This is a genomic window from Acinetobacter sp. YH16031, assembly GCF_013417335.1.
Lineage (GTDB): Bacteria > Pseudomonadota > Gammaproteobacteria > Pseudomonadales > Moraxellaceae > Acinetobacter.
Map to the genome: position 1 here is coordinate 1 of NZ_VPED01000026.1, position 47,566 is coordinate 47,566.

General features: G+C 42.0%; 42 protein-coding genes. 19 read left to right on the forward strand and 23 right to left on the reverse strand.

All coding sequences use genetic code 11. The features are described from left to right. Positions 1–154 precede the first annotated feature (154 nt). Positions 155–808 carry an oxygen-insensitive NAD(P)H nitroreductase gene (nfsB, locus tag FTV31_RS11420; protein WP_180014957.1) on the reverse strand — a complete coding sequence of 218 codons (654 nt, stop codon included), beginning with the start codon at positions 806–808 and terminating at the stop codon, positions 155–157. 245 nt (positions 809–1,053) lie between these two features. On the opposite strand from nfsB, the gene hpaI reads away from it, so the two are divergent. Next, positions 1,054–1,848: a 4-hydroxy-2-oxoheptanedioate aldolase gene (hpaI, locus tag FTV31_RS11425; protein WP_180014959.1), complete on the forward strand. Its 795-nt coding sequence runs from the start codon at positions 1,054–1,056 to the stop codon at positions 1,846–1,848. A 652-nt stretch (positions 1,849–2,500) separates the two neighbouring features. Then, positions 2,501–2,719 (forward strand): hypothetical protein, encoded by a 219-nt coding sequence (locus tag FTV31_RS11430; protein ID WP_004786100.1) that lies wholly within the window; start codon positions 2,501–2,503, stop codon positions 2,717–2,719. 37 nt (positions 2,720–2,756) lie between these two features. Here FTV31_RS11430 and FTV31_RS11435 read toward each other — a convergent pair whose 3' ends face one another. Next, entirely contained in the window at positions 2,757–3,482 is a 726-nt protein-coding gene (locus FTV31_RS11435) for a UDP-2,3-diacylglucosamine diphosphatase (RefSeq protein WP_180014961.1), read from the reverse strand. A gap of 119 nt (positions 3,483–3,601) precedes the next feature. Further along, positions 3,602–4,111, reverse strand: coding sequence for a peptidylprolyl isomerase (locus tag FTV31_RS11440; RefSeq protein ID WP_004786097.1), 510 nt, complete (start codon positions 4,109–4,111; stop codon positions 3,602–3,604). A gap of 430 nt (positions 4,112–4,541) precedes the next feature. On the opposite strand from FTV31_RS11440, the gene FTV31_RS11445 reads away from it, so the two are divergent. Both FTV31_RS11445 and FTV31_RS11450 read left to right on the forward strand, forming a co-directional pair. After that, positions 4,542–6,269: a glutamine--tRNA ligase/YqeY domain fusion protein gene (locus FTV31_RS11445; RefSeq protein ID WP_180014963.1), complete on the forward strand. Its 1,728-nt coding sequence runs from the start codon at positions 4,542–4,544 to the stop codon at positions 6,267–6,269. A 66-nt stretch (positions 6,270–6,335) separates the two neighbouring features. Further along, the gene (locus tag FTV31_RS11450; RefSeq protein ID WP_180014965.1) at positions 6,336–7,247 is read left to right on the forward strand and encodes a bestrophin family protein; all 912 of its coding nucleotides are present in this window, start codon (positions 6,336–6,338) and stop codon (positions 7,245–7,247) included. Between the two features lie 105 nt (positions 7,248–7,352). Here FTV31_RS11450 and FTV31_RS11455 read toward each other — a convergent pair whose 3' ends face one another. From FTV31_RS11455 to putA, 4 genes are all read right to left on the reverse strand, one after another. Continuing rightward, a complete protein-coding gene (locus tag FTV31_RS11455; protein ID WP_180014967.1) occupies positions 7,353–7,916 on the reverse strand; it encodes a lecithin retinol acyltransferase family protein in 564 nt (187 codons plus the stop codon). A gap of 385 nt (positions 7,917–8,301) precedes the next feature. Further along, the gene (locus FTV31_RS11460) at positions 8,302–8,526 is read right to left on the reverse strand and encodes a hypothetical protein (protein ID WP_180014969.1); all 225 of its coding nucleotides are present in this window, start codon (positions 8,524–8,526) and stop codon (positions 8,302–8,304) included. Between the two features lie 241 nt (positions 8,527–8,767). Further along, entirely contained in the window at positions 8,768–9,850 is a 1,083-nt protein-coding gene (gene trmA / locus FTV31_RS11465) for a tRNA (uridine(54)-C5)-methyltransferase TrmA (RefSeq protein ID WP_125278317.1), read from the reverse strand. A gap of 179 nt (positions 9,851–10,029) precedes the next feature. Then, a complete protein-coding gene (gene putA, locus FTV31_RS11470; protein WP_180014971.1) occupies positions 10,030–13,782 on the reverse strand; it encodes a trifunctional transcriptional regulator/proline dehydrogenase/L-glutamate gamma-semialdehyde dehydrogenase in 3,753 nt (1,250 codons plus the stop codon). Positions 13,783–13,900: 118 nt separating this feature from the next. Between putA and FTV31_RS11475 the strand changes: the two genes are divergently transcribed. Next, entirely contained in the window at positions 13,901–14,398 is a 498-nt protein-coding gene (locus FTV31_RS11475) for an Lrp/AsnC ligand binding domain-containing protein (RefSeq protein WP_004786082.1), read from the forward strand. Between the two features lie 54 nt (positions 14,399–14,452). Here FTV31_RS11475 and putP read toward each other — a convergent pair whose 3' ends face one another. Further along, positions 14,453–15,967 carry a sodium/proline symporter PutP gene (gene putP, locus FTV31_RS11480; protein WP_180014973.1) on the reverse strand — a complete coding sequence of 505 codons (1,515 nt, stop codon included), beginning with the start codon at positions 15,965–15,967 and terminating at the stop codon, positions 14,453–14,455. 413 nt (positions 15,968–16,380) lie between these two features. Here putP and aspA point away from each other — a divergent pair, with 413 nt between their 5' ends. The 5 genes from aspA (at position 16,381) to FTV31_RS11505 (ending at position 24,108) form a co-directional block, all read left to right on the forward strand. After that, positions 16,381–17,829: an aspartate ammonia-lyase gene (aspA, locus tag FTV31_RS11485; protein WP_180014975.1), complete on the forward strand. Its 1,449-nt coding sequence runs from the start codon at positions 16,381–16,383 to the stop codon at positions 17,827–17,829. A 124-nt stretch (positions 17,830–17,953) separates the two neighbouring features. Continuing rightward, complete coding sequence (locus tag FTV31_RS11490) at positions 17,954–18,313, forward strand: hypothetical protein (RefSeq protein WP_180014977.1); 360 nt, start codon at positions 17,954–17,956, stop codon at positions 18,311–18,313. A gap of 124 nt (positions 18,314–18,437) precedes the next feature. Next, entirely contained in the window at positions 18,438–21,899 is a 3,462-nt protein-coding gene (gene mfd, locus FTV31_RS11495; protein WP_180014978.1) for a transcription-repair coupling factor, read from the forward strand. A gap of 226 nt (positions 21,900–22,125) precedes the next feature. Beyond that, the gene (locus FTV31_RS11500) at positions 22,126–22,560 is read left to right on the forward strand and encodes an HIT domain-containing protein (RefSeq protein WP_004786072.1); all 435 of its coding nucleotides are present in this window, start codon (positions 22,126–22,128) and stop codon (positions 22,558–22,560) included. A gap of 57 nt (positions 22,561–22,617) precedes the next feature. After that, positions 22,618–24,108, forward strand: a complete 1,491-nt coding sequence (locus FTV31_RS11505) for an adenylate/guanylate cyclase domain-containing protein (RefSeq protein ID WP_159122747.1) — start codon at positions 22,618–22,620, stop codon at positions 24,106–24,108. A 72-nt stretch (positions 24,109–24,180) separates the two neighbouring features. Here FTV31_RS11505 and fdx read toward each other — a convergent pair whose 3' ends face one another. The 8 genes from fdx to FTV31_RS11545 form a co-directional block, all read right to left on the reverse strand. Continuing rightward, positions 24,181–24,519: an ISC system 2Fe-2S type ferredoxin gene (gene fdx, locus FTV31_RS11510; RefSeq protein WP_034702567.1), complete on the reverse strand. Its 339-nt coding sequence runs from the start codon at positions 24,517–24,519 to the stop codon at positions 24,181–24,183. 15 nt (positions 24,520–24,534) lie between these two features. Beyond that, the gene (gene hscA, locus FTV31_RS11515) at positions 24,535–26,394 is read right to left on the reverse strand and encodes a Fe-S protein assembly chaperone HscA (protein ID WP_180014979.1); all 1,860 of its coding nucleotides are present in this window, start codon (positions 26,392–26,394) and stop codon (positions 24,535–24,537) included. A 39-nt stretch (positions 26,395–26,433) separates the two neighbouring features. Then, on the reverse strand, positions 26,434–26,949 hold the full coding sequence (gene hscB, locus FTV31_RS11520) for a Fe-S protein assembly co-chaperone HscB (protein ID WP_180014980.1): 516 nt from the start codon (positions 26,947–26,949) through the stop codon (positions 26,434–26,436). A gap of 131 nt (positions 26,950–27,080) precedes the next feature. Further along, positions 27,081–27,401, reverse strand: a complete 321-nt coding sequence (gene iscA / locus FTV31_RS11525) for an iron-sulfur cluster assembly protein IscA (RefSeq protein WP_004786063.1) — start codon at positions 27,399–27,401, stop codon at positions 27,081–27,083. A gap of 36 nt (positions 27,402–27,437) precedes the next feature. Beyond that, on the reverse strand, positions 27,438–27,824 hold the full coding sequence (gene iscU / locus FTV31_RS11530; protein ID WP_004786061.1) for a Fe-S cluster assembly scaffold IscU: 387 nt from the start codon (positions 27,822–27,824) through the stop codon (positions 27,438–27,440). A 104-nt stretch (positions 27,825–27,928) separates the two neighbouring features. Then, positions 27,929–29,146: an IscS subfamily cysteine desulfurase gene (locus tag FTV31_RS11535; RefSeq protein ID WP_004786059.1), complete on the reverse strand. Its 1,218-nt coding sequence runs from the start codon at positions 29,144–29,146 to the stop codon at positions 27,929–27,931. A 1-nt stretch (position 29,147) separates the two neighbouring features. Beyond that, entirely contained in the window at positions 29,148–29,621 is a 474-nt protein-coding gene (locus tag FTV31_RS11540) for an Rrf2 family transcriptional regulator (protein WP_004786058.1), read from the reverse strand. Positions 29,622–29,732: 111 nt separating this feature from the next. Further along, the gene (locus tag FTV31_RS11545; protein ID WP_104426168.1) at positions 29,733–30,383 is read right to left on the reverse strand and encodes a hypothetical protein; all 651 of its coding nucleotides are present in this window, start codon (positions 30,381–30,383) and stop codon (positions 29,733–29,735) included. A 205-nt stretch (positions 30,384–30,588) separates the two neighbouring features. On the opposite strand from FTV31_RS11545, the gene FTV31_RS11550 reads away from it, so the two are divergent. From FTV31_RS11550 to FTV31_RS11560, 3 genes are all read left to right on the forward strand, one after another. Then, positions 30,589–31,068 carry a phasin family protein gene (locus FTV31_RS11550; protein WP_125278308.1) on the forward strand — a complete coding sequence of 160 codons (480 nt, stop codon included), beginning with the start codon at positions 30,589–30,591 and terminating at the stop codon, positions 31,066–31,068. A gap of 157 nt (positions 31,069–31,225) precedes the next feature. After that, positions 31,226–31,498, forward strand: a complete 273-nt coding sequence (locus tag FTV31_RS11555; protein WP_004786051.1) for an HU family DNA-binding protein — start codon at positions 31,226–31,228, stop codon at positions 31,496–31,498. 130 nt (positions 31,499–31,628) lie between these two features. After that, positions 31,629–33,494, forward strand: coding sequence for a SurA N-terminal domain-containing protein (locus tag FTV31_RS11560; RefSeq protein ID WP_180014981.1), 1,866 nt, complete (start codon positions 31,629–31,631; stop codon positions 33,492–33,494). A 110-nt stretch (positions 33,495–33,604) separates the two neighbouring features. On the opposite strand, the gene FTV31_RS11565 is transcribed toward FTV31_RS11560, so the two are convergent. Further along, entirely contained in the window at positions 33,605–34,477 is an 873-nt protein-coding gene (locus tag FTV31_RS11565; protein WP_180014982.1) for a DUF2797 domain-containing protein, read from the reverse strand. Between the two features lie 35 nt (positions 34,478–34,512). Between FTV31_RS11565 and FTV31_RS11570 the strand changes: the two genes are divergently transcribed. Both FTV31_RS11570 and FTV31_RS11575 read left to right on the forward strand, forming a co-directional pair. Continuing rightward, the gene (locus FTV31_RS11570) at positions 34,513–34,983 is read left to right on the forward strand and encodes a DUF6231 family protein (RefSeq protein WP_180014983.1); all 471 of its coding nucleotides are present in this window, start codon (positions 34,513–34,515) and stop codon (positions 34,981–34,983) included. Between the two features lie 113 nt (positions 34,984–35,096). Continuing rightward, on the forward strand, positions 35,097–35,771 hold the full coding sequence (locus FTV31_RS11575; RefSeq protein WP_180014984.1) for a YidB family protein: 675 nt from the start codon (positions 35,097–35,099) through the stop codon (positions 35,769–35,771). A 66-nt stretch (positions 35,772–35,837) separates the two neighbouring features. Here the strand turns inward: FTV31_RS11575 and FTV31_RS11580 are convergent, their stop codons facing one another. The 3 genes from FTV31_RS11580 to FTV31_RS11590 are packed head-to-tail and all read right to left on the reverse strand — an operon-like array spanning position 35,838 to position 37,806. After that, positions 35,838–36,458 (reverse strand): OB-fold-containig protein, encoded by a 621-nt coding sequence (locus FTV31_RS11580; RefSeq protein WP_005235372.1) that lies wholly within the window; start codon positions 36,456–36,458, stop codon positions 35,838–35,840. Positions 36,459–36,478: 20 nt separating this feature from the next. Next, positions 36,479–36,787 (reverse strand): Rieske (2Fe-2S) protein, encoded by a 309-nt coding sequence (locus FTV31_RS11585; RefSeq protein ID WP_373684488.1) that lies wholly within the window; start codon positions 36,785–36,787, stop codon positions 36,479–36,481. 14 nt (positions 36,788–36,801) lie between these two features. Then, complete coding sequence (locus tag FTV31_RS11590; protein ID WP_180014985.1) at positions 36,802–37,806, reverse strand: adenosine kinase; 1,005 nt, start codon at positions 37,804–37,806, stop codon at positions 36,802–36,804. A gap of 261 nt (positions 37,807–38,067) precedes the next feature. Here FTV31_RS11590 and FTV31_RS11595 point away from each other — a divergent pair, with 261 nt between their 5' ends. The 3 genes from FTV31_RS11595 to FTV31_RS11605 all read left to right on the forward strand — a co-directional run bounded on the left by FTV31_RS11595 (position 38,068) and on the right by FTV31_RS11605 (position 42,769). Then, the gene (locus FTV31_RS11595; RefSeq protein ID WP_034170350.1) at positions 38,068–38,517 is read left to right on the forward strand and encodes a GNAT family N-acetyltransferase; all 450 of its coding nucleotides are present in this window, start codon (positions 38,068–38,070) and stop codon (positions 38,515–38,517) included. A 147-nt stretch (positions 38,518–38,664) separates the two neighbouring features. Further along, the gene (locus FTV31_RS11600; RefSeq protein WP_180014986.1) at positions 38,665–41,604 is read left to right on the forward strand and encodes an insulinase family protein; all 2,940 of its coding nucleotides are present in this window, start codon (positions 38,665–38,667) and stop codon (positions 41,602–41,604) included. Positions 41,605–41,626: 22 nt separating this feature from the next. Next, positions 41,627–42,769 carry a phospholipase A gene (locus FTV31_RS11605; RefSeq protein ID WP_034702538.1) on the forward strand — a complete coding sequence of 381 codons (1,143 nt, stop codon included), beginning with the start codon at positions 41,627–41,629 and terminating at the stop codon, positions 42,767–42,769. 64 nt (positions 42,770–42,833) lie between these two features. On the opposite strand, the gene FTV31_RS11610 is transcribed toward FTV31_RS11605, so the two are convergent. The 3 genes from FTV31_RS11610 to ilvA form a co-directional block, all read right to left on the reverse strand. Then, positions 42,834–44,174 (reverse strand): TrkH family potassium uptake protein, encoded by a 1,341-nt coding sequence (locus tag FTV31_RS11610; protein ID WP_159122737.1) that lies wholly within the window; start codon positions 44,172–44,174, stop codon positions 42,834–42,836. Then, entirely contained in the window at positions 44,171–44,827 is a 657-nt protein-coding gene (locus FTV31_RS11615; protein ID WP_104426160.1) for a TrkA family potassium uptake protein, read from the reverse strand. Before FTV31_RS11615 ends, FTV31_RS11610 begins: the two co-directional genes overlap by 4 nt. Before the next feature lie 163 nt (positions 44,828–44,990). After that, positions 44,991–46,529: a threonine ammonia-lyase, biosynthetic gene (ilvA, locus tag FTV31_RS11620; protein WP_180014988.1), complete on the reverse strand. Its 1,539-nt coding sequence runs from the start codon at positions 46,527–46,529 to the stop codon at positions 44,991–44,993. A 104-nt stretch (positions 46,530–46,633) separates the two neighbouring features. Here ilvA and rpiA point away from each other — a divergent pair, with 104 nt between their 5' ends. Continuing rightward, entirely contained in the window at positions 46,634–47,305 is a 672-nt protein-coding gene (gene rpiA / locus FTV31_RS11625; RefSeq protein WP_180014989.1) for a ribose-5-phosphate isomerase RpiA, read from the forward strand. Positions 47,306–47,566: the final 261 nt, after the last annotated feature.

Genomic DNA, 47,566 nt, shown 5'->3' on the forward strand with positions numbered 1-47,566 from the left:
ATGAAATACGGTATTCTGATGTGACAAAACCTGAATCCTGGTCGTTAAAGTGTTTGTTTGCACTCATATTTTAACTGTTAGGACTCAGGTTTTTTTATTTAAAGCAAACTATGGGACAGCAGTGGCACTAGACCCCTTTTATACCATAAAATGCTTACAGTCTGGTGAAAATATCTTCAGCTTGCAGACGAGATTTAGGCAATTTGGCATTGAAATCATTTTCACTGCGATAACCTAAAGTAAGCAGTACTGATGGAATCAGGCCTTGTTCAGCTAACTGTAATTCCTCACTCAGAATGTCTTCATCAAAACCACCGATCGGTGTGGCATCAATACCTTCACTTCCTGCAGCCAGTAAGATCTGTCCTAGTGCAATAAAGGTTTGGTTTTCTGCCCAGCGCTGAATATCACCTTTTTCATTACGATAATAATGTACATAACCGGTACGGGTATTCTTTTGACCTTCTTTGGCGCTCTCATCTTTAAAACGACCACTGAGATCATCACGATTTAACAGATTGTCCAGATGTAACTCGTCAATATCGGCTTTGGTACAAAATAAAATGGTATGTGAAGAATCCAGCACTTTGGGAGCATTGTAGGCATAAGTTCCAACTAGTGCTTTGGCAATACGCTGTTTAGCGGCATCATTGTCGGCAATAAAAAAATGCCAAGGCTGAATGTTAATCGAAGATGGCGTCAGGCGTAAGATTTCTAATAAACGTTCAAATTGTTCTGCTGGAACCTTCTTGTTAGGGTCATAAGCTTTAGTGGTATAACGGGTTTGAGCGATCTTGAGTAAATCCATTGATGGACTCCAATCTTTTGATAAGGCGTTTAGAAATATGCTTTAGGCATCTAGATTTTTCTGATCAAAAGATTATTACAATAAAAACATCATCGGCAAAGTCTGTATTTATATAATCTTGAGTGAAATTTTATGAAAAACTAAGAGTTAAATCAGATAAAAAGCAAGCTTTTGTATATTGGCAGTTTCTGGTAACAGGAGTTTAATAAGAACTTCAGGCAATAGCATGCAAGATAGGTGGGCCGATGCAATATACCAATTACTTCAAACGTAAATTAAAGACGCAGCAGCAAATTGGCTTGTGGGTCGGACTGGCTGATGCGTATGGGACAGAAATTGCGGCAAATGCAGGCTATGACTGGCTCTTGATTGATGGCGAGCATGCCCCAAGCGATTTAAGAATAACGCTCTCTCAATTACAGAGTATCGCTGCTTATCCATCTCAAGCTGTAGTACGCCCCCCAATAGGCAGTGTACAACTGATCAAGCAGTTACTCGATATTGGCGCACAGACCTTATTGATTCCTATGGTAGAAACTGTGGAGCAGGCCGAATTAATGGTCAAAGCAGTCCGTTATCCACCGGAAGGAATTCGTGGTGTGGGTGCTGCGCTGGCACGTGCGACACGCTGGAACAGTATCCCGAATTATTATCAGACTGCTCATGAAAATATCTGTTTGTTAATTCAGATTGAATCGGTGACAGGTCTGGAAAATCTGGATGAAATCCTCAAGATTGAGGGGATTGATGGTGTATTTATTGGGGCGGTAGATCTTTCAGCGACTATGGGTTATCAGGGGAATCCGAACCATCCTGAAGTACAAAAAGCAGTAGTAGACGCTATTCAGCGGATTCGTGCATCAGGTAAGGCTGCTGGGATTTTATCGACGCAGCATGAAGCTACCCAGAAATATCTGGCGCTTGGAACTGAGTTCGTTGCAGTAGGGGTTGATACCAGTGTTCTGATGAATTCGCTTCGTGAACTTTTGGCGAAATATAAACCTGATGCTGAAGTCATCAAGTCAGAAGGCGGTTATTGATTATAAAAATATCAGAGAGTCGTAAATTGTGGTTTCTCAATATTGATTACTTACATAGAAGATATTTTATAAAAGCTCTGATTTGTCAGAGCTTTTTTATTTACTTTAGCTATAGTAGTTTAAAAAATAAGATGGGTGGGATTGTAAAATGAAACCAGAAGAAATTGATATATTTTTTGAGCAGCAAAAACAGATCCATGAGCAAAAAAACAACAACGTTATCATTTAGGGCAACGTATCTTATTCGTCTTTAATGCTGACTTATACATTGCTTAGTGGATATCTGGCAGTTTTAAACTTTCTTGATTCAGGTGATTTGATCTCTGGCTTTAGTATCATGATGTTGATCGGTTTGTTTTATATGTTGAAATACTTCTTTACTGGACATTCAGATAGGCGAAAAAGCATCTGAAAAATACTACTCTTGACATATGTCATTACAATGTAATTTTGCTATTTGGTCAAAAAAGAGTTATAAGATAATTACTTTAAAGCGAATACTGTTTTCGCTGGTTTATTTTTAGCTGATTGTGATACACGAAAGACAGGTTTTCCTGTTAAAAAAACTCTAGCAAACCCAGAAATAAGATTTATTTTTAGTCTATAGCTCTCCTTGTTTAATCACAAAAAGCTCATATTATGAGTGAATATTTTGAAAAATTTAAATACATGGTCTATCGCGACCGCCATTAATGGTTGTGAAATTCAAGTCAAAGTTGTACCAATGCAACGTCAGCAAAATACCATCAATGGTATGATTATGGTCAATGTGGGCAAGATGATTGAACTTGAAAATGGTGAACAATATCCATTTAATCTGGATGGTAAAAGTTTCTATACTGGTTTTAACCAGTTATACCGTTTAAGTTAAATAAAATAAAAAAAGCAACTGCTCGCAGTTGCTTTTTTTATGGGTAATACCAGATTTTTAGCTGAATGTTATGAATATCAATATCCGAGCTGCCCAGCTCTAAAATCTCAGCATAATCAGCTTTCCAATCTCCTAAAACAACTCTTTTTTTACCATTTACATCATGGATTGCAGCGCGGTGAGTATGTCCATGAATCAGCACATCTGCTTCTTTGAGTGCTGCTTCTACCGCAGATGGGTTTACATCCATAACCTCATAGCTTTTCAATTGCTGTGCTTCATGGCTTTTCTTGCGGAAACCGTTGGCGAGTCTGGCTCGAAAGCTAAGAGGCATTTTTCTTAAAAAACCTAACATCCAGGGATGACGGATGATTTTTCTGAAACGTTGATAGGACACATCATCGGTACAGAGTGCATCGCCATGTTCAATCCGGTATCGGATCGAACCGATATTTAAACTGGTCACTTCAGGTAAAAGCTGTCCGGAAAATTGATCCAGAAAGTCTTGGCCTAAGGCAAAGTCGCGGTTACCGATGAGAAAATAGATCTGATTGCCGGCTTGATTAAACTGTTTTAAAGCATTGACGATTTCATCCAGCCAGGGAGCAGTGTAGTCATCTCCAATCCAAGCATTGAACCAGTCGCCCAAAATATACAGTTGGGTATTTTTATGCTGATAAGCTGCTAATAAATCTAAAAACCCCCGAACGAGTCGAGGGTGATCAGGTGACAAATGTAAATCTGAGATAAACAGATAGGTCACGAATCTTTTCCTTATTTTTTAATCCCTCCCGACCTCCCTCTGCAAAAGAGATGAGAAAAACCATCTTTAAAAATGATGGTTCCCTCCTTTATTAAAGGAGGGTTAGGGAGGATTTAAAATTACTCAGAAATGATTTTTGCAGATTCGATCACAACGTTCTCTAGAGGAACGTCAGCGTGGTAGCCACGGTTGCCAGTGCGAACGCCTTTGATTGCATCAACAACGTCCATGCCTTCAACCACTTTACCAAAAACTGCATAACCCCAACCTTGTGCAGTTTTGCCAGTGTGGTTAAGGAAAGAGTTGTTTTTCACGTTAATAAAGAACTGAGCAGAAGCAGAGTGAGGTGCTTGAGTACGTGCCATTGCAATGGTGCCTACATCGTTGCTTAAACCGTTGTCAGCTTCGTTTTCAATCGCATCACGTGTTGCTTTTTCTTTGAAGTTTTCATCCATGCCGCCGCCTTGGATCATGAAACCATCAATAACGCGGTGGAAAATTACGCCGTCATAAAAACCGTCACGTACATATTGCAAGAAGTTAGCTACTGTTTTAGGTGCTTTTTCAGCATTTAATTCAAGAACAATACGACCTTTATTGGTGTTTAATTCGACTTGAGGAAAACTCATTGTGTAATCTCCTAATCATGGACTAATGCCATGGTTTTTTCTGAATGAAGGAAGCATAAGCAAACTACAATCGACAAGGCAAGCAAAAACATAATTTTCTTTGTTAAAAACATAAAAATCGTATCTTATTTATGCATTGATTTACAAAGTCATTTCTTCTAGATCATTCGTATTCATAAAGCTTGTCTGACCCTAAGAGCATGCACTGATCTGCTGGCTCAGTCAAAAGCGGATATTTTACGATTTGGTAAGCTATTGTATTTTCCAATTTGAAAATGAACGAATTGAAATCAAATACCTAAGTTAACGGTTGAGAGATCATTCACCTATAGTTAAACTAAAGAACCTTTATTTAGTGAATACAGTTAGACCGCGTGAGCTACTGCATATTCATTAATCCCTTTTTAACTTTAGAAGTGAATGATTAATCATGAAGCCAAATGATGTTGTGACGTCTCTGCCCGACAACCCGACCCAAAATAAGAATGCAGTCGATTCAGCGCAGCAGCAGGAACAACAACCAGGCTTAGACTTTGTACGCCAGGTGATTACTGACGATCTAGCAGCTGGCCGTACCCAGCAAGTGGTCACCCGTTTCCCGCCTGAACCAAATGGTTATTTGCATATTGGTCATGTAAAAGCGATTTGCCTGAATTTCGGTATTGCTGAAGAATTTGATGGCCTGTGCAACCTGCGTTTTGATGATACCAACCCGGATGCAGAAGAGCAGGAATATGTGGATGGTATTGCCAATGATGTGAAATGGCTGGGCTTCCAGTGGAATGGTGAGCCACGCTATGCATCAAGCTATTTTGACCAGTTATATGCATGGGCAATTCAACTGATTGAACAGGGCGATGCCTATGTGGATCTGCAAACTCCGGAAGAGATCAAGCTAAACCGCGGTAACTTTGTAGAGCCAGGTAAAAACTCACCACAACGCGATGCGACTGTGGAAGAAAACCTTGAGCGTTTCGAGAAAATGCGCATTGGTGAATATGCTGAAGGCGAAGCGGTATTGCGTGCCAAGATTGATATGAATTCTCCAAATGTGCATATGCGTGATCCAATCCTGTATCGTATTCTGCATACTGCGCATCACCAGACTGGCGATAAATGGAAAATTTATCCAATGTACGACTATGCGCATCCATTATCAGATGCGATTGAAGGCATTACGCATTCACTTTGTACACTGGAATTCCAGGATCACCGTCCATTCTACGACTGGGTGGTGGAAAAAGTTAAATCGCCATCAGTTCCACGTCAATACGAATCTAGCCGTCTGAATGTTGATTACACCATCACTTCTAAACGTAAGCTGCGCAAGCTGGTTGAAGGCGGTTATGTTAACGGGTGGGATGATCCACGTATGCCGACTGTTGTCGGTATGCGCCGTCGTGGTTTCACGCCTGAAGGTCTGCGTGATTTCTGTAAGCGTGTAGGAGTATCTAAAGTCGATGGCAGTATCGTTGATGTAGCAATGCTTGAATATTGTATCCGTCAATCTTTAGAAAATACTGCAGCTCGCGGTATGGCAGTATTGAATCCACTGAAAGTGACTTTAACCAATTTGCCAGCTGATATGGATCTGACTCATTCACGTCATCCAAACGTGGATATGGGCGAACGTATTATTCCGCTCACTTCAGAAATCTATATCGACCGTAAAGACTTTGAAGAAGAGCCACCTAAAGGCTTCAAACGTCTGATTCCGGGCGGTGAAGTGCGTCTTCGTCATGCTTATGTCATCAAATGTGATGAAGTGATTAAAGATGCGAACGGTGAAGTGGTTGAACTGAAATGCTCAATCGATCCTGAAACTTTAGGTAAAAATCCTGAAGGCCGTAAGGTAAAAGGGGTGGTTCACTGGGTATCTGCAACCAAAGGTATTCCTGCCGAAGTTCGCATTTACGATCGTCTGTTCACTGAATCGGATCCTGAAACCGGGGATGACTTCCTGGCGAATCTGAACCCTGAATCATTAAAAGTGGTTCAAGCAGTTATTGAGCCTGCACTGGCTCAGGCAAAACCGGAAGATCGTTTCCAGTTTGAACGTGAAGGTTATTTCGTAGCGGATCAATATGATCATACAAGCGACAAACCAGTATTCAACCGTATTCTAGATTTGAAAGACAGCTTTAAACCTGGCAAATAATTTAAGCTAAATCCCTAAAAAGCCCAACTCCGGTTGGGCTTTTTCAATCGTGGCAGGAAAGAATGAATGATTGTTCGTGATAAAAGTAATAGCTTTAGTCTATTGTTCGCATGGCATGGCACAATTTTGCCTAAAGTTCTACCTGCCTTGGGGCTGGTAATTTTTCTTTCAGGCTTACTGGTCTATCTGCGTCAGGCGCATTTCTTTAGTTTTCCCGCAGTGCCGGCCATAGGCTTTACCATCTTCGGGGTGATTCTGTCGATCTTTCTCAGCTTTCGTAATACCGCCTGTTATGACCGCTGGTGGGAAGGACGCAAGCTGTGGGGAGCGCTGATTGCTACGACACGTCATTTATGTCGTGATAGTTACGTCCTTGATGATCAGTCACGTGAAATCCTGTTGTATCGAATGATGCTGTTCACTCATTTATTACGTGACCGTTTGAGACAGCAACAGCAAAGTATTCAGCATTACCAGGCCCACACTGGTTTTGAAGCTGCTACATATGAACAATTGCCCACGCATATCAATGCATCACAATGGGTACTGGAACAGATCCAGAAAGATTTGGTTCTGCTCTATAAACAGGGCAAAATCACAGATATTATTTATAACAATTTGAATCAGCATACAGTGGCTTTGGGTGATATACAGGCGGGTTGTGACCGGATCCTGTCGACGCCGTTACCATTTTCCTATTCGGTGCTGTTGCATCGTGCTGTTTATTCTTTCTGTTTTATCCTGCCATTTAGTCTGGAAGCCAGTCTTGGTTTATGGACACCGATTCTAGTTGGCCTGATTGCCTATATGTTGTTAGGGCTAGATGAACTGAGTGCGGAACTGGAAGAGCCTTTCGGATTTCAGGATAATGATCTGCCTTTAGATTCTATTGTGAGATTGATCGAACGTGAAACCCTGAGTTCTTTAGGACAAGAATTACCTGAAGCAATTAAAGCTCAAAAAGCTTATTTAACTTAGGTTTGAACAGGTTTTATTGAAAAGTTAATTATTAAATAAATCAAATGAAAGTCATCTTATTTTAAATAGTTGTCTTAAAAAATTTAATAGCAAGAAACTAAAACCTTAACGATGTTTTAAATGATTGCCAAGATCTGAGCTATTGTTTTTAACCTGCTCATGTAGCTCACGATATTGCTCTAAACGTTGTTTAGCCTTGTCACGTAGCTTTTTCTTGATATAGAGAGCTAGGGCGAAACAGGTGGTCGTCAAGGTCAGGAAAAGGCTATTCATAAAGCTCATCATGGAGCTGATATAACCGATCGTCGTCAGGCGATTCATCATCTGAATGACTTGTGGGCTGCTTTCTACACCAGTGATTGCCCAGGTACAGAGATGCTCACAATTATTAATAATCAGGTGATAGTTATTTTCATGCATTCTGGAACGCATACGGCGAACCACTTTACGGCCTTTATATTTTGCTGAAGCATAATACTGGATCTGAATCGGTTTGCCATTGCTGAATTTCTCAATTGAGGTGATTTCAATTGGATGCTTCTTAAATAAATGTGCAAAACCAGAATAGTGGATGACACGACCACGCCCGGCATAAATCCCGTGATGAGTATAACCGAAATGTTTAACCATAAGATGCGCACCTATGGGAAACCGTTTAGTTCGCTGCATGTAAAGATTAAGCCATTTAATAACAAGTGTATTTTAAACAGCAAGTGTACTGTTTTTTTGTGAATTAATCGATGTTTTAGGGTTCAATTCTATCCAGAATTCGTTGTCTAGACAGTCATCTTTAAATTTTTCGAACTTTATAAATGCTGTATGTGAACTGATTGAGGCAGATCTTAAACTATAATAATGTCTAAATAGCCTAAGCAAATATGAAAAGTCATTTATCTGCATATTTGAAAAGAAATAAAGATATAGACACTTAGGTTTAGATAGAAGGAGTAGGTTCCACCTGATTAAAAGCAAAGAAGGGTAGGCAAAAATCCAAATGATAGATATAAAAAAAGCATTTGCGTATGCAAATGCTTTTTATCAAGACCTAAGCTGCTTATTGCAGCGGCAGGTGCTGAAGTTCATTGAGTTCTTTACGGCTATAACCGCGAGAAGCTAGAACTTTTTTGATTCCGATAATGATATCTTCATCAGTTGCTTTAGACAGTGCTTCAAGGAGCTGTTCATTTGTCTTGCAAGAGTAATCATTTTCAACACAAGCAATCTGGTTCTTGTGTTCATTTTGTTGTTCATCTGAAAACAACTTCTGCCAGAAACTCATAGAGCCTTCATACACAACCTAACATAGGGTGAAATATATCCAATTTAATAAATAAAGCAATAGGACCTATGTGATAAAAGCAGCAGTCAGTATTTCAAATTTTCGATTGCAGAAGACATTTTGAACGATATTATTTGATTGAAACAAGATAATTCATGCATAAGTTACTAATTTTATGTATAAAAATGGAGCTAACAAAAGCTCCATTTATGTAACAAAAAAATAAATTGAAACAATATTTTTAGCGTTTTTCCAGCAGTACGCCTGACTCTACATGGTGGGTATAAGGGAACTGGTCGAACAGGGCAAACTTGGTAATTTTATGGGTTTGGGACAATTGTTTCAGATTGTCGTGTAATGTGTCCGGATTGCAAGAAATGTAGATGATTCGTTCAAAGCGCTGTAGCAGTTTCAGTGTTTCATCATCGATCCCTGCACGTGGCGGATCAACAAATACCGTATCAAAGTCATAAGTTGACAGATCAATATTGGCTTCTTGCAGACGGCGGAAAGTACGTTCACCATTAAAAGCTTGCGTAAATTCTTCAGCAGATAGACGTGCTACCTGAATATTGTCGATACCGTTCTGTTCGATATTCCATTCAGCTGCATAGACAGATGACTTGGCCAATTCAGTCGCCAATGCACGACGGAAGCGGGTGGAGAGTGGCAGGGTAAAGTTACCATTGCCACAATACAGCTCTAAGAGATCTTTATCAGATTGCTGCGCGGCATTACATGCCCATTCCAGCATTTTCTGGCAGACTTGCGCATTCGGCTGGGTGAAGCTGCTTTCGATCTGTTTGTACTGATATTTACGGTCAAATACAGTGAGTTCTTCTACGACAAACTCATCGCTCAAGACAAATTTCTGGCCACGGCTACGACCAATCAGCTTGATCTTCAATTTTTCAGCCAGTGCTTTAGCTGCAGGTTCCCAGCTTTCATCCAGCTTGCGGTGATAGATCAGGGAAACCAGTACTTCACCTTTTAGTGTTGCTAGAAAGTGGACTTCAAATAGGCGGTGGCCCAGAGTTGCATCGGCTTTGAAGGCTTCTAGCAATTGCGGCATTAAGTCATTAATACTGCGGTCAGCCACAGGGAACTCATCAATACGGATCACTTTCTTGTTATTGTTCTCATCACGTTCAAACATGGCATAGAACAGGTCATCTTCAGTATGCCAGATCCGGAATTCAGCACGCATGCGATAGTACTGTTCAGGCGACTCAAATACTTCAAGGGCAGGTGGTTGATATTCGGCAAATTGCGCGCTAATGCGTTCAACTTTGGCATCCAGTTGTTGCTGATAAGATGAGGTCATATGCAGTAAAAAATCGCAAATATTTTGAAAGCCAAGATGGTAGCAAAAATTTGCTGTTCTGCCTAAGACTATTCAGGGAAACAGGCTGGAAAAGCTGTTAAAAAAAGGCCAAATCTTCAAAGAGGAGAGATTTGGCCATAAGAGGAAAGGGATTAAAATAGTTTAACTACTAAAGCTGTTTATAGGCCTGACATGGTCATGAGACTGGCATTGCCACCTGCAGCTGCGGTATTGATACTGATTGCACGTTCAATCACGAAACGCTCCACTGGAATCTCATAATTTCCAGAGCTTAAATGCGTGATACCTACAATAGCTCCTTGCCGTGTTGAAATGCGTTGCTGTAGATCAAGCAATGCAGAAGTCTCGCCATGATGCAGCACAGCTTCAAATTCACCCGATTCAATATCCTTGATAACTTTAATGGCCTTCACTACAATTGCGGGCATGCTTTGCAGATACTTGAGTATAAAAGTATTGTCTGCGAGTACGGCCGGGCGGCTACCAACCGATAAGATCGCCAAGATTTGCTGAATCTGATCCATATCATTTTCTGCTAGAGAGAGCACACTCTCACGCGGCAAGATCATGTACTGGTTTTCTTCACCCGTTGGACCTTGCAGGCTAAAGCTATGTCCCGTTGCAATCTGAGCAGGAGCTTGCAAAGAAACCCGTGGAAAAGTCTTGCTTACCCAATCCTTAAAATCTTGCGACACCGGATTTTTAAGTAGTGCCTGAGCAGACTGCATCGCATAAGGCTGAGCCAGTTTCTTCTCAGACACCTGATGCATTAAACGGTAGATATAAAGTGGACCACCGGCTTTCGGACCAGTCCCAGACAGACCTTCACCACCAAAGGGCTGTACACCCACCACAGCACCGACAATATTTCGGTTGATATACAAGTTCCCGACATGTGCTTTTGAAATTACAGTCTGCATGGTTTCATCGATCCGGGTATGTAGGCCCATAGTCAGGCCATATCCTTTGCTGTTGATCTGATCTAGTAGTTGTGGCAGCTCGCCGGCTTTATAGCTAATCAGATGTAGTACTGGACCAAAGATTTCACGCTCAAGATCATTTAAATTCGGCAGTTCAATTAAGGTCGGTGGAATAAAAGTACCTTGAGCCAGATCGGAAGCATCTTGATTAAACATCAGTTGATGAACTTGATGACCTTTACTACGCATTTGATCAATATGTTTTTGGATGTTCTGCCATGCTTCGGCATCAATCACTGGACCAATATCGGTTTTGAGTAGAACCGGATTGCCGACACGTAGCTGTTGCATGGCTCCTTGTAGCATCTTACGCACAGTATCTAGATTGTCTTCCTGCACACAGAGTACACGCAGGGCAGAACAGCGTTGACCGGCACTATCAAAGGCTGAGTTAACTACATCCAGTACAACCTGTTCGGTGAGTGCTGATGAATCTACGATCATGGCATTTTGACCGCCAGTTTCGGCAATCAGCGTCACGCTTTCGCCAAACTGATTCAGTCGTTCTGCAACGGTCTTCTGTAGAATCTTCGCTACTTCGGTAGAACCGGTAAACATGATGCCTTGGATACGGGAATCTTGGCTGAGTTGAGCGCCAATGGTTTCACCACGACCCGGTAAGAGTTGCAACACATCTTGTGGTATGCCTGCTTCCCAGAGGATCTGTACAGCTTGAGCTGCAATCAATGGAGTCTGTTCAGCCGGTTTGGCAATGACAGTATTGCCAGCAACCAGTGCTGCAGAAATTTGACCAGTAAAAATCGCTAAAGGGAAGTTCCATGGACTAATGCAGAGTACAGTTCCTAAAGGCTGAATATGTACATCATTAGACAGGTCCAGCATCTGGCCAGCATAGTAGTGCAGGAAGTCAATTGCTTCACGTACTTCAGCAATCGCATTAGCATAAGTTTTACCAGCTTCACGAGACAGTAAGACCATCAGTGGCAGCAAATGTTGTTGCATCAGGTCAGCGGCTTTATTGAGACAGGCAGCACGTTCATTCTTTGGCAAGTTGCTCCAGAAACTTTGTGCATTTACGGCCTGAGTCAGGGCAATTTCTGCCTGTTCAGTCGTTGCTTCATATACAGTACCCACCACATCTTGATGCTGGGCTGGGTTGATAATCTGTACAGGATGACTGTTAATTTCTGAGAAAGCAGTACCCATTGCAGCAGCCTGGAATTGGCTATTCGCCGAGTCAGTTGCAACTTCATTTAAGGCTTGCAGGTCTGCGTCATTGGCCAGATCCAAACCGGACGAATTTGGACGCAGAGCACCGAATAAATCTTTTGGATAAGGAATCTGCGGGTGTTTGGCACCTAAGGCATTTTCTTGTTGAGCTGCTTTTAAAATGGTTTGACGCGGATTCTCAATTAGGTCTTCGACTTTTAAACTCTTGTCAGCAATGCGATTGACGAAAGAGGTATTCGCGCCATTTTCTAGCAAGCGACGAACCAGATAGGCCAGTAGGGTTTCATGGTTACCGACCGGCGCATAGATCCGGCATGGAACACCAAGTTTTCCAGCCGCTTTATCACCTACCACATTTTCATATAGCGGTTCACCCATGCCATGCAGACATTGGAATTCGTATTGACCGGCATAATAGCGGTCTGGATTAGCGAGCTGATAAATCGTGGCAACAGTCTGCGCATTATGTGTCGCAAATTGCGGGTAAATATAGTCCGGCTCTGCCAGTAGTTTACGTGCGCAGGCAATATAGGATAGGTCAGTATGCACTTTACGGGTAAATACCGGATAATCAGACATACCTTCGATCTGGGCTTTCTTGATCTCGCTATCCCAATACGCACCTTTCACCAGACGAATCATCAGGCGTTTCTGGCTGCGTTTAGCTAGATCAATGATGTAATCCACGACATAGAAGCAGCGTTTCTGGTAGGCCTGAATCACAAAACCAATGCCTTTCCAGTTATTGAGTTCAGGTTCAAAACAAAGACGTTCTAAAAGCTCTAAGGAAATTTCCAGACGCTCAGTTTCTTCGGCATCAATATTCAGCCCGATATTATAGTTTTTCGCCAGAACTGCCAGATTCAGTACTTTTGAATACAATTCATCATTCACGCGATCCATTTGCGAACGCTGATAACGTGGATGCAGTGCAGACAGTTTGATAGAAATTCCCGGACCGTTATAAACATCCTTATCTGTTGATGCCTTGCCAATGGCATGAATCGCATCTTGATAATCCTGATAATAGCGTTCTGCATCCGGATCGGTCAGCGCTGCTTCACCGAGCATGTCATAAGAATATTGGAAACCTTTATCTTCCAGACGTTCAGCATTTTTCAGGGCTTCATCAATGGTTTCGCCAGTGACAAACTGCTCGCCCATCATGCGCATTGCGGCGTCCACCGCTTTACGGATAATGCCACGGCCACTACGTGCTAAAAGACCAGTCAATAAGCTCGACAGGCTTTTTTGCTGAGGCGTTTCCATCAGTTTGCCAGTCAGCATCAATCCCCAAGCTGCTGCATTCACAAACATTAGTTGGCTTTGACCCAGATGCTCTTTCCAGTTGCCCTGATTGATCTTGTCACGGATCAGCAGGTCACGGGTTGCCGTATCCGGAATACGCAGCAAAGCTTCTGCCAGACACATTAGGGCAATCCCTTCCTGAGAAGAGAGCGAAAATTCCTGAAGCAATCCTTGAACGATACCGGCTTTACCACCAGAGCCTTTACGCTCGCGCAGGGAGTGTGCCAGATCAAACGCCAGGCGCTGAATTTTATCCGTCAGTTCTGAAGAAATTTCACTATGTTCCAGCAGTGTTTCCACGCACTCAGACTCGACACGTCGCCATGCAGTATTGATGCGCTGTTCGTATTGGTTTTTATCCTTAAATTCAGCAATGTAATTCGATTGCTTCACTGCATTCGAGTGCGAATTAGGGCGTATTGTAGTGGACATAGTGACTTCCTGTACTGCGTCAATCGGTTCTTTGAGTTGAATGAGTTTTAATCTATAATCCCAAAATAATTGACGAATATCTCACTATAGTTTGTATCATTTTTAGAGAATAATTCTAATGAATAGCCCATATTTAAGCCTTGACCGAATAGATATTCGCATCCTTGATTTGCTGCAGTCTGAATCGAAAATTTCCAATATTAAACTGGCAGAGATGGTGAATCTTTCACCAACTGCGGTACTGGCGCGTGTACAAAAACTGACTAAGGAGGGATTTATTCTCGGTTATGAAGCGCGACTTAATCCAATTATGCTGAATAACGGTTTTGTGGTCTTTGTCGAAATTCTGCTGGATAAAACCACACCGAATGTGTTGGAAGAATTTTCCGAGGCGGTACAGCATATTCCCGATATCGTGGAATGCCATATGATCAGTGGAGGCTTTGATTTTGTAGTGAAAATTCGCTGTGCCAATATGGATGAATTCCGCAAAATCTCCGGTGATATTTTGTGGCAATTACCGGGGGTAAAGGAAACCCGTAGTTATCCGGTCATGGAAGTGATTAAGGAAACCCAGCAGATCAAGCTGAAAATGCCAGCTAAAGCCAAGGTATAAATTCAGACAAAACAAAAGGGACATAAAGTCCCTTTTTAATTTGAAATAGAAAGATTATTTATTCATTTCAGCCATTTCTTTCTGATATTCAGCTTTCGCCAGTTCAAAACGATTGACTACATCGTGGCTTGGCGCTTTATCCAATAGACTTACAATCACAATACTTAGCGCTGCCAGAATAAAGCCCGGGATGATCTCGTATAGACCGGTATCACCCATATAATTTTTCCAGGCAATTACAGTTACAGCACCCACCACCATGCCGACAATGGCGCCGTTGAGGGTCATGCGTTTCCAGAACAATGAGAAAATAATCAGTGGACCAAAGGCAGCGCCAAAGCCAGCCCAGGCATAAGCCACCAGACCCAGAACTTTACTATTTGGATTAATGGCCAATGAAATTGCAATCAAGGCAATCACAATCACCATGCCACGACCGACCCAGATCAGTTCTTTTTGCGAAGCATTTTTACGTAGGAATCCCTTGTATAAATCTTCAGTCAGGGTAGTCGAGCAGACCAGTAACTGACAGCTTAATGTACTCATAATCGCAGCCAGAATTGCCGCCAATATAATGCCTGCAATCCAGGGATTAAACAGGATTTTAGTCAGTTCCATAAACACGGTTTCAGGATTCTGGTTGACGATTGCAGCAGCAGGAAGGTCAGGATTTGCGGCAAAATAAGCAATCCCGATATAGCCCGCCGACATTGCACCCACCAGACACAGAATCATCCAGGTCATCCCGATTCGGCGTGCAGCTGGAATGGTTTTGACCGAATCTGCCGCCATAAAACGTACAAGAATATGCGGTTGACCAAAATAGCCTAAGCCCCAAGCTAAGCTAGAAATAATTGCCACAAAACTTAGCCCTTCCAGCATATTGGAGGCATGTGGACGGGCAGTTTCTAATAGAGTACCTACTTGTTGAGCATTATCACCCAATGCCAGATAGGTAATGATGGGTGTAATGAGCAGGGCAAAAATCATTAAGCCTGCCTGGAAAGTATCGGTCCAACTGATCGCCAGGAAGCCGCCAATACACACATACAGAATCGTGGCCACTGCACCGAGCCAAAGTGCTGTCGTGTAATCCCAGCCAAACAAACTCTCGAATAAACGTGCACCTGCGACCATGCCGGAAGCACAGTAAATTGCAAAGAACACTAAAATTACAATCGCAGAGAGTAAGCGTAGAATCCGCTTCTTATCCGAAAAACGACTGGTGAAATAATCGGGCAAAGTTAGGGCATTGTTCTGGTACTCGGTATGCGCCCGTAGACGGCCAGCCACCAGTAGCCAGTTGAACCAAGCGCCAATAATCAGACCAATCGCAATCCAGACTTCTGACAGACCGGAAAAATAGATGGCTCCGGGTAAGCCCATCAGCAGCCAGCCACTCATATCAGAGGCACCTGCGGAAAGCGCAGTCACTACACTGCCCAGACTTCGCCCACCCAGAATATATTCATCAAAATTGGACGTCGCACGATAGGCATATAAACCGATCCCAATCATGGCGACGATATAAAACATAAAAGTTATCAGTGTCGGGTTAAGCGAGCTCATAGGCAGAGTATCCTTAAATTTTGAACATCATCATCCGGGATGATTTTTGAACTGTGTTCACAGGGCAGTGATTCAAACATGGTTTAAAAATTACACTCTGTAACAGTTGATCAGCTTTTATGTATATTTTGTGTAAATTAAGAATTTTCTAATAAAAATGAAGAACTAGTAGATGGGGGTAAAACGCAAAGTTACACATGGTTTTGAAGAAAAATAAATAATTTTAATAAACAGTTAAATTCATTGAACTTTTGTATTTTAATTACACAATTTTACAAAAATAACAACAATCTCGAATTAGACATATTTTGTTTCAAATCCTGCTTAAATCACTTCTATTTGTTTTTAGGGCCTCTCTTCATAGTGAATGAATGCCATTCTGAATGGTGCATCATTGCTAAGAGTAATATGACATGGACAATATGTTGCAAATAGAATCAAGTCGAATTGAACAGGATTTATTGGGGAAAAAACAAATTCCCCAGCACAGCTATTATGGTATTCATACCTTGCGTGCGATTGAGAATTTTCAGATCTCAGGTCTGGCAGTAGGCCAGCAAGCACACTTTATTCGCGCATTGGCGCAAGTTAAAAAAGCAGCAGCACAAACGAATTTACATTTTCAGAAAATATCAGAACAACAAAGTACTGCTATTCAACAAGCCTGTGATGAATTGATTCATCAACCTCAGGACTGGCAGGAAGCATTTCCGCTTGATCCTTATCAGGGTGGAGCCGGTACTTCTATCAATATGAATGCGAATGAGGTTATTGCAAATCGGGCGCTAGAATTGCTCGGGCATCGTAAAGGCGATTACCATATTTTACATCCGAATGATCATGTGAATACTTCGCAATCGACCAATGACGTCTATCCCACGGCACTACGTCTAGCGACTTATACACGTCTGGATGAACTGCTTCATGTACAAAAATCGTTGATTGATACTTTATATAGCAAGGCATCAGAGTTTCAGTATGTGATCAAGATGGGGCGTACCCAGTTACAGGATGCAGTTCCAATGACACTGGAACAGGAATTCCGTGCTTTCGCAACCTTATTAAAAGAAGACCTGAAGTTGATTGAGCAAATGCGTCAGTTATTGCTGGAAGTGAATCTGGGTGCGACCGCCATTGGAACCGGCGTGAATACTCCAGATGGTTATGCCAAACATGCAGTACAAACTTTAGCGAAAATTACTGGCCTACCTTTAAAAGGCGCGGAAGATTATGTCGAAGCGACCAGCGATTGCGGCGTGTTTATTATTCTATCCAGTAGTCTGAAACGTCTGGCTGTTAAGTTATCCAAGATCTGTAATGACTTGCGGCTTTTGAGTTCTGGCCCGCGTACCGGTCTGGCGGAAATCCGTTTGCCAGAATTGCAGGCAGGTTCCTCTATCATGCCAGCCAAGGTCAATCCGGTCATTCCAGAAGTAGTCAATCAGATTGCGTTCCGTGTGATTGGTAATGACCTGACTATAACGATGGCAGCAGAAGCAGGACAATTACAGCTCAATGTCATGGAGCCGGTCATTGCAGTATCTCTGAATGAATCCATCCAATTATTAACTCAAGGTATGCAGACCCTACAACAAAAATGTATTGCCGGGATTCAGGCCAATGAACAGAACTGTTTAAATGCAGTGATGCGCAGTATCGGGATTATTACCTTACTGGAACCACTTTTAGGTCATGCCACTTGTGATGAAATTGGCAAGCAATGTATTCGTGAAAATAAAACTGTACCTGAAGTGGTGCTGGAGCTGGGTTTATTGAGTGAAATTCAGCTGGATGAAATCTTTGCCTTTGAAAATCTGGTTTCAGAAGTTCCAATGATGAATCAATGGGAACAGGTATCCTGAACTTTTAAGGATGAGTCCAATATAGACTCGTACTGATTTTAACCATTTGCCTCAAATCCTGTCTGTGGGTTTGGGGCATTTTCATCTAGACTATATCGATGACACAATGAATTGAGTGCATAGCATGTTTGATAAAATCAGTAACATATTTAAATCAAATAAACCTGATCCAGCTCAGGTTTTTCTGGAAGAAAATCATATCCAATATGTAGAAGGGAATGGCTATATTGTGGATGGGATTAATTTAAATCAGGAGCTGGGCGAGCGGCTGGAATACCTGTCCAACCGACGCATGAAAACTTTTGATGATTTAAAAGCGCTATATTCAACTGCAATGATCATTAATGAAAAAATTGATCTGGAAATTGCCAATCAGCGTTTTAATGCAAGATTAGGAAATACTGAAGAAAATCTGCTGCAATTTAAAGCAATTGTGAAAAAGTTGAATGACTATTATCGTAACTTTTTACGCGACAGAAAATAGATGAATCATAGGCTGATTTTATCCTGTGCAGTCAATCTGTAACGACTGCATAAAAATAACGAAATAGCACCAGATCATCGTGATAGTATAAGCTTCATGTTGTTTAGACTTTAAAGCTATATACATGTTCCAACAAGAAATTTCCCAACTTAATTTACCCAAGCTCAAGGCAGGCGAGAAACGCTGGTTAGGCAATCTGCAAGGCTCGTCTACTGCATTATTGCTGAAAGAAATTATCAAGCAGCAGCAATCGCGCCTATTTGTTATTGTTGCACGTAATAACCAGCATTTGGGTCAACTGGAAAGCGAACTGGAATTTTATGGGATTAAACCAACCATATTTCCAGATTGGGAAATTTTGCCTTATGACCGTCTGTCACCGCATCAGGATATCGTCTCTGAACGTCTGGCAATTTTATCTAATATGCCCCAAAGCGGCGTATTGTTGCTGGCAGCTTCTACATTGGCACAGCGTGTTGCACCTACTTCATGGGTGCTGGGTGAACACTTCGATATTCGAGTCGGGCAAAAGCTGGATCTGGAACAGCAAAAGAAAAAACTGATTCAGGCTGGTTATCATCTGGTCGATACCGTTTATGACCATGGCGAATTTGCAGTTCGCGGTAGCATTATCGATATATATGCTTCAGGTCAAAATGCACCGATCCGGATTGACCTGTTCGATGATGAAATTGAAACCCTGAAATTTTTTGATCCGGAAACGCAACGTACTACGCAAACTCTAGAACAATTTACCGTATTACCTGCACAAGAATTTCCACTGAAGGAGGGTCGTGCTACTTTCCGTGACCGTTATGCAGAATTTTTCCCCACAGCTAATCCAAAGAAAAATCCAATTTATCAGGATGTAATGGATGGCATTGCTTCACCGGGAATTGAGTTCTACCTGCCTTTATTCTTTAGTCATGAAGCGATGCAAGGGCAAAGTACCTTAATTTCGTATTTACCCAAGAATGGCATTGTCATTACAGATAAGGCGTTGGAGCAGAGTTTAGAACAGTTCTGGCAGGACGTAACTCGCCGTTATGAAGATCGCCGCCATAATATTGATCAGCCGATTCTGCCGCCTGAAGCACTGTTCTGTCCGAGCAATCAGCTTTTAGAACAGCTAAATCAGTTTAGTCGCATCATTGCGGCACAAGAAGCTTTTGATGAGAAAGCCGGCGTGATTAATCTGGATACCCAGTTACCACCACGCTTGCCTGTTGATCCAAAACGTGAAAAGCCCTTTACCGAAGTCAAAAAATATATTGATGCGGCCGATCATCCGGTTTTACTGGTCGCTGAAAGTGCCGGTCGGCGTGAAACCTTAAAAGATGCGCTGCGTCCAAGTCTGGGTGATATTCCGACCGTAGAAAACTTTGATGCTTTTATCGATTCTCTGCATGCGATTGCGATTACCAGTGCACCATTGGAACGTGGTCTTGTTCTGACAAATCGGATCAGTGTGATCTCGGAAAATCAGCTTTACGAACATCGTGTGGTCCAACGTCGTCGCAAGCGTCAGCAGGAAGTATCAGAAGAATTCCTGATCCGCAGTCTGACCGAGCTGAGCATTGGTGCGCCAGTAGTACACATTGATTATGGTGTCGGACGTTATGCAGGCTTAATTACTTTAAGTATCGATGATCAAGATCATGAATTTCTGCAACTGGATTATGCAGAAGGTGCCAAAGTCTATGTGCCGGTGACTAACCTGCATCTGATCAGCCGCTATAGTGGTGGCGATCCAGATCTGGCGCCGTTACATAAACTGGGTACGGATGCCTGGAATAAAGCCAAACGTAAGGCTTTGGAACAGATTCATGATGTCGCAGCCGAGTTATTACATATTCAGGCACGTCGTTCATCTAAGCCGGGGATCAGTTTTGAGGTTGATCAAAGTCTGTATATGCAGTTTGCTAGCGGCTTTGCTTATGAAGAAACACCGGATCAGGCCAATGCGATTGAAGCCACACTATATGATATGCAACTGGCAAAACCAATGGACCGTCTGGTCTGTGGTGATGTCGGTTTTGGTAAAACTGAAGTCGCCATGCGGGCAGCCTTTGTCGCAGTTCAAAATAACCGTCAGGTTGCGGTATTAGTGCCTACCACTTTGCTGGCACAACAGCATTATGAATCTTTTAAAGACCGTTTTGCGGACTGGCCAGTTCGGATTGAGGTGCTTTCCCGTTTCGGTTCATCTAAAGCGCATACCAAAACGATTGAGGATTTAGCGGATGGCAAAGTCGATATTGTCATCGGCACCCATAAGCTTTTACAGGAAAATGTCCAGTTCCATAATTTGGGATTGATGATTGTCGATGAAGAACATCGTTTCGGGGTGCGTGATAAGGAACGTATTAAGGCTTTGCGTGCCGATGTCGATATGCTGACCCTAACAGCAACGCCAATTCCACGTACCCTGAATATGGCCTTTAGTGGTATGCGTGATCTGTCCATTATTGCAACACCACCAGCACGCCGTCTGGCTGTAAAAACTTTTGTGCAGGAACATACCAGCGACACCATTCGAGAGGCGATTCTGCGTGAATTACTGCGTGGCGGTCAGGTCTATTTCCTGCATAATGAAGTCGATACCATTGAACGTGCTGCAGAAAATATCCGGAATCTGGTGCCGGAAGCACGTGTCATTGTGGCCCATGGGCAAATGCGTGAGCGTGAACTGGAGCAGGTGATGCAGCAGTTCTATCATAAGGAATACAATGTTTTGGTGTGCTCGACTATTATTGAGACCGGGATTGATGTGCCGAATGCCAATACGATTATTATTGAGCGCGCAGACAAGCTCGGTCTTGCACAGTTACACCAGTTGCGTGGCCGGGTTGGGCGTTCGCATCACCAAGCCTATGCCTATCTATTAGTGCCATCTCTAAAAGCCTTGAAAGGTGATGCAGAAAAACGGCTGGAAGCGATTCAACGGGCTTCAAATCTGGGTGCAGGCTTTATGCTGGCCACCGAAGATCTGGAAATTCGCGGTGCAGGTGAACTTTTAGGCGAGCAGCAAAGTGGCTCGATGCAGGCGATCGGTTATAGCCTGTATATGGAAATGCTGGAAAAGGCGACTAAAGCGATTCAAAAAGGTAAAACGCCGAATTTTGATGTGCCACTGTCTTTAACTGCAGAAATCAACCTGCATATGCCAGCCTTGATTCCGGACGATTATCTGGGTGATGTACATCAGCGACTGCTGTTCTATAAACGCATCAGTAATACCGATACTCAGGAAAAGCTCGATAATATCCGTATGGAACTGATTGACCGTTTTGGCATTCCTCCGCAACCGGTGAAACAATTATTTGCTGTGCATCAGCTACGTCTTAAAGCCGAGCAATTGGGCATCACCAAAATTGACATTGGTGGGCAGGGCGGCCATATCGAGTTTGCGCCAGATACACCAGTTCAAGCCATGAGTATTATCCAGATGATGCAGAAACATCCGACCTATTTCAGGATGGAAGGCGGTCAGCGATTAAAAGTGATGGTGATGCTGGAAGATTATCAAAAAAGAATCCAGTTCATCAGTGATTTATTGGATAGCCTATTAAAAGAGCTAAATTAATAGTTTTAGATTTTATAGAATATGAATATTCACGCTATATTTCATTTTTATAAATATAGTGTGAATATCAGCTTGTTTTCATATGAAATTATTTAAGCTAATAGTTTGCCGTTTTGTCCTTCACAATTCATACAAAATTGCCCTAAAGCACCCGCTTACAATACTCAGCCGCAATTGTATATGGTAGTATTAGCCATCATTCTAATTTTGCATCATTTATAAAGATATGTTTAGTTTGCATCCACAACTTGCTCAAGATACGTTTTTTGTAGGCGACTTTCCTTTATCAACATGTCGTTTGATGAATGATATGCAATTTCCGTGGTTGATTCTGGTCCCGCGTGTACCAGGCATTACCGAATTATATGAATTGAGCCAAGCTGACCAAGAGCAGTTTTTACGTGAATCAAGCTGGTTATCTAGCCAGTTAGCGCGTGTATTCCGTGCCGACAAAATGAATGTCGCAGCTTTGGGCAATATGGTGCCGCAACTGCATTTTCATCATGTGGTTCGTTATCAAAACGATGTGGCATGGCCTAAGCCGGTATGGGGCACTCCAGCAGTTCCTTATAGCAGTGAAGTATTGGCACATATGCGCCAAACCTTGATGCTGGCTTTACGCGGTCAAGGGGATATGCCATTTGACTGGCGTATGGACTAAGCGTTGACATACATTTTATGGTCCATTCAGGATTCTGGACTTTAAGAGAGTAATTGAGTGCAATTAGACGACTGGATTCATCAGGAACCGAAACAGTTTGAATATTTCCATCGGATGATGGGATATATCATGCTGTCTCTGGTTCTGATCGTCTATCACTATACGGAGCCGGACACCAATTACCAGATTTTCGTTCCGTTGTTTCTGGCACTGGTCTTGGTGATCACACCGAAATTATCCCGGTGGATGATTTATAAATATGACTATAATTTAAAACGTAATTTCTTCTTTGTTCTAGATGTGATTATCGTATCAGTTGTACTTGCAGCTGTGCATCTGGATCTGGTGTTGTCTCTACTGGCAGTAGTTACATTGCTGTATACCGCCATTAATAACAAGATTTCATTCATGATGGTGTCACTGGCTGGCCTGATTGGCACCATGATCTTTTATCTGTCTACCATTGGCATTTTTGGATTTACTAGCTATTTCAGTCCCACCAGTACGGAACTCACCGTACTAGGTTTCATCTGTTTGATTACTTATTTTGGTGTCGGAAATTTCTATCAAAGCGGTCGTATGCAATATATGACCCAAAAGAAAAATCATTATTTTGACCAGATGAACCGTTATATGGAATTTGCTAACCAGCTCAGCCGTTATGCGCCAGTGCAGTTATGGCAATCCATCATGAAAGGCGAGTCTGAAGCTAAGATCGAATACAAACGTAAAAAACTCACGATTTTCTTTTCGGATATTCAGGGATTTACAGAGCTTTCTGAAACTCTGATTCCGGATGATTTGGCTTTCCTGTTGAATGACTATTTAAGCCATATGACTGAAATCGCCAAGAAATATGAAGCAACGGTTGATAAGTTCATGGGGGATGCCATCCTGATCTTCTTTGGCGATCCGCACTCTGATGGTGTAGAGCAGGATGCTAAAAATTGTTTGGAAATGGCGATTTCAATGCGTCAGCAAATGAAATTGTTACGCGAACGCTGGATTAAAATGGGTTATCCGCCATTACATATCCGTATGGGGATTTCGACCGGTTATTGCCACGTAGGGAACTATGGCGCCAATCACCGTATGGCCTATACCATTGTTGGTCGTGATGCTAATTTGGCTGCACGCTTACAAAGTGCTGCGGAAGTTGATGAAATCCTAATTTCTGAAGATACCCATAACCTGATCAAAAATGACTATCTATGTGCACCTAAAAAGCCAATTTTCCTGAAAGGGATTAAGGCGCCGGTACGCACCTGGCAAGTGATGGAAAAATATGCCTTCCAGAAAGTTGAATATCAGCGCTGGTTTGATTATGAATATAAAGGTTTCCATTTACTGTTAAATCTGGATGAAGTGCAAAACTATGATTATCCAGAGTTGCTGCATGTGCTGGAGAAAATGATTAAACGCATTCAAACCCAACAGCAACTGACCAACTCTCAAGGAATTGTGAAATTAAAACTTGAAGATGAAGTCATTGAACCTTTGTCTGCTGAAGAAGCATTTCGAGCAGCTGAACGATCAAAAGTCATCTAATTTTTATGATTTAAATAAATGATAAAGACCATAAAAAACCACGCTTAAGCGTGGTTTTTTGATTTCAGAATCTTAGTGATTTTCTGAAGCATGATTAATGGTATATTTTGGAATTTCAACTTCCAGATCTTCATCCACAATCTTCACTTGGCAAGACAGACGGGAATCAGGCTCTAAACCCCAAGCACGATCGAGCAGATCAGCTTCGACATCATTCATTTCTTCAAGGCTGTCGAAACCGCGACGAACAATTACGTGGCAAGTGGTACATGCACATGACATATCACACGCATGTTCAATCTTGATTCCGTTTTTCAGCATGCTTTCACATAGATTGGCATCTTGTTCAACTTCAAACTCAGCGCCTTCAGGGCAAATTTGCGCATGTGGAAGAACTTTAATACGTGGCATAGTCTTTACCTTAAATTAGTTTGAGTTTGACCAATCGTCGAGTTTAGTGCCTTTAAGGGCAGCATCAATATGTTGATTCATGCGCAGAGCAGCAAATGCATCACTATGTATTTTAAGCTGTTCTACTGCAGATTCAATGGCTTTGATATCTGTACCTTGTAGCTCGGACTCAAGTCGTGCTTGCGCAGCAGTCAGTTCTGCCAATTGCTGTTCATTCATCAATTGAGCATCTACTTTCAGTGCCTGAACCAGTGCTTCAAGTTCACGTTGTGCTTCCACCTTGGTTTCCTGCAGATGACGAAGATTCTTATCTTCTTCAGCAAACTGATAACCTTCTAACAGCAGACGTTCAGTATCTTCACTCGACAGACCGTAAGATGGTTTGATATCGATTTGTGCAGTTACACCTGAAGTCATTTCTTTGGCAGAAACGGTTAACAAGCCATCTGCATCCACTTGGAAAGTCACTTCAATGCGTGCCTGACCTGCGGTCATTGGTGGAATACCATGCAGGACAAAACGACCTAAGCTACGGCAATGTTCTACCAGATCACGTTCACCTTGTACCACATGAATCAGCATAGCGGTTTGGCCATCCTGATACGTCGTAAATTCCTGGCGACGTGCGACTGGAATCGCGGTATTACGTGAAATCAGACGCTCAACCAGACCGCCCATAGTTTCCAGACCGAGAGAAAGTGGAGTCACATCTAATAATAATGATCCATCTTTACTGTTGCCAATGAGCTGATTCGCTGTAATTGAAGCACCAATCGCAACCACTTCATCCGGATTAATGGTGCAAAGTGGTTCCTGGTTAAACACATCACGTACTGCTTTTTGCACGGCATACGAGCGGGTAGAACCACCTACAAGCACCACATTCTGAATATCATCAAGTTCCAGCTTGGCATCACGCATGACACGCTTACATACGCTGATGGTTTTATCCAAGGCAACCTTGATGATTTCTTCAAAAGTCGGACGATCTAAAGTCAGGCTTTGGTCAAGCAGCTTTAATTCAACTGAGTCAGCATCAGATAATGTTTCTTTAGCTTTACGCGCAGCAGTAATAAAATGCGCATATTCAGCATCATCTAGGGTTTCGATATTAAGCTGTTTTTTAGCCCATTTTAAAATCAGACGATCCAGGTCATCACCACCCAGAGCAGTATGGCCGCCAGTCGCCAATACTTCGAATACGCCTTGAGAGAAACGTAGAATTGAAACGTCAAAGGTACCGCCACCCAAGTCATAAATCACATAGTTGCGATCTGTGCTCAAGTTGGTTTCCTGATCCAGTCCATAAGCTACCGCAGCAGCCGTTGGTTCATTCAATAAACGCAGAACATTTAAACCAGCCAGTTGCGCAGCATCGCGTGTTGCCTGACGCTGTGCTTCATCAAAGTATGCAGGAACCGTAATCACGGCACCGTTAATCTCATTTTTTAAGCTGGCTTCAGCACGTTCTTTAAGCTGCTTTAAAATTTCCGCAGAAATCTCAACTGGCGTTTTACGACCTTGTGCAGTTTCAAATGCCGGCATTTCATTCGCTTCGCCCACCAAGGCATAAGGATGCTGGAATTTAATATCTGCTTGGGAGCGCCCCATAAAACGTTTTACGGATACAATCGTATTTTTAGGATCGGTGGTAATAAAAGGTTTGGCATCATCGCCATATTCGGTGCTTTGTGCTGCATAATGAACGATAGAAGGAAGTAACACACGACCTTGTTCATCTTTGAGTACTTTGGCTTGACCTGAAAGAACCGTGGCGACCAAAGAGTGGGTGGTGCCTAAATCGATACCAATCGCAATGCGGTGTTCATGTGGTGCACTTGATTGACCTGGTTCTGCAATCTGCAAGAGAGCCATAGTGTTACATCCTTTGCACGTTAAAATTAAATAGAAAAATTAAAATTCGTCATCAAGATCAAAGCTGTCATCATCCAGAAAACGGTCTTCCGCTTTGTCGATGTCCGCCATGACTTTAACAAAGAAACGCAGTTTACGCACGGTATCGCGAGCTTCACCCCAGTCTTCATCTTCATAGTCAATTTTGAACTCACGAACCAGACCATCAATCCATTGCTGAACTTCAACTTTCAGAGAGGAAAGATCTTCAGCTGATGAGGCATCATCTAATTGTTCACGAATTTCCAGTGCATCCTGAAGAAATTCAAAATCGCTAATAGACTGATCCAGATGATAGTCCTGTTTTTTTAAAGACAGTAAATAAGCTGCACGGCTATCAACCGCTGATAAAGCCTTGAATGCCTGGTTGATCTCGCTTGATTTAATCAAAGCCTGATCTTTATCTTCAGCTTTATCGGGGTGATATTGTTGCTGCAACTTTAAAAACTCTGCTTTTAAAGTGGCTAAATCAATATCGAGTGCTACAGGAAGATTGAACAACTCAAAATGATTCATGGGAGATAGAGTCCGCGATTAATATGCAAAAATGATTAAGCTTGATGACAATTAAAATAACTGCCTAAATGCAATTAAAACAGTGTATTTCACACTGTTTTAATGCTGAAAAAAGAGAATTATTGTTGCAATCAGACAGTGAATGACTCACCACAACCACATTCGCCTTTTTTATTTGGGTTATTAAATTCGAAGCCTTCGTTCAAGCCGTTTTTCACGTAGTCCATTTCTAGACCTTCGAGATAAACCAGACTTTTTGGGTCTACGAAAACTTTAACACCAAACTGTTCAAAGACCTGGTCATGAGTATCGACTTCGTCGACAAACTCAAGAACATAAGCAAGACCAGAACAGCCTGAAGTTTTCACACCAACACGAATGCCTTCACCCTTACCGCGACTTTTGAGGTAATTGCTGATATGAGTTGCTGCATTTTCAGTTAAGTGGATCATGAAAACTCCGTGAATCTTTCTTTAAAAAACGAATGATTAAGCTTTAGACTTCTTGTTACGGTAGTCTTCAACAGCCGCTTTAATTGCATCTTCAGCCAGTACAGAGCAGTGCACTTTTACTGGTGGAAGAGCCAATTCATTAGCGATATCAATGTTTTTGATCGCTTGTGCTTGGTCTAAGGTTTTACCTTTTAACCATTCAGTCACTAATGAACTTGATGCAATTGCAGAACCGCAACCATAAGTTTTAAAACGTGCTTCTTCAATCACGCCTTCATCATTTACCTGGATCTGTAAACGCATTACGTCACCACAAGCAGGTGCACCGACCATACCAGTACCAACGTTTTCTGCATTTTTGTCTAAAACACCAACGTTACGTGGGTTTTCGTAATGATCAATTACTTTTTCGCTATAAGCCATGTTGCTTCTCCAAAACTCGGGGTCAGCCTTAATATAAATATGGGGATTAAAAATTTTTTATCAATGAGATAGCAGCGTAAATACAGCTATCTCAGAGTCAAAAATTAGTGCTCAGCCCATTCAACTGTAGAAAGGTCGATACCTTCTTTGTACATATCCCAAAGCGGAGAAAGTTCACGTAATTTCTCAACAGCAGCTTTAGTGATATTTAAAACGTGATCGATATCTTCTTCAGTGGTGTACTTACCAAAGCTGAAGCGGATCGAACTGTGTGCAAGCTCATCAGAAAGACCTAATGCACGAAGTACATAAGATGGTTCAAGTGTTGCAGATGTACATGCTGAACCTGAAGATACCGCTGCATCTTTCAGTGCCATCATCAATGATTCACCTTCAACAAAGTTGAAACTTACGTTTAGGTAGTTTGCAACGTTTTGAGTTGGGTGGCCATTTAAGAAGACCTGTTCAAGACCTTGTAAGCCATTCCAAAGCTTGTCACGAAGGACACGTAAACGAGTTTGTTCAGACTGTAAATTTTTGCCTGCAAGTTCAAATGCTTCACCCATACCAACGATCTGGTGAGTCGCAAGAGTACCTGAACGCATACCACGTTCATGACCGCCACCATGCATTTGTGCTTTTAGACGTACACGTGGTGAACGACGTACGAACAGGGCACCAATACCTTTAGGACCATAGATTTTATGTGCAGAGAAGCTCATCAAATCGACTTTCAACTGAGAAAGATCGATTTCAACTTTACCCGCAGCCTGTGCAGCATCAACGTGGAAGAAAATCTTTTTCGCACGGGTGATTTCACCAATCGCAGCAACATCAGTTGTCGTACCGATTTCGTTGTTTACCATCATCAGGGAAACAAGAATGGTGTCTGGACGAATCGCTGCTTCAACCATTTCTGGAGTAATTAAGCCAGTTTTTGGTTGCGGCTCAAGATAAGTAATCTCAAAACCTTCAGACTCAAGCTCACGACATGTATCCAAAATTGCTTTATGTTCAATTTTAGAAGTAATGATGTGTTTGCCTTTAGATGCATAGAATTGAGCCACACCTTTTAATGCAAGGTTGTCAGATTCAGTTGCACCTGAAGTCCATACGATTTCACGCGGATCAGCTTTTACTAAATTCGCCACTTGTTCACGGGCGTATTCAACTTTTTCTTCCGCTTGCCAGCCATAAGCATGTGAACGAGATGCTGCATTACCGAAGGTGCCTTCGAAAGTTAAGCATTCCATCATACGTTCTGCAACTTGAGGATCTACCGGAGTTGTTGCTGCATAGTCAAGATAAATCGGACGTTTCATGTCAAATACCTGTAACCGATAAAAGGGCTGAATCAATGTTTGCTGAATTTTGGCGTAATGACACGGTTTGAACGTTGTCACGGGCTACAAGGTCAGCAAGGGTGATTTTTGCGAGATAATCGGCAATGTGGTGGGAGAGTTCTTGCCATAAATCATGAGTCAAGCACATCGCGCCATTTTGGCAGTTGCCTTTATGGTCACAGCGAGTCGCATCGACTGTTTCGTTTACAGCTTCAATAATTGCTAACACAGTAATTTCATCTGCGCTGCGTGCTAAATGGTATCCACCATTGGCACCGCGAACACTCGAAACTAGACCATGACGTTTTAGTTTCGCAAATAACTGCTCGAGATAGGCAACAGAAATAGTTTGACGTGCTGCAATTTCAGCAAGCGTGATCGTTTGTTCAGATGGCTGCAAAGCTAAATCAAGTAGAGCAGTCACTGCGTAGCGACCGCGAGTGGTTAGGCGCATGATTCGATACACATGGTTAGACTAGATGTGTAGATTTTATGAATCCCGACTAAATTAGTCAAGTTATTTTTGTGAATGGCGAGCGTATTTAATTTTCTGAAATTGAAAGAATTACGCGCTGATCCAATTATACACTAATAACGCAATCAAAAGTACTGTGATTATACTAAAGACCATATTGATCCGCTTTTGACGGCGCTCCATACGTTTAATGCGGTTACGATACTGTTTAACTTCAACTTGCAGGCTATTAATTTTAGAACGTTGATCTTCAATTTTCTTTAATAAAGGCGCAATACGTTTTCTTGATGAAACAATATCGGTCTCATCTGCCGGTGGTTCAGATAACCAGTGCTTCCAGTCAGACAAGACTTTAGGTAAGGCAAATAAAGTCAGTAAATCACGGAACTCGTCTTTTAAAACCTGATTACCGTCAATTCGCATTGCACGAATGCTTCTGCGATTGCCAAAGATAAAGATCTTAATCAGATCCATTAAAGTAGTGCGAACATCCAGATCAATAACTCTGCCTGGTGCTTTATAGTCAAATAACAGCCCGTCTTTGGTAAACTGAACATAGAAATCAAAATATGGAATATAACTATTGATTTTTATTGTAATATTCTCATCTACAAACTTCTTCGCCTGAAGAGCAACAACACGGTCATGTTTGAGAATGAACGTGAATATTGTTTCTAAAACGATTAAAGTCATCGTAAGCAACAAATGTGGTTGATTTTGACTTTGTTGCGATTCACTCATATATACAACCAATCCTTACCTGAAAATTAAAATGAAAAAGCATCCTGCTGAGTAAAAGATTTCAGGGTTAAATCAAATTAGACTTGAAATAAAGTGCTTTGTAGAACAGTTTAGCAAATCTATCAAGCCCTAAATTTGCTATTATGCGGTGATTTTGTAGATAATTTTATGATATTTGCATAGAAAATAAGCAGGAGTCGTGTACATGGATAAAACAAAAACGACACAAGATACAGATCAGGAATTGATTGAAAAACCAGTGAAGAGTAAGTCAAAGTCTGCTTCAGAGCGACGTTCAATGCTGGACTTTCGTAAATATACTAAGCAGATCTGGTTGGCTGGCCTTGGGGCATTTTCCCGGGCAGAGGAAGAAGGCAACAAACTGTTTGACTCGCTGGTCAAGGTTGGAGAAGAGCTGGAATCCAAAACAGTCGATATTGCAGATCAAACTGTGGAAAAAGTCTCCGAAAAAGCACGCGAATCTGTGACAGATACCAAAGATAAGGTTGAAAAACTGATCGACAACTCTGTTCATCATTCCTTGAATCGTATAGGATTAGTCACACTGAAGGATGTACAACATCTGGAGCGTTTAATTCTTCAGTTGCATGCCAAGGTTGATGAATTGACCTTGCAGCAAGAAAAAATACAGAAAGAATTATTGGAAAAAATACACACAAAATGATTTTCTTCATAATTCAATGTTTTTTTCGCATATATTTTGAAAAAAAAGAGGTTTATAAGTATTGCGTTTATACCTAAAGCATTGCTATAAAGGCGTTATGGTAGTTTAAACAAATTCTTGGACCTTAAATAAACGATATTAAGAGGACGTAGTTTTCATGAATAAATCAGAATTAATTGATGCAATTGCAGAGAAAGGGGGATTATCTAAGGCTGACGCAGGTAAAGCTTTAGATGCTACAATTGCTTCTGTTACTGAAGCTTTAAAAGCGGGTGATACAGTAACTCTAGTTGGTTTCGGTACTTTCGGCGTTAAAGAGCGTGCTGCACGTACTGGCCGTAATCCACAAACTGGTGCTACTCTTGAAATTAAAGCAAGCAAAGTACCTAGCTTCAAAGCAGGTAAAGGCTTAAAAGACGCTGTTGCTTAAGCTGCTTCAATCCTAAAACGCGCCTTCTTTGGCGCGTTTTTTATTGATAGATTTAATTGTTTTGATTAACACATTCATTCAATGGGTTTTTTCGGTTAAAATCCTCTGCAAATAAAATATTGGAATACTTATGGAATCTTTTCGTAAAGTTATTAAGGGTTGGTTGGGCAAGGTCTTGCTCGTTCTGTTTTTAACCCCTTTAGCGCTTGTAGGTATTGAAGGATATTTTAGCGGCGGGAATTCTGATGCAGCAAAATCAGTCAATGGAACTGATATCTCTAAACAAGAATTAGAGTCACTGACAAAATCATTCAAACAACAATACTTAAGTTATGCCAATGGTGATGAAACCTTATTAAATCAAAGCTTCATCGATCAAAAAGCGATGGATACCTTGGTTGCGCGTACTTTGCTCTTGCAACAGGCTGAAAAACTGGGAATTAGCCTGAGTGACCAGCAGATCGCACAAATGATTTCACAGCAGCCTTCTTTCCAGGAGAATGGCAAATTTTCTAATGCTTTATATGAAAATTACCTGAAATCAATTGGCATGACCAACAATGCTTTAGTAGAAAGTTTACGTAAAGACCATGCACTGAAAATGCTGTCTTCTACTTTTATGGATTATCCACTGGTCAGTCCGGTTGAAATGCAGCAAATTGCAGATCTGCAAACTGAACAGCGTCATATTCATATCGCTAGCGTGAATCTGGACAGCTATAAAAAAGCAGTAAAAGTATCAGAAGCTGATATTGCAGCATATTATGAAAAGCACAAATCCCAGTTCAAGCAACCGACTAGCGTTGATGTGGATTATGTGGTGATCAAGCCGAGCAATATTGATACTGCCAATGTAGCGGTTACTGATGCAGAATTGCAGGAAGCTTATAATAAATTTGTGGCTGACCAGAAGCAGAATGTAAAACCAGAGGTTAAACATATTCTGGTGACTGCAGATAGTCGTAGCGATGCTGAGGCCAAAAAACTGGCAAGCGAAATTGCAGCTAAAATCAAAGCTGGTACTACTTTTGCACAAGCAGCAGCTCAATATTCTGAGGATCCTGAATCTAAGTCTAAAGGCGGTGCTATTGCTGTCTATGAAAAAGGTGTGTTCGGTACTACCTTTGATCAGACTGTTGCATCTTTAAAATCTGGTCAAGTTTCAGCGCCTGTTAAAACGGATTATGGCTACCATATTATTTCAGTCCAATTGCCTGATGTAGCAGTTCCATCGTTTGAATCTCAAAAAGCACGTTTATCTGAAGAAGTATTGGCAGCGAAAAAATCTAATACATTCTCTGATACGGTAAACAGTCTGAATGACATGGTCGTAAGTGCGGACTCGCTGGATGTTGTTGCTCAGGAAGTGAAGGGTGTTCAGGTTCAGAAAGCAAATGGTGTGACCCTTGCGACACGTGATCCATTGCTAAGTAATGCAGCTGTCAAAGTTAAACTTTTTAATGATGACGTGAAAAATGGCGACCGTAATGCATCTTCAAGCATTCAGTTAGCCAATGGTGATGTGGCTTGGGTAAAAGTTCGCAATTATCATGCAGCAGGGGAGCAGACACTGGCAGAAGCTAAACCAGCAGTAAAAGCGAAACTGATTCAAGATAAAGCATTTGCTGCGGCCAAAGCTGAAGTTCAAACTGCATTGAATGAGTTTAAAACCAAGCCTGCAGCATCCGTTGCGAAAGGTAAACTGGTATTTGAAGATGCAGGCATCTATACACGCGCAGAAGGTCTGCTTAAGCGTGATGTACAACGTGCAGCATTTAGCGTGCCAGCGCCTAAAGCAGGTCACTGGTCAGTAACGACAGCAAATATGCCAAATGAATTGGTGGTTGTGGCAGTTTCTGAAGTGAAGAAAAATCCGATCGATGTTTTAAGTGCAGAGCAACGTAGTGAGCTGGTGAAATTGTATCAACAGCTTCGTGGTCAACAAGAATTTGATGATTATACGCGTTACTTAAAATCTCACGCAAAAATCAAATAAGATTCGCTTTTAAAAAACCAGCCTACGGGCTGGTTTTTTATTTTCTTAAGTAAGAAATAATATCCAAAATAAGAAGAGAGCATATAACTCTCTTCTGAAATCCGGTCATTTTATTCCGCTCTAAAAATTAGCTCATAACCTGTATATTTACGGATATTAATCACACCAGTATCCAGAATCAGATATTGGCCTTTAATCCCTTGTAGTTTGCCTCGGATCACTGGAGTTTTATCTAAATTGTGAGATTTGATTTTTTCTGGATATTGCTCTATCGGATAGATGAACTCACGTGGTAATTCCTTATCCAAAACTTCAATATTCTCATTAAACTGCAAATTCTGATTAAACTCTTCACGGACAGTTTGGATTTTCGGTGCAAATTCTTCAATCAGCTGATCGCGAACCTCAATCAGATTTAAAGGTTCCGCTTCACCTTTGAGTAATTTACGCCAGTCGGTTTTATCTGCGACCTGAGTACCAAACATCACTTCCAGTTTACCGGAAAGACGGCGAGAACCCACTTTCATGATAGGAAGGGCTTGAGTTGCACCTTGATCCAGCCAACGAGTCGGCATTTGATTAATACGGGTGATTCCGACTTTCAATGCACTAGAATTGGCCAGATAAACAATATGTGGCTGGAAGCAGACATTCTGTGCAAACTCATCTTCCCGGCAAGTACCTAAATGATAATGGCAGGTTTCTGGTTTCATGATGCACATATCACATGACGCTTTAGTTTTAAAACATTTAAAACAGTGGCCTTGTGAGAATGATTTAGAAGTTTTTTTGCCGCAAGAAACACAATAGATATTTCCAGTCCATTCAATCTCGATTTCCTGACCTAACTGGAATGGAAGGTTAATTTCTGATCCATCTAATATTAATTTATATTCAACATTTGCCCGCTGGGTATTTTGATCAGTTACACTAAGGTCTGTAAGACCGACGTGCATTTTATGGCAAATGCCCTGAAGTTCCATAAAAAATTACTCACTTAAATCATAAGGATGCAGTCATGGCTGAACAGAATGTCATCACTTCAATGCTAGACGACTTCGCCAAGGAACAGCCAATTCATACTGCTATTTGTATCGGGCAGGATTTAACCCAATCTCAGTTTCAGCAATCTATTCAATGGCACTATTTTAACGTATCTGAGGTTTTAAATCTGCCTTTTCAACAGCGTTATGACCTGGCAGTAGTGATGCTGGATACTCCTGAAACCTTAGCATTACCAGAACAGCAGAAGAGTCAAATTCTGGTTAAAATGCGTGATTTATTTGCAAAACGTCTGGTTGTGGTGAGTCGCTTGCAGGATGAAAAACTGCTCAGGTCTTTAGGTCTGACCCAGTTGATTGACAAGACGGTTCATGGGGCGGATTTTGCACTCTGGCAATTCAATATTTTAACTTATAAACATGTGCCAGACTGGTTTAACTCTAAATTCTGGGCTAACCCTGAAAACTGGGATAAATATCGCTGGTAAAATTGGAAAGCTAGGAAGGACTTATATCAGTATTGCAAATATTAACAAAATCCTGCATGGAAAATATAAGCCCAGACTCTATTCTGTAGAGAAGGCGTATACAGGAATGAGTTATGACCAATCTTAGTAGTATTGTGGAAATGCTGGCCAAGCAAGCCCTAGGAAATAACCCGTCGCAATCCCAGCAGCGTTCCTCCCAGCAAGGGGGATTGGCAGATATTCTTGGATCAGTATTGGGTCATATCAATAATGCCAATCAGCAAAACCAGAATCAAAATCAGCAGCATCAAAACTCACAACAGCAAAACAAGCAAAATGGCCTAGGTGCAATTTTGGGTTCTGTACTCAGCCAGCTCGGAGGTGGGAGCCAATCTTCCGCTCGACCAAGTTCTGGACTGGGTGGCAGTTCAACAACAAAGACTTTATTGATTGCTGTCTTGCCACTGGTCTTGGCCTGGATTCAGAAACAGGGCGGTTTGCAAGGAGCATTGGATAAACTCAAAGGACAAGGTTTAAATAGCCAAGTTGATGACTGGGTATCTACTGGCCCGGGTGAAAATGCCAATGTTGATCCGCAGCAGGTACAAAACCTGTTTGATGATCAGGAAGTGGAACAGGTCGCACAAGAGACACATGTGCCTAAGCAGGATGTCTATAGCGCCATTTCTCAGGTCTTGCCGCAGATTATTGATTCACTGACACCACAAGGTGAGCAGACCAGTAAACAGGAAGCCAATAACGATATTCAGAATGTATTGAATATGGTCTCAGGCTTGTTTAAAAAATAAATCAATCTATCCAATAAAAAAATCCCGACGTTTGGCCGGGATTTTTTCTATTGAACTGCATGAACTTTAAGCTTCTTCCAGATTCAGGCTAAAGAGTCGGTTGGATTTACAGATCTTCTTGGCCACATAATGCGATTTTCTAAGACGGATTAAAATAATCTGAGACTGAAATTCCAGTTCGCCAAATTCAGGTTCAACCTGAACATAGTGCAATTGACCATACTCATCCCGAACTCGCGCTTGGGCAGAAAAGCCAGGACGGGCATTGCCACTTGAAATCGTGGCTAAACGGCCTAGCAGGTTTACATCATTCTTTTTATATTTAGGTGGAATGACCTGATCCAGACAATGGATCATAAATACGGTAAAGAAAATCGCAATGATCAATGCCGGTAGAATGATGTAATAGGCAGGTAAGAAATGATATTCCTGTGAGTAGATCAGAAATTGAAGCAAATAGCCGGCAAAGCTAAAATTCATCAGGAAGAAAAAAACAATCAGGGTTTTGGAGAATTTAACATTCAGCCATTCAACATTCTGAAAGTCATACGGAGAAATGCGTTTCAGGAGTTGACTGGGTTTAAGCTTAAAATAGAAGGCAACTGTTTTTGCCATGCCAAGCAGAATGATGAACAATAAACTGAGATGAAATGGCATCAGGTTATAGTCAAGTAAAAATTCAGGCATGGCAAAATCCGTTTTAGCTATTATTCTGAAAGATAAATTCCGCCATCAGAATGCACGGTAATATCAACTTTTTCAAGTGATTGACCTTGGCAAGGTCCAGAAATACATTCGCCGCTTTCTACAACGAACAGCGCGCCATGAGTAGAGCATTCAATAAACTCCTGATCACGGTCCAGGAACTGGTTTTCCAGAAATTCCAGTTCTACCTGTAAATGTGGACAAATATTCTGGTAAGCATAAAACGAACCATCACGCTGGGTAATAAAAATTGTATCCCCATTCGGAAGTTCAAAAGAGCGTGCTTCACGCTCTGGAATATCGTCAGTCATGCAAATTTTTAACATTAAGCACATTCCTTAAGAACATCTTTTAATAATGCTGTGTATTCTGAAACCGCCAGTCGTGGCCCAAATTGCGCTACCACTTGACTAGATACTAAAATTGCCAGTTCTGCTGCTGTTTTTAAACCAAGACCCGCATTAAGTGCATATAAAAAAGCACCCGCGAAAGCATCGCCAGCACCATTGGCATCCACTGCAGCTACAGCACGACCCGGTACAGTGAAGGTTTCACCATTATTGGAAATAAGCGCACCCTCAGCTGACATTGTAATGACAACGTATTGACTTAATTCCTTGAGTTTAACCAGAGCTGCTTCGATGGTATCTGTTTCGGTATACATCAATGCTTCTTGCTGGTTGCAGAACAAGAGATCAACGCCATCTGCAATCATTTCATCCAGACCGGCACGGGCATATTGCACCATCGCAGGATCAGAAAGGGTAAATGCGATTTTAACCCTATTGGCTTTGGCAATTTCACGCGCCTGTTTTACGGCCTGACGTGCTGTTTCGGAAGTGGATAGATAACCTTCGATATAGAGCCATTTAGCAGTTGTTAAAGGCTGGAAGTCAATCTGTTCATCTGTGAGTTCAGCAGTAATACCTAAATAGGTATGCATGGTACGTTCAGAATCTGGGCTGACCAGAACCATACAGGTACCTGTTACGCCTTCACTAATCGATTGGGTTGTAGTTTTAATGCCAGCTTCATTTAAGCCATGCAGATAGATATGACCCAAATCATCATTACCGACACGGCAGGCATAGAATGCAGAGCCGCCCAAAGCTGCAAATGCAACTGTAGTATTGGCTGCTGAACCGCCTGAAGCCTGACCTTTATAAGTTTGAGTTGCTTTTAAGTTTTGATACAGAGTAGCCTGAGCTTCACCATCCGCAAGTTGCATGGTGCCTTTTTGCAAGTGATGTGCAGTTAAAAACTCATCAGAAACTTTAAATTCCTGGTCAATCAGCGCATTGCCAATCGCAAAAAGGTCAACAGTAGACATATCCAAATATCACATTAAAAATGAAAGTGCTAAGTTTACACGATTGCTCGGGTTTGCTGTAGTTCACTGAAACATTTTCAGAATACTTTAAAAAATACTGTAACTTATTCAGCTTGAATCTTTGGTCTAAGAATTGATTTATTTTTAAACGGTAGCGAGTGCAGCCATTGATTTAAAGGTTGGATTTTATTTATAAGATTAGAGTACCAAGCAGTTATACTGGTGCGACATTTGAACAATCATCTAAAACAGTGTGGGTATATGGATATTAAGATTGTAACAGCCGAGCAGCTCCCTGATCAGATTGACACTCTAGCGACACTGGCGCGTAAAGAAGGTTATGACCTGATTGATAAGTTAATTGAAGAATACCGCACTGGAAAAAACTGTTTCAGTCAAAATAATGAATTTCTGGCCTGTGCCTATGATGGTAATAAACTGATTGCCTGTGGCGGCTTAAACCAGCAATGGGGTGATAACGGCATTGAAGAAAGGATTGGACGGGTACGTCGCTTCTATGTGCATCCAAAATATCGTCAACATGGTGTAGGTAAGCAGCTTCTGGCTTATCTGGAGCAGTTGGCACGACCATTTTATTCAGCACTTTGTTTACAGACCGATACCAAACTGGCTGCCAGTTTCTATCAAAAACAAAACTACGTCTTTGTTGAAAACCACCCGAGTTATAACTATTTCAAGTATATGATCTAGAGATCATTGCCAAACCTGATCATTTAAAAATCAGATGATCAGGTTTACTTAATTCGATCAAAATCCTCGGTTTTCTGCGTGAATAATTCAAACAACTACAGCTATAATGCGAATAATAATTTTTTAATTTAAGCATTAGGAGATCGCATGACTGTAGATGTCACTGAAACCATTTCTCAAACTGTACATCCTGCGTTTCAGTTGGTACGTCAACAACATGTTGAAGCTTTAGACATTTTAGTGTCTGAATATAAGCATAAAGTGACTGGCGCCACCCATTATCATCTGGCGACCAATCATGATGAAAATGTTTTTCTGGTTGCGTTTCGCACTCAGCCAATGGATTCAAAAGGTGAAGCGCACATTCTGGAACATACTGCACTGTGCGGCTCAGAAAAATTCCCGGTACGTGATCCGTTCTTCTTGATGATTCGCCGTTCGCTTAATACTTTTATGAATGCCTTTACAGCGGCAGACTGGACGGCTTATCCATTCGCAACTCAAAATGATAAAGACTTCCAGAACTTATTAGAAGTTTATATGGATGCGGCCTTTGCTGCGAACCTGAATCCGCTGGATTTTGCTCAGGAAGGTATCCGTATTGAGCTGGAAAATGGCGAGCCAGTGTATAAAGGCGTGGTATTTAATGAAATGAAAGGGGCAATGAGTTCACCTTCAGATCAACTTTATCATACTTTGGCGCATCACTTATTCCCGGACACTACCTATCACTACAACTCAGGCGGCGATCCTAAAGATATTCCAAACCTGACTTATGAAGAGTTGGTGAATTTCTATAAAACGCATTATCACCCAAGTAATGCAGTATTTATGACCTTTGGTAATAAATCTGCTGCTGAGTTACAGGAACAGTTTGAAAATCTGGCACTGTCTAAATTTGGAAAAGGTGAAACACTTTATTCAACGCCAGAAACCCGTTTAACTGCGCCACTCAATGTAACAGAAACCTATGCAGTTGATGGGGAAGATCTGAAGGACAAGACTTATCACGTATTGTCATGGTTATTGCCAGAAGCGAGTGATATCAAGTTACGTTTAGGCTTGCGTCTCGTAGAAGGGATTTTGCTGGAAGATTCAGCATCTCCCTTACGTCATTACTTGGAAACCTGTGGTTATGCACAGTCAACTGGCCCATTCATGGGCGTAGATGATTCCAACTTTGAAATGACCTTCTACTGCGCGGTTCAAGGTTCAAACCCTGAACATGCTGAAGAATTCAAAAACGGAGTTTTCAAAGTTCTGGAAGAAGTTGCCTCTAAACCTGTTGATCAACAGGCAGTAGATGCGATCCTACATCAGATCGAATTGCATCAGCGTGAAATCAATGGTGATGGTACACCGTATGGTCTAAGCCTGATTTTAAGCGGCTTAAGCAGTGCAATTCACCATCGTGATCCAGTTGAAGTCTGGGATGTGGACTCTGCAATTGCTTCAGTAAAAGAAGAATTGCAAGATCCAATGTGGCTGTCGAATCTGATCAAAGAACATCTTTTAGATAACTCGCACCGTGTTCAATTGACTTTAGTTCCAGATGCAAGCAAATCTACCAAGGAAGCTGAAGAAGAAAAAGCACGTCTAGCTGAAATTGGTAAAGCTTTAACTGAAGAACAAAAAGCCGAGATCAATGCCCAAACTGAAGCATTAAAAATTCGTCAGGATACACCGGATGACTTGAACTTGTTACCTAAAGTGGGTCTGGAAGATGTGCCTGCGGAATTGCAGATTGTTCAAGGCCAGTTGCGTGAGATTATTTGTAACCGCGTAGATACGCCATTGAATCTGTATCATGCAGGTACTAATGGGATTTATTACCAACAGGTGTTGGTGAAAATTCCAGATGAAGTGGTGCAATCACCGTATTTCAACCTGTTATCTATTTTGATGGGTGAAGTCGGTGCAGGTGAATATGATTACCTGCAATTCCAGCAACTGCAAACAGCAGTCAGCGGTGGTCTGGGCATGGGTGCTTCATTGCGCTCTAAAGTGGATGACAAAAACAAGATCAGTGCGTGGCTAACTTTAACGACTAAATCTTTGGCTAGCCATCTGGATGCGATCCGTCTGTTAAAAATCGGTTTCGAGCAACTACGCTTTGATGAAAAAGGCCGTATTATTGAATTGCTGCAACAGCGTAAAACTCGCTGGCAATCACGTATTTCCGGTTCTGGTCATAGCTATGCGATGCAAGTGGCATCACGTCAGCATAGCGCTCTAGCCTTGCGTGATTATCATAATACCGGTCTGGGCGCCTTGAACTGGCTGATTAACTTGGTCAATCAGGCTGAAAAAGATCCAGCAGCTTATGACGCTATGATTGATGAATTAAAACGCATTCATGCAGTCTTGCTACAAGCGCCAAAACAATTCTTGTTGGTGTGTGAAGAACAGCAGTCTGAGCGTCTGATTGAAGAAATTCAAAACGTATGGGACAAACTGGAAGTGAATACTGCACCTGCAGAATTGACTCAGGTTGAAAAAGTTAATCATAGCAATGATGAAGCCTGGTTGATTCAGACCAATGTGCAGTTCTGTGCAGCAGCTTATCCTGCGGTAGAAGTTTCACATCCTGATGCTGCTGCCTTGATGGTATTGGCAGGCTACTTGCGTAATGGTTATCTGCATAGCGCGATCCGTGAAAAAGGCGGTGCTTATGGTGGTGGCGCAAGCTATGACGGCAATGCATGTTCATTCCGTTTCTATAGTTACCGCGATCCACGCTTGGCAGAGACTTTCCAGGACTTTGATGCAAGTATCCAATGGTTGCTGAACGCACCTCAACAACCGCATCAACTGGAAGAAGCCATCTTAGGTTTAATCGCCAGTATGGATAAACCGGGTTCACCAGCAGGTGAAGCGATTACCGCCTGTTATGCCTACTTGCATCAACGTACGCCAGCTTTCCGTAAACAGCTTCGGGAACGTTTGTTGCATGTCACTTTAGATGACTTGAAACGTGTCGCACAGACTTATCTGGTTGAACAGCAAGCTTCAAAAGCGGTTGTTGCGCCATTTGCCAAACGAGAAACTTTAGAACAACTCGGCTTTACAATTCAGCAAGTTCAATAAATAAAAACAATGAGGATAGAGGATGGCGCTTAATTCTATTAAGCGCTCAACTTTGCAGCTGGGCGTTTTGCTTGGCTGTGTAGTTGGGACGCAAGTTAATGCGGAAGATAAAACTGTAGCGAGTAGTCCGATGCCGGCAACGGCTGAGGCTTGCTCTGCGGTTGAAACTAATTCAGAACGCTTGGCCTGTTACGATGCGGTATTTAAAATACCGGCCGATAGTAAGCCTGAGATTGTTTCTGAACGGCGTGCAGCCATAGAAATTGCGCCCGAACCCGATAACCTCAAAGCGAAGATTGAACAGACCGTTTCCAATATCTATGCTTCAGAAGGATCAAAGCTGACTCCGGCTTTATCCTTGCTGGATAGCCGTTGGGAATTGTCGCCGGAAAGTAAACTGGGTACGTGGAATATCCGTTCCTATCAGCCGATTTATCTGATGCCAGGATTCTGGACTTCCAAGAAAAACGAGTTTCCGCAAAGTGAAAACCCGAATAACACGGTTGAAGAAGACCAGAACTTGACCTCGATTGAAGGAAAATTCCAGTTATCTTTAAAAACCAAGGCGGTTGAAAATATTCTGGGTGATAACGGGGATCTCTGGCTGGGTTATACCCAGTCTTCACGCTGGCAGGTATATAACTCGGAAGAGTCTCGACCATTTCGTGAAACCAATTATGAGCCTGAAGCAAGCCTGATCTTCCGTACCAATTATGATCTGTTTGGTTTGAACTGGCGTATGCTGGGACTAACCCTGAATCATCAATCTAATGGCCGTTCCGATCCATTATCTCGTAGCTGGAACCGGGTAATGCTGAATCTCGGTTTCGAAAAAGACAACTTCGCCATGATGCTGCGCCCTTGGTATCGTATCGAAGAAGATCGTGCAGATGACAATAATCCCGAGATTAAAAACTATATCGGGCGTGGGGATTTAACTGCATTTTATCGTCATAATGCCCACGATTTTTCTTTGATGTTGCGTCATACACTTAAAGGTGGAGATGATAACCGTGGTGCGGTACAGTTCGACTGGTCATTTCCGATCAGTGGGCGTCTACGCGGTCAATTCCAGCTCTTTGATGGTTATGGTGAAAGTCTGATTGATTACAATCACCGTGCAACTTATGTGGGCTTGGGTGTATCCTTAATGAATTGGTACTAATCTGTTTCATGTAAAAAACCACGCTTAGGCGTGGTTTTTTTGCTTATACCTATTCATTTAAATCTTAACCAATCTGAATTTCTGAAGGCGGATGTTTAAGACGACTCTTTTTCGGTGTTGCAATTAAATAGGCAAGAGTTAAAGGTCCTAGACGCCCTGCATACATCATAAGCATCAGAATGATTAAACTCGCTGGTTGCAATTCTCCAGTGACACCACGTGTTAATCCAACTGTACAGGCGGCAGAAACCGCCTCAAACAGCAAATCTAAAAAATCATGATCGGGTTCTAGAATGAGTAAACTCATAAAACCGGTCATGACCAGACCTGCGGTAATACACACAACCGCTAAAGCCTTAAAAGTGGTTTTTTCAGAAATAGAATGATTGAACAAGCGAATTTCATCTTCACGGCGTAGAAAACTGATTACGCTGATCACCACAATAATAAACGTACCAACTTTAATTCCACCCGCCGTACTTAAGGAGCCGCCACCAATAAACATTAAAAAAATGGTGACTAGACTTGAGGCATCGCTCATCTGGTCCATGGGCAGACTATAAAAACCCGAAGAGCGGGGAACAGTGGCATGGAACCAGGCATTGAGTGCCTGATCACCTACACTCATCAGCGCTAAAGTCTGTGGATTAGAGGCTTCTAATAGCCAGAGTACAATAAAAGCACTCAGGTTAAGGCCCATAATCGTCGTTAGAATCAGCTTGCTATTCGGGCTAAGCTTGCGCCAGCTTTTATTCTGTTTTACATCCATCAGAACCAGAAAACCGATCCCGCCAATGATATACAGCATGCTGATCGTAAAGGTCACGAAATACTGGCCGGAAAAGCTCATCAAGCTATTGGGGAAAAGGGAAAATCCGCCATTATTAAACGCAGAAACACTATAAAAAGCCGCATAAAACAGTGCTTCACCAAAAGGATAATCTTCCAGCCACGCCATGGTTAAAATTAGGGTGCCAATGGCTTCGAAAAACAGGGAATATAGGAATACCGCTTTAATGGTAAAACTGACTTTCTTCAAACTGGTCTGGCCAATAGATTCCTGTGCCATCACTTGCTGTCTTAAACCAAGTTTAGGTGACAGGCTCATAAAAGCGAGTATGGCAAAGGTCATAAAACCGAGGCCACCACATTGCAGCAGGAACATAATCACGACCTGCCCAAAGGGTGTATAAGCTTCACCAACATTGACCACAGACAGTCCGGTAATTGTCACTGCAGAAGTCGCTGTAAAAATCGCCTCTAACCAGCTGATTTCAGTTTGATGGGCAAAGGGCAGCATCAGTAATAAAGAACCAATAAAAATCAGTCCGAGAAAACCTAAGGCCAGCAGACTCGGTGGACTGAGATTGACAATCCTGTTCTGGTTTAAATTTGAGCTTTTCATATGGCCTTAAAATGCTTGGACAAACGGCGTAGAGGCTCTAGTAATCCTTCGACCACCAGAATGTCACCTTCCTTAAGTAGCAGCTCAAGATCCACGATATGTTGTATTTCAGTGCCGCGTTTATGTAAAAGAACTTTAATTTCGGGAACCTGACTCATTAACTGGTGTAAGGGAGTGTCATGATGATCGGCATGAATCTCGATTTTGACAATATAATGATCATCTTCAAGTGACATATAACGGCTAACCATCGGGTAGCTGAGTGATTGTGCCACACGGACGCCCATATCTTCTTCAGGATGAATAATTTTTTCGACATTCAGATGAGTCAAAATCATATGGTGGGCTTTGGATTTGGCTTTGGCCCAGATTTTCTTTACACCCATATTTTTCAGATGCAGTACACACAGAATACTGGCTTCAATATCTTCACCAATTGCGACTACGACTGCTTCACAGCGCTGGATATCCAGTTCATCCAGAACATGCTCATCGGTTGCATCGGCAATGACCGCATGGGTAAGCTGATCGGAAATATTTTCCACATATTTTTTGTCGAGATCGATTCCAATCACATCATGTTTCAGGCTGATCAGTTGAGTCGCCACTGTTGCACCGAAGCTGCCCAGCCCAATGACTGCAAATAATGCCATGCATATTTCCCTAAATCTTTTTTATTTCAAATCAGTTCATGTCTAAGTACGTATCTTAAAGATTTTTATAGTTTTCAGCTATCTGGCCTTACATAAATACTTCATACATTTTTTTAGCTGGATATAAAAAAACCGCCTCGAAAGGCGGTTTATATCAAACCGATTATTTCAAGAAACGCTGATAACCTAGGTTGTTGGTGATTTCTTCATATGGATAAGTAATGCTTTCCAATGTCTCAATCAAACCATCTGGATTTTGCTGTGCATCTTCTGCTTCTAGGCCGACCAGTACGCGACCTTCTGCAGCGCCGTGGTTACGGTAATGGAACAGGGTGATGTTATGCGTTGGGCCAAGACGTTCTAGGAACATTAGCAGGGCACCTGGACGTTCCGGGAATTCCACGCGGAACAGGCGTTCATTTTCAATATCGGCATGACCGCCAATCAGGTAACGGATATGTAGTTTTGCGACTTCGTCATCAGACAGATCATCAACATCGTAGTCGAATTTCAGGTTTTCATAGATTTCCTGACGTTCTTTTTCACCATTTTTCAGGCTGATACCGACAAAGACCTGAGCTGCAGAAGCATCACTTGAACGGTAGTTAAACTCTGTGATATTACGGCCTTGTAGTGCACGGCAGAATTTCAGGAATGAACCTTTTTCTTCTGGAATAGTTACGGCAAAGATAGCTTCTTTGCGTTCGCCGAGTTCTGTACGTTCGGCAATATAGCGCAGACGGTCGAAGTTCATGTTCGCACCGCAAACAATCGATACGATGTTTTTGCCTTCAATGCCGTGTTCTGCTACATATTTTTTGATACCAGCCAATGCCATTGCACCAGATGGTTCTACAATACTACGACATTCGTCATAGGTATCTTTAATTGCTGCACAGACTTCATCGGTATTGACCAGTACCACATCAGGTTCAACAATTGGACCAGAATTATCTGATTTTTGCAGGCGGATGACCTCAAAAGGTTTTTCACCAATTTGTGCCACTGCAGTACCATCGGCAAATAAACCGACAGATGGAAGAATCACACGTTCATTGGCTTCTAAGGCCGCTTTTAAGCACGCGGATTCATCATATTCCACAGGAATCACTTTGACATGCGGTGCAACATCACCTAAGTAAGCTGCAACACCTGCGATCAGGCCGCCACCGCCAACTGCAACAAAGACATATTCTACATCGCGCCATTGACGCAGGATTTCATTGGCAATCGTACCTTGACCTGCCATCACCAGTTCGTCGTCATAAGGCGGAATGAAAGTCATGCCATCTTCTTGGGCACGCTGAATGGCATATTTGTTGGCAACGTCAAATGAATCACCATGTAATACCACTTCACCACCTAAACGTTTTACCGCTTGGACCTTAATGTCGGGCGTGGTTTTTGGCATCACAATAATCGCGCGAATACCCAGCTTTTTCCCTGACAGTGCCACGCCTTGTGCATGGTTGCCTGCTGAAGCTGTGATAACGCCACGTTCGAGTTGTGATTTCGGTAATTGACTAATACGGTTATAGGCACCGCGTAGCTTAAATGAAAAGACCGGTTGTAAATCTTCACGTTTAAAGCGAATGTTATTATTTAAGCGTTCGCTAATTCGTGGCGCTGCTTCGAGTGGGGTTTCGATTGCAACATCGTAGACCGTTGCTTGTAAAATTTGTCGAACCAAACGAGACAGCATGTTAATTTTCCATCTAACAGTTTAAAATAAGACTCTATTGTAACAAACCACACGGCTTTGCGGTTTAAAATTACTGCAAAAGTCCAAATTAGTTGAGTGATGTCATGAGTCTATATGCAACCCAAGATGAGAAAAAACAAGCTGCAGCCAAAGCGGCTTTAAAACACTTACCAAAAGGGGGCATTTTAGGCGTAGGTACAGGTAGTACCGTTAACTTTTTAATTGACCTTTTACCAGAACTGCAATTGGAAGCTGCTGTTGCAAGTTCTGAAGCGACTGCACAGCGTCTGAAAAAATTAGGCATTGAAGTGGTTGATATGAATAGCGTGGGCGGTTTAGATGCCTATGTCGATGGTGCTGATGAAATTGACCGTCATATGCACATGATCAAAGGCGGTGGTGCTGCGCTGACCCGTGAAAAAATCGTAGCGTCTATCGCGAAAAAATTTGTATGTATCGTTGATGATTCGAAATGGGTAGAGCAATTGGGTCGTGATTTCCCGCTGCCTGTTGAAGTGATTCCAATGGCACGTTCAGCAGTCGCACGTAAGTTGGTGGCGCTGGGTGGTGATCCTGCTTACCGTGAAGGTGTAGTAACTGATAATGGAAACGTTATTTTGGATGTGCATAACCTGAACATTCTGAATGCGCTTGAGCTGGAAAAAACCATTAACAACATCCCTGGTGTGGTATGTAACGGTATTTTCGCGATCAATAAAGCGGATATTGCGATTGTTGCGACCAATAACGGTATTGAAGAGCGTACAGCGATTTAAGAAATCCTCCCTGACCCTCCTTTTTCAAAGGAGGGAAAAGTCTTTAATTTGATAAAGCTCCTCGAAACTTCTATAAGTTTGAACTTCCCCCTTTATTAAAGGGGGATCGAGGGGGATTAGTAAAATAACGATTAAATCTCTGTACACGACAAAAATAGATAACTCATTGAAATAATGTCACAATAATTGTTTTCTAACGACGAATACTATGACACATCTCAATGAGTTATATCTTATCTTAAACAAATCTCTAAAATGGAA

Coding starts and splice junctions, on each gene's coding strand:
- FTV31_RS11550 (WP_125278308.1), top strand. CDS start 30,589: ATGGATAAAACAAAAACGACACAAGATACAGATCAGGAATTGATTGAA.
- putA (WP_180014971.1), bottom strand. CDS start 13,782: ATGTCCACTACAATACGCCCTAATTCGCACTCGAATGCAGTGAAGCAA.
- FTV31_RS11490 (WP_180014977.1), top strand. CDS start 17,954: ATGTTTGATAAAATCAGTAACATATTTAAATCAAATAAACCTGATCCA.
- FTV31_RS11460 (WP_180014969.1), bottom strand. CDS start 8,526: ATGAGTTTCTGGCAGAAGTTGTTTTCAGATGAACAACAAAATGAACAC.
- fdx (WP_034702567.1), bottom strand. CDS start 24,519: ATGCCACGTATTAAAGTTCTTCCACATGCGCAAATTTGCCCTGAAGGC.
- FTV31_RS11455 (WP_180014967.1), bottom strand. CDS start 7,916: ATGCAGCGAACTAAACGGTTTCCCATAGGTGCGCATCTTATGGTTAAA.
- FTV31_RS11610 (WP_159122737.1), bottom strand. CDS start 44,174: ATGAAAAGCTCAAATTTAAACCAGAACAGGATTGTCAATCTCAGTCCA.
- FTV31_RS11475 (WP_004786082.1), top strand. CDS start 13,901: ATGAATAGCCCATATTTAAGCCTTGACCGAATAGATATTCGCATCCTT.
- FTV31_RS11585 (WP_373684488.1), bottom strand. CDS start 36,787: ATGACTGACGATATTCCAGAGCGTGAAGCACGCTCTTTTGAACTTCCG.
- FTV31_RS11570 (WP_180014983.1), top strand. CDS start 34,513: ATGGCTGAACAGAATGTCATCACTTCAATGCTAGACGACTTCGCCAAG.
- FTV31_RS11560 (WP_180014981.1), top strand. CDS start 31,629: ATGGAATCTTTTCGTAAAGTTATTAAGGGTTGGTTGGGCAAGGTCTTG.
- FTV31_RS11605 (WP_034702538.1), top strand. CDS start 41,627: ATGGCGCTTAATTCTATTAAGCGCTCAACTTTGCAGCTGGGCGTTTTG.
- FTV31_RS11575 (WP_180014984.1), top strand. CDS start 35,097: ATGACCAATCTTAGTAGTATTGTGGAAATGCTGGCCAAGCAAGCCCTA.
- ilvA (WP_180014988.1), bottom strand. CDS start 46,529: ATGCTGTCTCGTTTGGTTCGACAAATTTTACAAGCAACGGTCTACGAT.
- mfd (WP_180014978.1), top strand. CDS start 18,438: ATGTTCCAACAAGAAATTTCCCAACTTAATTTACCCAAGCTCAAGGCA.
- nfsB (WP_180014957.1), bottom strand. CDS start 808: ATGGATTTACTCAAGATCGCTCAAACCCGTTATACCACTAAAGCTTAT.
- FTV31_RS11595 (WP_034170350.1), top strand. CDS start 38,068: ATGGATATTAAGATTGTAACAGCCGAGCAGCTCCCTGATCAGATTGAC.
- FTV31_RS11555 (WP_004786051.1), top strand. CDS start 31,226: ATGAATAAATCAGAATTAATTGATGCAATTGCAGAGAAAGGGGGATTA.
- trmA (WP_125278317.1), bottom strand. CDS start 9,850: ATGACCTCATCTTATCAGCAACAACTGGATGCCAAAGTTGAACGCATT.
- FTV31_RS11545 (WP_104426168.1), bottom strand. CDS start 30,383: ATGAGTGAATCGCAACAAAGTCAAAATCAACCACATTTGTTGCTTACG.
- FTV31_RS11600 (WP_180014986.1), top strand. CDS start 38,665: ATGACTGTAGATGTCACTGAAACCATTTCTCAAACTGTACATCCTGCG.
- FTV31_RS11615 (WP_104426160.1), bottom strand. CDS start 44,827: ATGGCATTATTTGCAGTCATTGGGCTGGGCAGCTTCGGTGCAACAGTG.
- aspA (WP_180014975.1), top strand. CDS start 16,381: ATGGACAATATGTTGCAAATAGAATCAAGTCGAATTGAACAGGATTTA.
- FTV31_RS11540 (WP_004786058.1), bottom strand. CDS start 29,621: ATGCGCCTAACCACTCGCGGTCGCTACGCAGTGACTGCTCTACTTGAT.
- iscU (WP_004786061.1), bottom strand. CDS start 27,824: ATGGCTTATAGCGAAAAAGTAATTGATCATTACGAAAACCCACGTAAC.
- iscA (WP_004786063.1), bottom strand. CDS start 27,401: ATGATCCACTTAACTGAAAATGCAGCAACTCATATCAGCAATTACCTC.
- FTV31_RS11565 (WP_180014982.1), bottom strand. CDS start 34,477: ATGGAACTTCAGGGCATTTGCCATAAAATGCACGTCGGTCTTACAGAC.
- rpiA (WP_180014989.1), top strand. CDS start 46,634: ATGAGTCTATATGCAACCCAAGATGAGAAAAAACAAGCTGCAGCCAAA.
- hscA (WP_180014979.1), bottom strand. CDS start 26,394: ATGGCTCTCTTGCAGATTGCAGAACCAGGTCAATCAAGTGCACCACAT.
- FTV31_RS11500 (WP_004786072.1), top strand. CDS start 22,126: ATGTTTAGTTTGCATCCACAACTTGCTCAAGATACGTTTTTTGTAGGC.
- FTV31_RS11440 (WP_004786097.1), bottom strand. CDS start 4,111: ATGAGTTTTCCTCAAGTCGAATTAAACACCAATAAAGGTCGTATTGTT.
- FTV31_RS11580 (WP_005235372.1), bottom strand. CDS start 36,458: ATGCCTGAATTTTTACTTGACTATAACCTGATGCCATTTCATCTCAGT.
- putP (WP_180014973.1), bottom strand. CDS start 15,967: ATGAGCTCGCTTAACCCGACACTGATAACTTTTATGTTTTATATCGTC.
- FTV31_RS11450 (WP_180014965.1), top strand. CDS start 6,336: ATGATTGTTCGTGATAAAAGTAATAGCTTTAGTCTATTGTTCGCATGG.
- hscB (WP_180014980.1), bottom strand. CDS start 26,949: ATGAATCATTTTGAGTTGTTCAATCTTCCTGTAGCACTCGATATTGAT.
- FTV31_RS11445 (WP_180014963.1), top strand. CDS start 4,542: ATGAAGCCAAATGATGTTGTGACGTCTCTGCCCGACAACCCGACCCAA.
- FTV31_RS11590 (WP_180014985.1), bottom strand. CDS start 37,806: ATGTCTACTGTTGACCTTTTTGCGATTGGCAATGCGCTGATTGACCAG.
- FTV31_RS11535 (WP_004786059.1), bottom strand. CDS start 29,146: ATGAAACGTCCGATTTATCTTGACTATGCAGCAACAACTCCGGTAGAT.
- hpaI (WP_180014959.1), top strand. CDS start 1,054: ATGCAATATACCAATTACTTCAAACGTAAATTAAAGACGCAGCAGCAA.